Below are 55,517 nucleotides of genomic sequence, written 5' to 3'. Positions count from 1 at the left end.
GGACGGCGCCCACGGAGTACGTCGTCGACCCGACCGCCAAGCGCTTCGAGGTGTGGGAACGCGACTTCGCCGCGGTCTTCGGCCTCGGCGCGGCGATCGACTACGCGCTCGAGTGGGGCCTGCCGGCCATCGAAGCCCGCGTCGCTTCCCTGGCCGGGACGCTGCGCGGCCGGCTGGCCGACGTCGGCGCCCACGTGCGCGACGTCGGCGTGAAGAAGTGCGGGATCGTCACCTTCAGCGTCGAGAGCACCCCCGCCGCGGACATCAAGGCGCGGCTGGCGGAGGCGGGGATCAACACGTCGGTGTCGTCGCGCACGTCGGCGCAGTTCGACTTCACCGCGCGCGAGCTGCCGGACCTCGTCCGGGCGTCGGTGCACTACTACAACACCGGGGACGAGATCGAGCTGCTCGTGAAGGCGGTCGAGAAGCTCTAGAAGGCGTTGACGCCGGTCAGTTCGGCCGACACCGTCCACAGGCGCTCGGCGAGCGCCGGGTCGATCGCGTAGTCACGCACGCCGACGCGGGTGCCATCCGCGGGCGTGGGCTCGGCGACCTCGCAGTCTTCGAGGTAGACCCCGCCGAGGCCGTCGAGCTGCGGGGACGTCGCCGCCCAGACCTGGGTGGCGGCGCCCTGCTCGGGCGTCTTGGCCCCGGCTCCGGTGACCTGCCCGGTCTCGTCGACCATGCCCGCGTCGACCAGCTCCTGACGGCTCAGGTGGCGCACCAAGTCGGTCAGGATCCGGCCCGGGTGCAGGGCGAACGCGCGGACGCCGTGGCCCTGCGCGAGCTTGTCGAGCTGGACCGCGAACAGGACGTTCGCCGTCTTCGCCTGGCCGTAGGCGAGCCACTTGTCGTAACCCTGCTCGAAGTTCAGGTCGTCGAAGCGGACCGGGCCGAAGTGGTGGCCGCGCGAGGACACCGAGACGACGCGCGCGCCCGGGTTGAACGCGGGCCAGAGCCGGTTCACCAGCGCGAAGTGGCCGAGGTGGTTGGTCGCGAACTGCGCCTCCCAGCCCGGGCCGACGCGCGTCTCCGGCGCCGCCATGATCCCGGCGCTGCCGATGAAGACGTCGATGCCGCGCCCGGACGCGACGAACCGCTCGGCGAACGCGCGGACGCTGTCGAGGTCACCGAGGTCCAGCTCGTCGATCTCGACGTTCTTCAAGCCCAGCAACGCTTCCTCCGCCGTCGCGCGGCGCCGCGCCGGGACGACGACGTGCGCGCCCGCCTCCGTCAGCGCGCGCGTCGTCTCGAGGCCGATGCCGGAGTAGCCGCCGGTGACGATCGCGAGCTTGCCGGTCAGGTCGATGCCGGCCAGGACGTCGGACGCCGTGCTGGTGGCGTCGAAGCCCGAGCCGATCTTGTGCTGTGCAGTGGTCATACCCCGACGTTAAGAGCTGGAGTGCACTCCAGCGCAAATCAGCCCTTGAGCAGCTGCCGCGCGATCACGAGCTTCTGGATCTCGCTGGTGCCCTCGTAGATCCGGAACAGGCGCGCGTCGCGGTAGATCCGCTCGACCGTGACGCCCCGGACGTACCCCATCCCGCCGTGCACCTGCACCGCGCGGTCGGCGACCCGGCCGAGCATCTCGGTGCAGAACAGCTTCGCCGACGACGGCCCGAGCTTGCGGTCCTCGCCCGAGTCGTACCGCGCGGCGGCTTCGTGGACCATCGCGCGGCCGGCCGCCAGCTCGGCGTGCGACTCCGCCAGCAGCGCCTGCACCAGCTGGAACTCCCCGATCGGGTGACCGCCTTGGCGGGCCGTGCGCGCGTACTCGACGGCTTCGGCCAGCGCGCGTTCCGCCATGCCGACGCACAGCGCCGCGATGTGCAGCCGGCCGCGGGCGAGCGAGGCCATCGCGATGCCGAAGCCCTTGCCCGCCTCGCCGATCAGCGCGTCCGCCGACACCTCGACGTCGTCGAAGACCACTTCCGACGTCCACGCGCCGGCCTGGCCCATCTTGGCGTCGTGCGGGCCGACGGTGACGCCGGGCGCGCCCGCGGGCACCAGCAGCGCCGAGATGCCGCGGCTGCCCGCGCTGTCCGGTTCGGTGCGCGCGAACACGACGAAGACCTCGGCGAGCGGCGCGTTGGTGATGAACCGCTTGGTGCCCGAGAGCCGGTAGCGGTCGCCGTCGCGGACCGCGCGGCTGGTGAGCCCGCTGGGGTCGGAGCCGGCTTCGGCCTCGGTGAGCGCGAACGACGCGATCGCCTGGCCGGCGGCGAGCCGGGGCAGCCAGCGGGTGCGCTGATCCGGCGTCCCGTAGTGCACGATCGCCTGGCCCGCGATGCCGTTGTTGGTGCCGAACAGGGACCGGAACGCGGGCGTCGTCCAGCCGAGCTCGACGGCCAGCCGGACGTCCTCGGCCATGCCGAGCCCGAGGCCGCCGTACTCCTCCGGCAGCGCCCAGCCGAACAGGCCCAGTTCGGCCGCTTTCTCCCGGATCTCGGCGGGGATTTCGTCGGTTTCGTCGATTTCCGCTTCGCGCGGGACGACCTCCTTGCGCACGAACTCCCGCACCGCGCCGAGCACCTGCCCGAAAACGTCCACGTCCATGCGTCGCACGGTACCCGGTAGCGTGCGGTGCGTGAGCACCTTCTACGACGTCGCCGCACAGCACCCGGACCGGCTCGCGGTGCTCGCCCCGGACGGGCGGTCCGCGACCTTCGGCGAGCTGGCCGCGCGGGCGAACCGGCTGACGCACGCCCTGCACCGGCTCGGGCTCGGCGCGGGCGACGGCGTCGTCGCGATCGTCCACAACGGACTCCCGTACTTCGAGCTGCTGTTCGCCACGCTGCAGGCGGGGATGTACTTCACGCCGGTCAACTACCGCTCCTCCGCCGAGGAAATCGCCTACGTGGTGGGCAACAGCGGCGCACGCGTCGTCGTCGCGGACGCGGACATCGCGCGCGACTGCCCGCCTTTGGCTGCCGTGGAACGCTTTTCGGTCGGTGCGGCGGCGGACGGCTGGGCGGACTACGCGTCCTGGGGCGAGGACGAGCCGTCGACCGCGCCGGAACCGCGGACGGCCGGGCAGACGATGCTCTACACGTCGGGCACCACGGGCCGGCCGAAGGGCGTCCGCCGCGCGCTCAGCGGGAAACCGCCGTCCCTGCACGAAATCCACCACGACCTGCTCGCGATGATGGACGTCCACGAGGGGCCGGGCGTGCACCTCGTCGCCTGCCCGCTCTACCACGCCGCGCCGGGCTCGTTCAGCGTCAACGCGATGCACCTCGGGCATTCCGCCGTGCTGATGGACAAGTTCGACGCCGAGGAGACGCTGCGGCTGGTCGAGCGCCACCGGGTGACGAGCACCCACCTCGTGCCGACCATGTTCCACCGGCTGCTGCGGCTGCCCGAAGACGTCCGCGCGCGGTACGACCTGGCGAGCCTGGTGAGCGTGATCCACGGTGCGGCGCCGTGCCCGCCCGAGGTCAAGGAGCGGATGATCGCGTGGCTCGGCCCGGTCGTGCACGAGTACTACGGCGCGTCGGAGGGCCTGATCTGCGGCGTCACCGCAGCGGAGTGGCTGGCGGCACCGGGCACGGTCGGCCGGCCGCTGACCGGCGTGCGGCTGAAGATCGTCGACGACGACGGCGCCGAGGTGCCGGCCGGCGAGCCCGGCACGATCTACTTCAGCTCGGCGCACACCGCGCTCGACTACCTCGGCGACCCGGCGAAGACCGCGGCCGCCCGATCGGGCGAATTCCTGACGGTGGGCGACTTCGGCCACCGCGACGCCGAGGGCCGCGTGTTCCTGCTCGACCGCCGCACCGACCTGATCCTGTCGGGCGGCGTCAACATCTACCCGGCCGAGATCGAGGCGCGGCTGCTCTCCCACCCGGACGTCGCCGACGCGGCGGTGATCGGCGAGCCGGACGACGAGTGGGGCCAGCGGGTGATCGCCGTAGTCCAGCCGATCCCCGGCGTGCCGGGTGACGACGCCCTGGCCGCGCGGCTGGCCGAGCACTGCCGCGCCGCCCTGGCCGGCTTCAAGACCCCCAAACGGTTCGACTTCACCGAGCAGCTGCCGCGCACGGAGTCGGGCAAGATGCTGCGGCGCACCCTCCGGAAGGACTGACCGCCCGATGCGCAAGCCGATCGCCGTCACCACCGCCGCTCCGCTCTCGGAGGACGCGCCGAACCCGGGCTGCGGCTTCTAGCTCGAGAACCAGCCCGCCGCGTCGAGGCGGTAGGCCGCGGGGCCGACGACGGCGCGCAGGTCGGTCTCCAGCGCCGCCATCCGCTCGGTGCCCACCGTGCGCGCCCAGTCGGCGCGCAGCTCGTCGAAGATCTCCGCCGACTTCGTGAGGGCGTCGACGCCGTGCGCGGTGAGCCGCACGATCTTGCGGCGCGCGTCGGCCGGGTCGTCGGCGCGCTCGGCGTACCCCAGCGCCTCGAGCCGCTCGACGGTCTTGCCCGCCGCCTGCTTGGAGACGCCGAGGCGCCGGCCGATCTCGGACGCCGTCGCGCCCTGGACGCCGATGGCCTGCATCGCGAAGCCGTACGACGGCCGGACGCCCGCGTGCCCGCGGCGCGCGAGCTCGGCGTGCAGGCGGTCGATGAGCGTGCGGAAGCCGCCGAAGAGCAGGAACGGCAGCTCGTAGCCGGGTACGTCGGTCATAGCCCCTTGCCAACTTCGACAACCAGGTTTACGGTTTCGACAACCACGTTGTCGATCCTACGTCTGGAGACGTCTTGTTCCCCGATCACACCCCGGAGTCTGCTCCCCCGGCCGCCCGCCCCGCGATGGCGGCCACGGCGAAGAAGTTCGGCGGCCACGTCCCGGCCGCCGTCGCCCGCCTGGCGACGTCACCCGAGCTGCTGAACGGCTTCCTCAAGCTGAACGCGATCTTCGAGTCCACCACCCTGCCGGCGCTGGACCGCGAGGTCCTGATCATGACGGTCGCCGCCCGCAACGGCTGCCACCTCTGCGTCGCCATGCACACGGCGTCCCTGCACGGCCTCGCCGCCGCACCGGAACTGGTCACGGCGCTGCGGGCGGAGTCGGCGTTGCCCTCGCCGCGCCTGGAGGCGTTGCGCGGGTTCGTGCACGCGGTCATGGACACGACGGGCGAGGTCCCGCCGTCCGCGCTGGACGCGTTCACCGGCGCGGGTTACACGCCGCGGAACGCGCTGGAAGTGGTGCTGGGCATCGGAACCTACACACTGTCGACGTTCGCGAACCGCCTGACGGGAGCACCGCTGGACGACGTCTTCGCCGCCCACGCCTGGCACGCTACCGCGGCCTGACGGTCGTTCCGTTCGCGTCGCCGTCGACGAGGTCCCGGTAGGCCTCGGCGACGACGGCCACCGGTGTCCCGCGGTGGCCGTCCTCGCCCATGGCTTCAAGGGTTTCGCTGATCCAGCCCGGACTGACGGCGTTGACGCGCAGCCCGCGCGTCAGCTCGGCGGCCGCGGAGCGGACGAAGCCCTCGAGCCCGGCGTTGACAAGCGCGCCGAGGCCGCTGCCGGGGATCGGTTCGGTGAACGTCCCGCCGGTGAGGGTGATCGAGCCGCCGTCCGGCAGCCGCCCGGCGGCGAGCCGCACGAGCGCGACCTGACCGAGCAGCTTGCCGCGCAGGTCGTCGAGTACCTGGCCGTCGGTGAGGTCGCCGAGCGGCCGCAGCGGGACGTTGGCGGCACAGCACACCACGGCGTCGGGCCCCGTCTCGAACAGCGCGTCGAGAGAGGAGGGGTCGGTCAGGTCGGCGCGAACCGGCGACGTCCGTGAGACGGGCACGATCTCGTGGCGCGGCCCGAGAGCGGCGACGACCGCCCGGCCGACGAGCCCGGTAGCACCCAGCACGACGATCTTCACCCCGTCGACGTTAGTGGCGAGGGCAACCCGTTTCCGGGGTCAGAACGGGCGCCAGAAGTGGCCCACGACGTCACACTCCCGCGGGCTGCTGTCCTTGAGGCGGTAGAGGCACCGGGTGATGCGAATCCGGTCGAACCCGCCGACCCGGTCGGGGTCGCCGAGGGTGAAGTGGATGCTCCTCACGCCGTTCGGGTAATCGTTGAAGGTGACGGTCCGGCTCTCCGAGGCGATCCGCGTGGAGCCCTTCATCGCCTCGAAGACGATCTGGGTCGTCTCGATCGGGTTGTCCTCCCCGGTCATGACCGGGTTCTGGGTGCTGATCGCCCCCTGCACCTCGGTCGTCCGGTTCCACCACGTGAACGAGCCGTCGGCACCGTAGCCGTACCCCACGTCGAACGTCGTCGAGTCGCCGACCTGTCCGGCGCTCGCCGTGCCGGTGGCGGTCATGAGGCCACCGCCAGCGCCAAGCCCAGGAACAGCGCGCGCAGCTTCCGATTCATCGATGGCCCCTTCGCGTCGGTTTCGTCGCCGACTACTCGTCGGAGGAGGCCGGCCGGTTTATGTGACCCAGCTCTCACCGAGCCGTGTCCGGTCCCCCGTCGCGGCTTCGACCCCTTGGTGTTCACACCACCGAGAAGGAGTCGAAATGGACAAGCCGGCCGGCCGGCGCGAGTGGCTGGGGTTGCTCGTACTCGTGCTTCCCACCCTGCTCGTCGCGATGGACATGACCTCGCTGTTCCTCGCCTTGCCGAAACTGAGCGCCGACCTGGGCGCGAGCGGTACCGAGCAGCTCTGGATCACCGACAGCTACGGCTTCCTCGTCGCCGGGTTCGTGATCACCATGGGCACCCTCGGCGACCGGATCGGCCGGCGGCGGCTGCTGCTCGTCGGCGGGGCGGCTTTCGCGGCCGTCTCCGTCGTCGCCGCGTTCGCCACCACCCCGGCGCTGCTCATCGCCGCCCGCGGGGCGCTGGGGATCGCCGGGGCGACGCTCATGCCCTCGACGCTCGCCCTGATCACGAACATGTTCCGCGACGAGCGGCAGCGCGGGAAGGCCATCTCGATCTGGGCCACCTGCCAGTTCGCCGGCGGCTCGCTCGGCCCGGTCCTCGCCGGGTTCCTGCTCCAGCACTTCGCGTGGGGCTCGATCTTCCTGATCGCCGTGCCCGCCATGGCCGTGCTGCTGATCGCCGGGCCGATCCTGCTGCCCGAGTTCCGCACGCCCGCGCCGGGACGGCTCGACTTCGGCGGCGTCGCGCTCTCGCTCGCCGCGGTCCTGCTGGTCGTGTTCGGCCTCAAGCAGCTGACCACCGGCGCCGGCCTGCTCGTGCCGCTGGGCGCGATCGTCGCCGGGACCGTGCTGGGTGCCGTGTTCGTCCGCCGCCAGCTGAGGCGCCCCGTGCCGCTGCTGGACCTGCGGCTGTTCCGGAACCGGCCGTTCACCGCCGTGCTGGTCGCGCTGGTGTTCGCGGGCGTCGCGATGGCGGGCGTCGGCCTGCTGGTCACCCAGTACCTGCAGGGCGTGCTCGGGTACTCGCCGCTCGCGTCGGCCCTGCTGTTCGCGCCGATGGGCATCGGCGTCGCGGCGGGCACGACGGTGGCGCCCGCGCTGGCCCGGCGGCTGGCCCCGGTGACGGCGATCACCGGCGGGCTGATGGTCTCGGCGGCCGGCGGCCTGCTGCTGGCCTGCACCGACGGGCTCCCGCTGGTCGTCGCGGGGATCGCGGTGCTGACGCTGGGCACCGGCCCGCTGTTCGCGCTGGGCATCGGCCTGGTCGTCGGCTCGGTGCCGCCGGAGCGCGCCGGGTCGGCCGCGTCGATGGCCGACACCGGCAACTACCTCGGCGGCTCGCTGGGGCTGGCCTTCATCGGCCTGGTCGCCACGGCGGTCTACCACCACACGTTCCCGGCCGGCACCACCCTCGCCGTCGACGTCGCCCGCGCGGACGTCGCCAACCAGGCGAAGGCGGCGTTCACGACCGGCCTGAACGTCACGGGCGTGATCGCGGCGGTGCTCTTCGCGGGTCTGGCCCTGCTGGTGACGCGGATGCGGGCCTCAGCCGAGCGCGCCGAGGAACTGCAGGACGCCCAGCAGGCCCGCTAGGGCGCCGAAGAACTGGTAGATCCCGAAGCTGCCGCCCACCCGGCGGACGGACGCCTCGGCGCGCGGGTCGAGCAGCACGGCGACGGTCTTCCCGACCCGCGGCGACACGAAGGTGTACCGCCCGGCCCACGCCGAGCGCGTCCGTCCGTAGACGGTGTACCGGATCTTGGGCTCGCTCGGCGAGCGGTTCAGCCACCGCCGCTCGTCGACGACGTCACCTTCGATCTCGCGGGCTCGCCGTCCGAAGCGCAGGCGGCCCGCCGCGATCCCCGCGGACAACGCCCCGAACAGGGTGAACACCCAGGCCACGAGCAGGTAGGACGCGGTGACGTCGCCGGCCAGGCCCAGCTGCCCGGCGGCCAGGCCGAACGCCACCAGCAGCACCCCGTGCACGACGAAGGCGACGGGCAGCGCGGTCCGGGGCGTCGGCAGCAACCGCACCCGGCCGCTTCCGGCCGGTCCGCACCGCACGACGTCGTCCACCAGCACGGGCACGGTGGTGCGCAGCAGTTCGCGTTCCCCGCCGCTCAGCTCGTCGACGACGGTGCCGGCCACGAGGGAAACCCGCAGGACCGACGGCAGCGGACGCACCGCCGTCACGCGGTACCGGCGCAGCCCACGCGCGAACCACCACCGGAACGACGACCAGGCCACGCCCGCGATCGCCTCGATCGAGCCGGCCACCAGGAAGACCTGCACCGCTGCACCGTGCACGCGTTCAGCCGGGTCCCTTCGAGGATTCAGGTGGGCGCAGCAGGGTTCGAACCTGCGACCGCTCGGGTGTAAACCGAGTGCTCTTCCGCTGAGCTATGCGCCCGGACGGCGGCGGCCCACCCGCAAGGGGGACCGCCGCCGTGGAGCCTCACGCCAGTTCGGCGACGGCCTTCTTCCAGCCTTGCTGGTCGCGTGCCTCGCCCGGGGCGTTCACCTCGGCGAAGCGGACCACGCCTTCCTTGTCGACCAGGAAGGTGCCGCGGACCGCGAGACCCGCCTGCTCGTTGAAGACGCCGTACGCGCGCGCCACGTCACCGTGCGGCCAGAAGTCGGACAGCAGCGGGAACTGGTAGCCCTCCTTCTCGGCCCACGCCTTGAGCGAGAACGGCGTGTCGACCGAGACGCCCAGTACCTGGACGCCCTTGTTGTCGTAGTCGGCGAACTCGTCGCGGAGCTGGCAGAGCTCGCCCGTGCAGATGCCGCTGAACGCGAACGGGTAGAAGACCACCAGCACCGGCTTGTCGCCCCGGAAGGACGACAGCTGCACCGGCTGCTTGTTGTAGTCGTTCAGTGTGAAGTCAGGGGCCTCAGAACCGACCTCGACGGTCATACCGCGTTTCCTCTCCCGTACGGACACGTGCCTGCGACGACAACCCTATCGTGTCAGCCGGGCGGGGCCGGTTCAGCGCTGTTTCGACTTCGACTTCGGGGACACCAGCCTCGTGCCGATCCAGTTCGCGCCGACACTGATGTTGGCGGTCTGGGCCAGCCCGACGACGGGCACCGCTTCCGCGATCTCACTCGGCTCGACGTGCCCGGGCTGTCCCGTCTTCGGGGTCAGCACCCAGATCACGCCGGTCTCTTCCAGGGGGCCCCTGGCGTCGATGAGCGCGTCGCCGAGGTCGCCGTCGTCCTGGCGCCACCACAGCAGCACCACGTCGATGACCTCGTCGGCTTCCTCGTCGAGGATGTCCCCGCCGATCTGCTCCTCGATCGCCGCGCGGACGTCGTCGTCGACGTCCTCGTCCCAGCCGATCTCCTGGACCACCATCTCGGGCTTGATGCCGAGCCTCTCGGCGACGCCGGTCTGATCAGCGTCTCCCGCGGCGACCACTGCTTTCACTCCTCCAACTACGACGGAGCGTGGCGCTCGAGCACCCTCGTGGAGGGTACGGCTGCGCCACACTCGGCTACCCGGTTGCCGATAGCGAACACTGGTGTGGCTCTGCGCGCAACCGTCCACACCGGATCCGTGACAACTCGTGTCGCAGGATACGGGCCGCGGGGCCCCCGCCGCGACGGCGTATCGGGTACCTCGGGGACCGGTCTGCCACCCCGCCGGAGCCCGTCCCCTAGGGTGATGAGGAAGAAAACGCGCGCGCGGGTACACCGCGCGCGGGGAGCGACTCGATCGGGTCGGCTGATGTTACCGCCTAGTAGCAGTGCGGAAGCCGGGAGGGAAGACGACGATGGAGAGTCGTACACCCCCGAGTACGAGCACCACCGGCTACAACTTTTCGCAAGGAGACCCCTTGGCCTCGCAGAACGACGGCGCCTCCGGCAAGGAGACCCCGGCACGCGTACGCGTAATCCGTGACGGATTGGCTGCGCACCTGCCCGACATCGACCCGGAGGAGACCGCCGAGTGGCTGGACTCCTTCGACGAGGCGCTGGCCAGGGGAGGCCAGCAGCGGGCCCGGTACCTGATGCTGCGCATCCTGGAGCGCGCTCGTGAACGCAACGTCGGTGTGCCCGCGCTGACCTCGACGGACTACGTCAACACCATCCCCACCGAGAACGAACCGTGGTTCCCCGGTGACGAGGAGATCGAGCGCCGCTACCGGGCCTACATCCGGTGGAACGCCGCGATCATGGTGCACCGGGCGCAGCGCCCCGGCGTCGGCGTCGGCGGCCACATCTCGACCTACGCCTCGTCCGCCGCGCTCTACGAAGTCGGGTTCAACCACTTCTTCCGCGGCAAGGACCACTCCGGCGGCGGCGACCAGATCTACATCCAGGGGCACGCCTCCCCCGGCATCTACGCCCGCGCGTTCCTCGAGGGCCGGCTGTCCGAGCAGCAGCTCGACGGCTTCCGCCAGGAGTACTCGCACGCCGGTGAGGGCGGCGGCCTGCCGTCGTACCCGCACCCGCGGCTGATGCCGGAGTTCTGGGAGAACCCGACGGTGTCGATGGGCCTCGGCCCGATGAACGCCATCTACCAGGCGCGGTTCAACCGCTACCTGCGCGACCGCGGCATCAAGGACACCAACGACCAGCACGTCTGGGCGTTCCTCGGCGACGGCGAGATGGACGAGGCGGAGTCGCGCGGCCTGATCCACATCGCGGCCGGCGAAGGCCTCGACAACCTGACCTTCGTGATCAACTGCAACCTGCAGCGGCTCGACGGCCCGGTGCGCGGCAACGGCAAGATCATCCAGGAGCTGGAGTCGTACTTCCGCGGCGCCGGCTGGAACGTCATCAAGGTCATCTGGGGCCGCGAGTGGGACTCGCTGCTGCACGCCGACCGCGACGGCGCACTGGTCAACCTGATGAACGTCACGCCGGACGGCGACTACCAGACGTACAAGGCCAACGACGGCGCCTTCGTCCGGGAGCACTTCTTCGGCCGCGACCCGCGGACGAAGGACCTGGTCAAGGACCTCTCCGACGCCGACATCTGGAACCTCAAGCGCGGTGGCCACGACTACCGCAAGGTGTACGCGGCCTACAAGTCGGCGCTGGAGCACCACGGCCAGCCGACGGTGATCCTGGCCCACACCATCAAGGGCTACGGCCTGGGCCCGGCGTTCGAGGGCCGCAACGCCACGCACCAGATGAAGAAGCTCACCCTCGACGACCTCAAGCTGTTCCGCGACTCGCAGCGGATCCCGATCAGCGACGAGGAGCTCGAGCGCGACCCGAAGCTGCCGCCGTACTACCACCCGGGCAAGGACTCGGCGGAGATCGAGTACCTGATCGGCCGCCGCAAGGCGCTCGGCGGCTTCCTGCCGGAACGCCGCCCGAAGTCGGCGAAGGCGCTCGTGCTGCCCGGCGACAAGGTCTACGAAGGCGTCCGGAAGGGCTCGGGCAAGCAGGAGGTCGCCACGACGATGGCGTTCGTCCGGCTGGTCCGCGAGCTGGCGAAGGACTCCGAGATCGGCAAGCGCGTCGTCCCGATCATCCCGGACGAGGCCCGCACGTTCGGCCTCGACTCGATGTTCCCGACGGCCAAGATCTACAACCCGCACGGCCAGACGTACACGTCGGTCGACGCGAGCCTGATGCTGGCCTACAAGGAGTCCGAGAAGGGCCAGCTGCTGCACGAGGGCATCAACGAGGCGGGCTCGACCGCGTCGTTCACCGCCGTCGGCACGTCGTACGCGACGCACGGCGAGCCGATGATCCCGATCTACATCTTCTACTCGATGTTCGGGTTCCAGCGCACCGGTGACGGCCTGTACGCCGCCGCCGACCAGATGGCCCGCGGGTTCGTCATCGGCGCCACCGCCGGGCGCACCACGCTGACCGGTGAGGGCCTGCAGCACGCCGACGGGCACTCGCTGCTGCTGGCGTCGACCAACCCGGCGGCCGTGGCGTACGACCCGTCGTGGTCGTTCGAGATCGCGCACATCGTGAAGGACGGCCTCCGCCGGATGTACGGCGAGACCGGCCCGGACGGCAACGGCGAGAACGTCTTCTACTACATGACGATCTACAACGAGCCGTACCAGCAGCCCGCCGAGCCGGAGAACCTCGACGTCAACGGCCTGCTGAAGGGCCTGTACAAGTACGCGGACGCCCCCGAGGGCGACGGTCCCGAGGTGCAGATCCTGGTCTCGGGCGTCACGATGCCGGACGCGCTGAAGGCGCAGAAGCTCCTCGCCGAGGAGTGGGGCGTGCGGGCGGCCGTGTGGTCGGCGACGTCGTGGACCGAGCTGCGGCGCGAGGCCGTCGAGATCGACCACGACAACCTGCTCTACCCGGGCAGCGAGCCGCGCGTGCCGTACGTGACCGAGGCGCTTTCGGGCACCAACGGACCGGTCGTGGCGGTGTCGGACTGGATGCGCTCGGTGCCGGACCTGATCCGCCCGTACGTGCCGACCGACATGCTGACGCTCGGCACCGACGGGTTCGGGTTCTCCGACACCCGGCCCGCGGCGCGGCGGAAGTTCCTGGTCGACGCCGAGTCGATCACCGTCGGCGCGCTGTCGATCCTGGCCAAGCGCGGCGAGGTCGACCAGGCGAAGGTCCTCGAAGCGGCCACGAAGTACCGGCTCGACGACGTCGCGGCCGCCGGGCCGCAGACGTCGGATTCCGGCAGCGCGTGACCTGGTGCTAGAAAGGGACCCGGCAGACATCCGATGTCTGCCGGGTCCCGTTCGCCGTGCAGGCTGTTGAGGGAGTTGATGAAGGTGACGAAGCGCCGACTGCCGAAGCCGGACGAGCTGAAGCAGCTCCTGCGGCCCAAGCCGATCGTGCTGAACCCGACCGACCGGCGGCTCGGCAACGCGCACACCATCGCCGACCTGCGAATGGCCGCACGCAAGCGGACCCCGCGGGCGGCCTTCGACTACACCGACGGCGCGGCCGAGCTCGAAGACAGCCTGCTGCGCGCCCGCCAGGCCTACCGGCGGGTCGAGTTCCACCCGAACGTCCTGCGCGGGGTGTCCGATGTGGACACCACGCGCGAGATCCTCGGCAAGACCTCGGCGCTGCCCTTCGCCTTCGCCCCCACCGGTTTCACCCGGATGATGCAGCACGAGGGCGAGAGCGCGGTGGCCCGCGTCGCCGAGCGCAACGGCATCCCGATGGGGCTCTCGACCATGGCGACGACGTCGATCGAGGACCTCGCCGCCGCCGCGCCCGGGGCCCGCAAGTGGTTCCAGCTCTACGTCTGGCGCGACCACGGCGCCGGCGAAGATCTGATGAATCGCGCGTGGGAACACGGCTTCGACACGCTCATGCTGACCGTCGACACCCCGGTCGGCGGCGCCCGGCTGCGTGACGTCCGCAACGGCCTGACCATCCCGCCGGCGCTCACGCTCAAGACGTTCCTCGACGGCGCGACGCACCCGGCGTGGTGGTTCAACCTGCTCACCACCGAGCCGCTGAACTTCGCCTCGCTCAGCCACTTCGACGGCACCGTCGCCGAGCTGCTGAACAAGCTGTTCGACCCGACGCTGAACTACGACGACCTCGACTGGGTGCGCCGCACCTGGCCCGGGAAGCTCGTGGTCAAGGGCGTGCAGAACGTCGACGACGCGCGTGACGTCGTCAAGCACGGCGCCGACGCGGTGCTCATCTCGAACCACGGCGGCCGCCAGCTGGACCGCGCTCCGACGCCCCTGGAGCTGCTCCCGGCGGTGCTCGACGAGATCCAGGGTGGCGCCGAGGTCTGGATCGACACCGGCATCCTGTCCGGCGGCGACATCGTCGCGGCCATCGCCCGCGGCGCCGACGCCGTCCTGGTCGGCCGCGCGTTCCTCTACGGCCTGATGGCCGGCGGCGAGCGCGGCGTCCAGCGCTGCGTGGACATCCTCCGCACGGAGATGGTCCGCACGATGCAGCTGCTGGGGGTCCGCACCCTCGCCGACCTCAAGCCGTCACACGCCACCCTGCGCTGAGCCCGGTCAGACCTGCGCCTGGCCGCCGTCGACGAAGAACTCGACGCCGTTGACGAAGCTGGCGTCGGCCGACGCCAGGAACAGCGCCGCACCGGCGATCTCCGAGGGGGCGCCGACGCGGCCGAGCGGCACGGCGGCCGCCATCCCGTCCAGCAGCTCCTGCTCCGCGCCGGGGTCGGCCAGGCCCAGCAGGCCCGGCGTGTGCGTCGGTCCCGGGCTCAGCACGTTCACCCGGACGCTCTTGCCGGCCAGGTCGAGGGCCCAGGTGCGGGCGAAGTTGCGGACGGCGGCCTTCGTCGCGGCGTAGATGCTCATGCCCGGCGCCACGCGCGTGGACGTCGTCGAGCCGGTGAGGATGATCGACGCGTTGTCGTTGAGCAGCGGCAGGGCCTTCTGCACCGTGAAGACGACACCCTTGACGTTCGTGGCGAACGTGGCGTCGAGCTGCTCCTCGGTGATCTCGCCGAGCAGCTGGCTCACACCACCGCCGGAGTTGGCGACGACGACGTCGAGGCCCTTCCCGCGCTCTTCGACGGCCCGGTAGAGCGCGTCGAGGTCGGCGGGCTTCGAGGAGTCGGCGCGGATCGCCTGCACGCTGCCGCCGATCTCGGCGACGGCGTCGTCGAGGACCTCCTTGCGCCGCCCGGTGATGAACACGTGCGCGCCCTCGGCGGCGAACCGCTTCGCGATGGCGAGCCCGATGCCGGTGCCGGCGCCGGTCACGACGGCCGTCTTGTCCTTCAATGTGCTGGTCACGATGCTCCCCTGGTCGAGTTCTTGACTGTCTCGTCCAGAATCTACGCCGTTATGGACGAGGCAGTCAAGAATGGGTACGCTGAGGCCATGGCACGACCCCGGAGCTTCGACCAGGACGCGGTGCTGCGCGCCGCCAGGGACCAGTTCTGGGCGACCGGTTACGCCGGCACGAAGATCGACGACATCGCCGCCGCGACCGGCCTCGGCAAGGGCAGCCTCTACGGCGCCTTCGGCGACAAGCACGCGTTGTTCCTGCGCGTCTTCGACGACTACTGCACCGAGTCCGCCGAAGCGACGCGCCGCGCGCTCGAAGGTCCCGACAGCGGCGCCCACCAGCGGATCCGCGACTACGTCGCAGGGATCGCCGAGTCCACGGCGGCGGACCGGGACCGGCGCGGCTGCATGCTCGCGAAGGGCACGGCGGAGTGCGCGGAGCACGACGAAGCCGTCGCGGCCCGCGCCCAGCGCGTCTTCCGCGAGCTGCGGGAGCAGCTGACGGCGGCCATCGCGGCGGCCCAGCGCGCGGGCGACATCGCCGGCGACCAGGACCCGGCCCACCTCGCGAGCCTGCTGCTGGCCGTCACCCGCGGCATCGAAGCCCTCGGCAAGGGCGGTTCGAGCCCCGCCGAACTCCGCGCGATCGCGGACACGGCCCTCGGCGTCCTCCCCCAGCCGTAACCCGCGTGATCAGAACGCCAACTCGCGTGATTGGCACGCCAACTCGCGTGATTGGGAGGTCGACACGACTCCCGAGCCCGCCTGCGCCGTGTCGACTTCCCAATCACGCGTGTCGACCCTCCAGACACGCGTGTCGACCCTTGGATCACGTGAGGCTCTGACTCGTTGGGCCGTGTGGCGTCAAGTTCTTGACGTAACGCCCGGTTTGTGAGGAGGATCACGGACACTCCGCCGAAAGGCCGTTTTCGCATCGTGGAAAACGGAGGTCGCCCGTGTTCGTGCAGGCCCTGTTCATACAAGACGTGACTCCCCTCGGCTCGCTGGGACTGTCCGCGCTCGTCGCCGTGCTGCCCCTGGCCACCGTGCTCGTCCTCCTCGGCGTCGTCCGGATGAAGGCGCACCACGCCGCCCTGATCGGGCTGCTCGTCGCGCTCGTCGTCGGGATCGCCGCGTTCGGGATGCCGATCGTCCAGGCCGTCTCCGGCGCGCTGTCCGGCGCCGCGTTCGGGCTGTGGCCGATCATGTGGATCGTCGTCAACGCGCTGTGGATCTACCGGCTCACCGTGCGGACCGGGCACTTCGACGTGCTGCGCCGCTCGTTCGGCCGGATCTCCGACGACCCGCGCATCCAGGCCCTGATCATCGCGTTCTGCTTCGGCGCGCTGATGGAGGCCCTCGCGGGCTTCGGCGCGCCCGTCGCGATCAGCGCCGTGATGCTGGTGGCCGTCGGCTTCCACCCGGTGAAGGCCGCCGTCGTCGCGCTGGTCGCGAACACCGCGCCGGTCGCGTTCGGCGCCATGGGCACGCCGGTCGTCACGCTCGCCCAGGTCACCGGGCTGCCGCTGGAGCAGGTGTCGTCGATCGTCGGGCGCCAGACGCCGTTGCTCGCCCTGGTCGTGCCGCTGCTGCTGGTGATCATCGTCGACGGCAAGCGCGGCCTGCGCGACACGTGGCTGCCCGCGCTGGTCTGCGGGGTCGCGTTCGGGCTCGTGCAGTTCCTCGCGTCCAACTTCGTCTCGCCGCAGCTGGCCGACATCGGCGCCGCGCTCGCCGGCGCGGCCGCGCTGGTGGCGCTGCCCCAGACCCGCCGTCCGGTGCCCGAAGCCGTCCGCGTCGGGATGGGCGGGACGACGACCACCGAAGCGCCGCCGGATGATGCGCGCGGCGACGTCGTGAAGGCGTACCTGCCGTACGGGCTGATCATCGTGATCTTCTCGCTCGGCCAGCTGCCGCCGATCAAGGCGCTGCTGGACAAGGCGACCTGGAAGTTCCACTGGTTCGGGCTGAACGTCGCCGCGCCGAACGGGAAACCGGTGTCCGGCAACACGTTCTCACTGCCGTTCCTCAACACCGGCGGCACGCTCGTGCTGATCGCCGGGATCGTCACGGCGGCGGTGCTGGCCGTGTCCGCGAGCGGCGCGCTGAGCGAATGGCTGGCCACGGTGAAGGAACTGCGCTTCGCGATCCTCACCGTCACCGGCGTGCTCGCGCTGGCCTACGTGATGAACCTGTCCGGTCAGACCAGCACGATCGGCACGTTCATCGCGGCCGCCGGCGCCGCACTCGCGTTCCTGTCCCCGGTGCTCGGCTGGTTCGGCGTCGCCGTCTCGGGGTCCGACACGTCGGCGAACGCGCTGTTCGGCGCGCTGCAGGTGACCGCGGCCCACCAGACCGGCCTGCCCGCGGACCTGCTCGCCGCGGCCAACAGCTCCGGCGGCGTGCTCGGCAAGATGGTCTCGCCGCAGAACCTCACCATCGCCTGCGTCGCGGCGAACCTGCCCGGCGAAGAGGGCAAGCTCCTGCGGAAGGTCCTGCCGTGGAGCCTCGGGCTGCTGCTGGTGATGTGCCTGATCGTGCTCGGGCAGAGCACGCCGGTGCTCAGCTGGATGCTGCCATGACCCCGTGGTCGCGGGCCGCGACGCGCTGCTTGGCCGAGCGGTTCCAGGTCCACCAGCCGTGCACGACCAGCCCGGCGAACACGATGTAGATCGCGGCCGAGAAGTAGAGCCCGGACGAGATCTGCAGCGGCACGCCGATCGCGTCGACGACCAGCCAGACCAGCCAGAACTCGACCAGCCCCGCGCCTTGCGCGCCGAAGGCGACGAGGGTGCCGACGAAGATCGCGGCGTCCGGCCACGGCGCCCACGACGCGTGCAGCGCGTCGAGGACCAGGGCCATCACGGTGGTGCCGGCGACGAACGTGCCGAGCATGACGAGCCGTTCGGTGAGCCGGCCCTGGCGCACGACGACGCCGAACACCGGGTCCTTGCGGCGCGTCCAGGCCCACCAGCCGTAGACGGAGATGGCGAGGATGGCGACCTGCCGGGCGGCGAGCCCGCCGAGGTGCGCGGAGGCGTAGACGGCGAACAGCAGCACCGTGGCGCCGACCTGCACCGGCCACGTCCACAAGGTGCGACGTTGCGCGAGGAACACCACGGCCAGCGCGAACACCTGCCCGGCGAACTCGGCGATGGAGATCCACTGCCCAAGCACCCGGAAGCCGTGTTCCAGCAGGTAGTTCACGTGACGCCCCTTTCGTCCTACCGGTCACCAACATGCTCCGGGAGGGGCGCATTCCCTAGGGACTGTGAGGCGTGGAACATCCCACGTCGTGGACGTCGCCGACGCGGACGGTGCCACCGCGGACGACGCGCGCGTGCACCCCGAGCATCAGGTCGTTGGTGTCGGCGATCGTCTTCAGCAGGCCGGGCGCGGCCGCGAGGCCGTCCCACGGCAGGCCGACCATCACGCAGCGCACGGCCCGGCGCAGGATCTCCAGCTCGACCCCGCCGATCCGGACCCGCTCCCCCAGCCAGGCCTCCTCGGCCAGCTCCGGCGCCGGACCGGTGTCGAGCAGCAGGTTCGGCCGCAGCCGCCGCGCGTCGACCTCGACGCCGGGTGCGCGCTCGGCCAGCCAGGCCAGCGACGACGTCGTCACGAGGTGGACGGCGGCCTCGTCGTGGTGCGGGATTTCGGCTTCCCGGACCAGCCGGACGTCCGGGCGGCCCAGCGCGGCGGCGATCGCCCCGTGGGCGGCGTCGCCGCGGACCACGCGCCCGTCCGGGAGCGTCACCACCGGCACGTCACCGTCGTACCGCGCGGCGAACTCGTGCAGGCCCGCCATCCGGCGAAAGCGGCGGGTGTTCTTGCCGCTGCCGAACTTCCCGTCCGGATCGCGGACGGCGTACAGCCGGTCGCCGTCGAGACCGCGCTCGCCGAACTCGCCCTCGGCCAGCCGTTCCCCACGCATCGACTTCACCGGATAGCGCCACAGCGCCGTCACGACCCCCATGCGCATCAGCGTAACGAAACGGGCCCGGCAGCTTCCTCGTCTGCCGGGCCCGTCTCGTCACTCAGCTGCTCAGATCTGCGGGCGCGGGGTCCCGACCGGCGGGGTCGGCGTGTTGTCGGCGCCGACCATCGCGTGCGGGGCCTCGCTGCGGCCCATCTCGCCGGTGCGCTGCTGCGGCGTCTCCGCCAGCTGCTGCTGCATGTTCGCCATCCAGCCGCGCCAGCGGTCCTGCGCCGGCTTGATCAGGCCGCCGCCGAAGCCGACGACGATGACGCCGCCGATGGTGGCCAGCACGGCGATCAGCACCGGGCCGGTGATCGCGGTCGCGATGTTGACCTGGCCGAGCGCGGCGATGATGCCGAACGCCATGATCAGCCAGTAGGCGCCGGTGGCCAGGTACCGGCCGGCCGGGCGGCCCGACATCGCCGATGTCACGACGTCACGCACGACCTTCGCGATGGCCGCGGCGACCACGATCAGCACCAGCGCGACCACGATCCGCGGCAGGAACGCGATGATGTCGTTGAGCAGCTGGCTGACCGGGTTGGTCGGCCCGAACACGCCGAACGCGAGCTGCAGCGCGATCAGCAGGATGAAGTAGTAGACCAGTTTCACGAGGATCCCGGCCGCGTCGATCTTCTGCTGGCCGATGCTGGCGGAAAGGCCGGTCTTCTCGATCAGCTTGCCGAACCCGACCTTTCCGAGAACGAGGCTCAGGCCCTTGGAGACGGCCTTCGCGATCAGCCAGCCGATCAGCAGGATGATCAGGAAACCGACGAGTTTCGGGACGAACGTGGCCACGAGGTTCCACGCTTGTCCCAGTCCGTCCTTGAGTTGCTGGCCCATGCCGACTCCCTCTTGATGTTTCGCACCGAATCGCGCCGCGATTCGGGTGGTGCCGCTGTTGTGCACCGGATCGTCGATCAGGTACCCAGCGGCGGCAACTCGTGCGCCCCACGATCGAGTGAGACGACTGGCGCGCAAAGATCGTTGGCAGCCATACTGGTTCTACCGGTGGGGACCGGGGAGACGAGGCCGTCCGGCGCAGCGTAAACCGCAAGCGCCGGGCGGCCTCGAGCATGTGGGGGAATCCCGGTGTCACGGGCCGAGAACAAACCGGCCCCCGGACGCCGAAGCGGTCCGAGGGCCGGATGAACAACCGGGAAACGTCAGGCGGCGCGCAGCGCGTCCCGCAGTTTCACCTTCGCGCCACTGCGCATGACGGCGTTGCGGTAGATCCGCGCGGCGAGCCAGATCAGCACCGGGATCATCAGCACCACCAGCCCCACCGACAACACGGCTTCCCACACCGGCACCCCGCCCATCGCCAGCCGCATCGGCATCAGGGTCGGCGCGAACACCGGGATCACGGAAAGCACTTCGGCGAACGTGTTGCCCGGATCCGACGGCAGCACGGAAATCCCCACCACGTACCCGGCGATCACGAACATCAGCGCCGGCATCACCGCGCCGCCGACGTCCTCCTGCCGGGACACCAGCGCACCCAGCGCGGCGAACACGATCGAGTACATGAAGAACCCGAGCAGGTACCAGACGATCAGCCAGACGACCGTGCCGACGGCCGCCGAAACGGACACCGTGAGCACGCCCGTGGCCAAGCCGGCGATCACCCCGCCGGCCCCGATGACAACCATCTGGATCAGCCCGACCACCCCGATGCCGAGCACCTTCCCGGCCATCAGCTGCCACGGCTTGATCGTCGAGAGCAGCAGCTCGACCACCCGCGACGTCTTCTCTTCGACGACGCCCTGGGCGACGCTCTGGCCGTTGATCATCAGCGACAGGTAGATCAGGATGCCGGCGACGATGCCGAGCACCAGCTGCTGGCCGTTGTAGTCGTACGGCTCCTCCAGCGGCGGGTCCTCGACGAACTTCGCGGCCGAGACGGTGGCCTCGAACTGGGCCGGGTTGCCGCCGAGCGTGGTGATCTGCTGGTCGAGCGCGACCTGGCGGGACAGCAGCTGCAGCACGTTCGCGAGCTTGCCGTCGAGGTCCTTCTTCACCTGGACGTGCACGCTCTTGCCGTCGCCGGTCAGCAGCGCGTCGATCGAGCCGTCGGCCAGCTTCGCGCGCCCGGCGGCCTCGTCGGCGACCTGGGTGACGTCGATGCTCTGGTCGACGGCCTTGCCGGTCGCCTGCAGCGGCGCGCTGAACCCGGCGGTGGCCGGGGTGTAACCGATCGTCGCGTCGGCACCCCCGCCGCCCGAGATCAGCTTGATCACGACGATGCCGACGACGATCAGCAGCAGCATGACGACGGTGGTGACGCGGTAGGCCTTGGAGCGGACGCGGGTGCCGATCTCACGCGAGGCGACCAGCCCGACGGCGCCCGCCGCGCTCATCCGGACGTCCGGAACCGGGGTACTCATGCGGGGACCTCCTCGGTCGTCACGACGGAACGGAACAGGTCGGCCAGCGTCGGCTGCTCGCGGGCGAACTCGCGCACCGGCCCGGTGGCCAGCGCAGCCTGGAGCACGGCCTGGTCGTCGGCGCCGTCGGCCAGCTCCAGCTCGGTCGCGGTGCCCTTCCGGCCGAGCACCTTGACGCCGGCGAGGCCGTCGGCCCAGTCGTCACCGGCTCCGGGCACGTCGACGCGCAGCCGCACCGCACCGCCGGAACGCAGCTCTTCGACCGTGCCGACCTCCACCATCTGTCCACTCCGGACGATGCCGACGCGGTCGCAGAGCCGCTCCACCAGGTCGAGCTGGTGGCTGGAGAACACGACCGGCACGCCGTCGTCGGCCTTCTCCTTGAGCACCTGGCTCATCACGTCGACCGCGACCGGGTCGAGGCCGGAGAACGGCTCGTCGAGCACCAGGATCCGCGGCTCGTGCACCAGCGCGGCGGCCAGCTGCACGCGCTGCTGGTTGCCGAGGCTGAGCTTCTGCACCTCGTCGTCGCGGCGCGCGGCCACGCCCAGCCGTTCCGTCCACTTCTCCGCCGACGTCTTGGCGTCGGACGCGGACATCCCGTGCAGCCGGGCCAGGTACGTGAGCTGCTCCCCCACCTTCATCTTCGGGTACAGCCCGCGTTCCTCGGGCATGTAACCGATGTGGCGGCGCGTTTCGTGCGTCACGGGCTCGCCCGCGTAGCGCACTTCGCCGGCGTCGGCGGAAAGGACGCCCAGCGCGATGCGCATGGTCGTCGTCTTCCCGGCGCCGTTGCTGCCGACGAAGCCGAACAACTCGCCCGGCCGGACGTCGAACGTCATTTCGCGCAAAGCGACCACGTCGCCGTAGCGTTTGGAGATCGCGTCGATCTCTAGACCGGTCATCCCGGTGCCCCCATTTCCTCCGCTTGGCTGCGATCGTAGGCAGCCGGTACACGCACCGCATAGCGACCCGCGTTGCCATCGCGGGCTACGAAAGTTGCGGGCCACGTAGGATCGCGTCGAAATGGCCGAACCCACCACACGGCGTGTGCCGAAGCACCACGGACTGTCCGCGAAGACGCTCCGTCGGCTGGAGCACGCGTCCGGCAGCCTGGCGAGCGCCAGCATCGCCGTCATGGAACAGCGGCTGCCGTGGTTCGCCCGGCTGCCCGCCGACCAGCGCGCGAGCGTCCTGCTGATCACCCAGGCCGGCGCGGCGGGATTCGTCGGCTGGCTGCGGGACTCCAAAGAGGCCTTGAAGCTCACGACCGAGGCGTTCCGCGACGCGCCGGCCGAGCTGTCGCGGTGGGTCAGCCTGCGCCAGGCCGTCGGCATGGTCCGGCTCGCCATCGAGGTTTTCGAGGAGCAGCTGCCGGCCTTCGCGGCGAACGAGGCCGAGCGGGCCGCGCTGATCGAGGGAATCCTGCGCTACGGCCGGGAAATCGCCTTCGCCGCGGCCAACTCCTACGCCGCCGCGGCCGAGGCGCGCGGCGCGTGGGACGCCCGGCTGGAGGCCCTGGTCGTCGACGGCATCGTCCGCGGCGACGCTGAAGAGTCCGTTCTCTCTCGCGCGACGGCGCTGGGCTGGGACCCGACCGCCGCGGCGACGGTCCTGGTGGGCAACCCGCCGTCGGAGGACCCGCCGACGGTCGTGTTCGAGGTCCGCAGCCGCGCCGCCCGCGTCGGCCGGCCGGTGCTGCTGTCCGTGCAGGGCTCGCGACTGGTGGTCGTCATCGGCGGCGCGACCGAAGGCGGGGTGAAGGAACGCGAGATCCTCGGCCGGATGTCGGTGGCCTTCGCCGACGGCCCGGTGGTGGCCGGCCCGACGGTCCCGACGCTCGCGGAGGCGCACCACAGCGCGACGGAGGCGTTGTCCGGCCTGCGGGCGGTGGTCGGCTGGCCGGGCGCGCCCCGCCCGGTGCGCTCGGCGGACCTCCTGCCGGAACGCGCGCTCTCGGGCGATGCCGAAGCCGAGCGGCTACTGGTCGACACCATCGCCCGCCCGCTGGAGGAGGCCGGCCCGACGCTGCAGCGCACGGTGGAGGCCTACCTCGAGAGCGGCGGCGTGCTGGAGACGTGCGCGAAGACGCTGTTCGTCCACCCGAACACCGTCCGCTACCGCCTGCGCAAGGCGGCGGACCTGACGGGCTGCCAGCCGACGGACCCCCGGGACGCGCTGGTGCTGCGGATCGCGCTGGCGGTGGGCCGGCTGGCCCGCGCCCGCGGCCTCTGGTGACCGGCTCCCCACGCCGTCCGCGACCCTCTCACGAGAGCCCCGTCACGTGATGGACTTAACAGCGAAAGGTGATTGAACCCGACAAGGCTTCCGGGTTACGCGCGAGGTGGTGCGGCGCGTCTTTGGAGGTTTCCGACAAAGACGCCGGGCAGACACTGTGAGCGTCGGCATCCCGCGAAAGTGCCCGTTCCGTGTTGTCTTAGAGGGTGACGTCAGCAGTGCTCGCTCCCGGCCAGGGATCCCAGGCCCCCGGTATGTTCACGCCCTGGCTCGACCTCGACGGCGCGCGCGAGCGCGTCGCCCAGTGGTCCGAGCGCGCGGGGCTCGATCTGCTGCGCCTCGGCACGGAAGCCGGCGCCGAGGAGATCCAGGACACCGCGATCGCGCAGCCGCTGATCGTCGCGCTGTCGCTGCTCACCTTCGAGCACCTCCAGGCCACCGCGCCGGTCCCCGCTGACGCGCCGGTCGCCGGGCACTCGGTGGGTGAGCTGGCCGCCGCCGCGATCGCCGGGGTGCTGAAGCCCGGAGAGGCCATCGCGCTCGCCGCCGTCCGCGGGGCCGAGATGGCGAAGGCCTGCGCGATCGAACCGACGTCGATGGCCGCGGTGATGCTCGGGGACCCCGAGCAGGTCGTCGCGTGGCTGGGCGAGCGGGGCCTGACCGCGGCGAACCGCAACGGAGCGGGGCAGATCGTCGCCTCCGGCGCGGCCGACGCGATCGCCAAGATCGTCGCCGAGCCCCTCGAAGGCACGAAGATCCGCGCCCTCAAGGTCGCCGGCGCGTTCCACACGCGCTACATGGCGCCCGCCGAAGAGGCGCTGCGCGCCCACGCCGCCGAGCTGACGCCGGCCGATCCGACCCGCCCGCTACTGTCCAACGCGGACGGCGCCGTCGTCACCAGCGGGGCCGAGTACCTGGAGCGGCTCGTCGCGCAGGTCACCCGGTCGGTCCGGTGGGACCTGACGATGGACGGCCTGGTCTCGCTCGGCGTCACCCGCACCGTCGAACTCGCGCCCGCGGGCACGCTGACCGGCCTGGTCAAGCGGCAGCTCAAGGGCGTCGTCACCACTACCACCGCGCTGAAGACGCCGGCCGAACTGGCGGCGCTGCGCCAGGAGGACGCCTCGTGACCGACCGACCGGCCCTGAGCCTCAACCCGGGCTCCCGCGGCAGCCGCGTGCTGGGCGTCGGCAGCTACCAGCCCGAGCGGATCGTCAGCAACGACGACCTCTCGAAGACCATGGACACCAACGACGAGTGGATCCAGACGCGCGTCGGCATCATCGAGCGCCGCTTCGCCGAGAAGGACGAGCTGCTCACCGACATGGCCGTCGCCGCCGGCACCGCCGCGCTGGCCGACGCCGGGGTCGACCCGTCCGAAGTGGACACGGTGATCCTGCCGAACTGCACGATGCCGACGCAGATCCCGAACGCCGCCGCGCAGGTCGCCGCCCGGATCGGCATCCCGAGCCCCGGCGCGTTCGACCTCAACGCCGCGTGCGCCGGGTTCTGCTACGGCCTGGGCGTCGCGTCGGACCTGGTCCGCGCGGGCTCCGCCAAGAAGGTCCTCGTGATCGGCGCCGAGAAGCTCACCGACTCGGTGAACCCGACCGACCGCGCCAACGCGATCATCTTCGCCGACGGCGCGGGTGCCGCGGTCGTCGGCGCGTCCGACGAGCCGCTGATCGGCCCGGTCTCCTGGGGCAGCGCCGGCGACCTCGTCGACCTGATCGGGATGACCGAGGACAAGTTCATCTACCAGGAGGGCCAGTCGGTCTTCCGGTGGGCGACCACCCAGATCGCACCGATCGCGCTGCGCGCGCTCGAGGTCGCCGGGCTGAAGGCGTCCGATGTGGACGTGCTGATCCCGCACCAGGCCAACCTGCGCATCGTCGAGGCGATCGCGAAGAAGCTGCGGGCCAACGGCGCCCGTGACGACATGGTCGTCGCCGACGACATCAGGTACTCCGGCAACACCTCGTCGGCGTCCATCCCCCTCGCGCTGGACCACATGCGCAAGGCCGGGACGGCGAAGTCCGGCGACGTGGTGCTGGCCGTCGGGTTCGGCGCGGGCTTGTCCTACGCCGGGCAGGCGTTCATCTGCCCCTGACCGTTACGCTCCCGGCGGGCACTCGCCCGCCGGACAAGAACCCCCAAGTAAGACCGAGAAGGGAACTACCCCATGGCTGACAACGCTGAGATCCTCGCCGGCCTCGCCGAGATCGTCGAAGAGGTGGCCGGTGTGGCTCAGGACGACGTCACCGCCGAGAAGTCGTTCGTGGACGACCTGGACATCGACTCGCTGTCGATGGTCGAGATCGCCGTGCAGGCCGAGGACAAGTTCGGCGTCAAGATCCCGGACGACGAGCTCGCCAACCTGAAGACCGTGGGCGACGCCGTCAACTACGTGTCGGCCAACTCGAAGTAAGTCCTCTTCCCTCCTTGAGGAGACACCCATGAGCAACATCGACGTCGTGATCACCGGTCTCGGCGCCACCACACCGCTCGGCGGGGACGTGACGTCCACCTGGGACGGTCTGCTGGCCGGGCGGAGCGGGGTCCGGACGATCGAAGCCGACTGGGTCGAGGAGCTGCAGCTGCCGGTCAAGATCGGCGGCATGCTGGCCGTCGATCCCTCGGAAGTCCTGCCGCGGGTCCAGGCCCGCCGGATGGACCGCTGCGAGCAGGTCGCGATGATCGCCGCCCGTCAGGCGTGGGCCGACGCCGGCTTCACCGAACCGACGGACGAGCACACCGACGTCGACCCCGACCGCCTCGGCGTGTCGATCGGTACCGGCGTCGGCGGCCCGGTCACCCTGCTCACCCAGAACGATCTGTTGCACCAGCAGGGTCTCCGCAAGGTGTCGCCGCTGACCGTGCCGATGCTGATGCCGAACGGCCCGGCCGCGCACGTCGGCATCGACCTGAAGGCACGGGCCGGGGTGCACTCCCCGGCCTCGGCCTGTGCCTCCGGCGCCGAGGGCATCGCGAGCGGGGTCGAGATGATCCGCTCCGGGCGTGCCGACGTCGTGGTCGCCGGGGGTGCCGAAGCGTGCATCCACCCGATCACGCTCGCCGGGTTCGCCCAGGCCCGCACGGTGTCCACGCGCAACGACGACCCGGGGGCCGCGTCGCGGCCGTTCGACGCGAACCGGGACGGCTTCGTCCTCGGTGAGGGCTCGGGCGTGGTCATCCTGGAGCGCGCGGACCTGGCGAAGGCCCGCGGGGCGCGCGTCTACGCGACGATCGCCGGGCACGGCATCACCTCGGACGCCTACCACATCACGGGCAACCACCCCGAGGGCATCGGCCAGATCGCCGCGATGCGCGCGGCGATGAAGATGGCCGGCGTCAGCCCGGCGGAGGTCGGGCACGTGAACGCGCACGCGACGTCCACTGTGGTCGGTGACATCGGCGAGGCGGCGGCGATCCGCAAGGCGGTCGGCGACCACGCGATCGTCACGGCACCGAAGGGTTCGATGGGTCACCTGGTCGGCGGGGCCGGCGCGGTCGAGGGGATCATCACGATCCTCTCGCTGTACCACGGCATCGTGCCGGCCACGATGAACCTGACCGACCTGGACCCGCGGGTGCAGCTGGACGTCGTGTCGGGCGAGCCGCGCAAGGTCGAGCTGACCGCGGCGATCAGCAACTCGTTCGGGTTCGGCGGGCACAACACCGCTCTGCTGTTCACCCCGGCGGCCTGAGCACGCTGACGAACGAGAAGGGGCCCGGCTTCGGCCGGGCCCCTTCTCGTTTCAGCACTTCTGGTGTTCGGGGGGCGGGCCGTTGTCGACGGCGGCGATCTTCAGCGCGGACTTCTCGATGACCATCGGCAGCACGAGCCGCCACTGGATGCACGGCTCCGGGAACCAGGCCGGGGCGTCTTCGACCGCCTGGCGGCTCCGGAAGCCGACCAGGACCCGCAGCGACGTGCCGGAGCCGCGCTCGATCCGGTAGACGACGGCGTCGCTGTCCTTTGTGGTCTTGATGCCGTCCTTCCACGTGCCGAGCGGCTGCTGCGCCACCCGCTCCGTGGTGACCACGGTCATCCACCTCGAGTACTGCTGGGTGTTGATGGCCGAGAAGTACGTCTCCAGCACCTTGCGCACCTCGTCGGCCCGCGGGTGCGACTGCGCGTCCGGCGTCATCCCGACGATGTCGGCACCGGTCGGCTGGCTGCCGGTCGCCGACTGGGGCACCGTCACCGGCGCCGAGGTGTCGCCGGCGGGCTGGTCGGGACGGCGGTAGAGCTCGCGCGCGAGCAGGCCGCCGCCCACGGTCACGGACAGCACCACGACCACGACGGGCACCAGCCAGCGCTGGCGGGGGCTGGAGGCGGGGGTCGTCACGCGGAAGAGCGTACCGGCCCCGCCACCGGTCCCGTGCTGCCGGAGTCCGGTGTCAGCCGACCTGGTGCAGCCAGGTCACCGGAGCACCGTCACCGGCGTGACGGTACGGCTCGAGCGCTTCGTCCCAGCTCGCGGCCAGGAGTTCGTCGAGCTTGTGCGCCAGCGACTCGCCGCCGCGGGTCATGCTCACGAGTGCGCGCAGCTGGTCCTCGCCCACCACGATGTCGCCGTTGGCGCTGGTCCGTCCGTGCCACAGGCCGAGCCCGGGCGCGAAGCAGAACCGTTCGCCGTCGACGCCCGCGCTGGGCTCTTCGGTGACTTCGAACCGAATCATCGGCCACGCCTTGAGGGCCGCCGCCAATCTGGCGCCGGTGCCCGCGGGCGCGCGCCAGCCGCATTCGGCGCGAAGCTGACCCGGACTGGCCGGCTGCGCCGTCCACTTCAGGTCGACTCGGGCGTTGAGGGTGCCCGAAATAGCCCACTCGACGTGCGGACACACCGCAGACGGCGACGAGTGGACGTACACCACACCTCGGGTGCTGCCACGGGTGCTCACTGCTACCTCCGCTTGCTCGACGAGGGACGTCTTCCCCTACGCCCTGAAATCGAGCTGCGTGGCCTCAGTGCGGCTCCCGAATACCGCCTCCGATGCGTTGTAGCACATTCTGCACCCCAACCGTGCTGTTTGGCCACATGAACACCACAAGTCACCCACAGCACCACTTTCGGTGGGACGCGGCCGCGTCGTCCCCGTGTCGCGCCTCGGATACGACCGGGCGCGCTAGCGTGATGCTCCGGAACGACGAGCAGGGGAGATTTCGGTGCGACTGGTGCGCCTCGAGCGGCAGCAGTCCCGGGTGGCGGACGACATCCGGGCGGCACTGGCGTCCCTGGGCCGCGGCAGCACCGTCGTCGGCGGGATCGCGCTGATCGGCGTCGGGACGGTGACGGATCGCCCGGTCGAGGCGGTGGTTCTGCTGCCCCACGGCGTGATCATCGTCATCGGCGTCGACCTGCCGGACCCGGCGCTGCGGCTGGAAGCCCCGCTGGGCGCGGAATGGAAGGCCGACGGCTGGCCCCTGGTGGCCGACGACGACGCGATCAACCCGGCCACGGAGGCCCTGGACCTGTCCCAGGTGTGCGAAAGCCGCATCGCGGAACTGGTCCCCGGCACGGCACCGGTGGGCACGATCGTGGCGGTCGGCCCGTACGTCGAGACGGTCGACCAGCCCGCGAGCGACCTGGCGGGCCCGGTACGGGTCCTGCACCCCACCCCGACGACGATGCTGGCAGCGGCGGTCTCCCTGGCGACGGCCCACCGCCCCCGTTCGGTCGACCAGGTGCGCGCTCTGATCCGCGGCCTGGCCCCCGACGCGCCCGACTTCTCGGACGAAATCCTGCTGGGTGAGGGATTCAGCCGGTTCAGTGACGACACGCCGCCGGAGTCCCTTTGGGACACTGCGCCGCGGTCGCCCGGAACCCTGACCACCGCCAGGCCGCCAGCGGGCTGGCGAACTGAGACCCCGGTAACGCCGACTGCAAGTGGCCGAACGCAACTGGCCGACCCACCGGCAGCGGTCGTCGAAGCCGATCACGTCCTGGATCACGCGAGTTCCGGCGTGGATCACGCAAGTTCCGCCCCCGATCACGCAAGTTCCGGTTTAGAGACCGCGGTTGTCCCGCCGGAGGCCACGGTTGCCGAGCCGGAGCCCGAGAGTTCCGGACCAGACCTCGCGGATGTCGAACCGGAGCAAGCGAGTGCCGGACCAGACTTCGCAGTTACCGAGCCGGAGCCCGCGAGTTCCGCCATGGATCACGCGAGTGTCGAGTCGGAGCCTGCGAGTTCCGCCCTGGATCACGCGAGAGTCGAGCCTGATCACGCGAGTTCCGCCCTGGGTCACGCGCCGAGCCCGGGTCTCGCGGCCGAGACCGACACGGCCTCCGACCCCGCCGCAGGCGAAGGCCTTGGCGTGCTTGGCATCCCAAAGTCCGCCGAGCCCAGCGTGCCCGCGGATTCCGGCCCGGCGAAGGCTTCCGCGACAGCTTCGGAATCGGCGATCCTTCCCGGCACCACGGAATCCGCGGCCGAGACCGACACTTCGGCTAGTTCTCCCCCGGCACGGACCCTTGCCGGGGCCCAGAACAAAGCGGCGGCGACCAGCACAGCCACTGATCCCGCTCCGACGCAGGTCTCAGCGATGGTTTCGGACACCGACGCCGAGCCCATCACTTCCGCCTCGGCGCAGGCTCCCGCCGCGGCTCAGTACACCGTCGCGGCTGTCGGCGCCACAAAATCTGCCGCCGAGCCCAGCGCCGCCAACGGTTCCGTCTTGGCGCAGTCCTCTGTCGCCGCTCAAAACACGACCGTGGCCCCTGGCGCTGCGCAGGCCACCGGAGCGAGCACCGCACCGGACGCCGCTCAAAAGGTGGCCGCGACTTTTGCCGACGCCACGGACTCCACGGTTTCCATCCCGGCGCCCACCGCGGCGACGATTTCGAGTGGCGCAACCCGCACCGGCGCCACGAAATCCGCCGAACCCGAGACCTCTTCGGATTTCACCGACTTCGAACGCACCGAGACTCTCGCCAAACCTCCCACGGCGCTGCCCGTCTTCCCCGGGGCCGACCAGATCCCGCCCTACCGTCCGGCTGCGGACACCGAGCGGACCGAATCTCTCGAGCTACCCAGCAGCACCAGCACCGAGACCCTCCCGCGCCCGACGGCTGCCCCGGCGGAGTCCTACCCGCACTCCCGGCCGAACCCCGCCCCGCGGCAGAAACCCCCGGCACCCACCTCGCGGACCGTCCGGTGGCTGCCGTTGGGGGCGATCGGGTTGCTGGTCGTGCTGGTCGTCGCCGCGGTGGTCGTTGCCACCCGCGGGGATGACACCGCCGCCGCGCCCGTCACCTCGCCGCCCGCTCCCGCCAGCCGGCCGGTCTCGCAGCAGCCGGCCAGTGTCGCTCCCGCGCAAAGCCTGCAGTTCTCGCTGCGCGCCGCCGACGGGGACCAGCGGTGCGCGTCGCACGCCTTCGGGGACGCGCAGGCCAGCCTGCAGCAGACCAGTTGCTCCGGCGTGCGGCGGGCGAGCTACGCCACGACCGTCGACGGGCGGGCCGGTGCGGTGACCGTCGGCATCGTCGCCTTCCCCGACGCCGCGCAGGCCGCCGCCTTCAAGGCCGTCGCCGACACTCCGGGCGGTGGCGGGATCCTCGACCTCGCCGCCGAGACCGGCAAGTGGGGCACGCCGGCGCCGCGGTTCGAGAACGCCGCCTACACCAGCCGGCTCGAAGGCACGTCCGTCCGGGTGGTGCAGGCGGTGTGGGTGCCGGGACCGTCCACTGCGGACGATCCCGGCCTGGTCCGGGCGGCGAAGGCCGCCCTGGATCTGCCCGCGCGGTAGCTCAGAGCCCGTAGGCCTCGAGCAGCCGCAGCCACACCTCGCTGATCGTCGGGAACGCCGGCACCGCGTGCCACAACCGGTCGAGCGGCACCTCGCCGACGATCGCGATCGTCGCCGAGTGCAGCAGCTCCGAGACGTCCTGGCCGACGAACGTCACGCCGAGCAGCACGTTCCGCTCGGTGTCGACGACGATCCGGGCCTTGCCCTGGTACCCGTCGGCGTGCAGCGACGAGCCCGCCACCGCGATGTCGATGTCGACGACGCGGTCGTTCGAGCCCTCACGGGCGTCCGACAGGCCGACGGAGGCGACCTCCGGGTCGGTGAACACCACCTGCGGCACGGCGTGGTGGTCGGCGGTCGCGGTGAACGGGCTCCACGGCGAGGTGTCGACCTTCTCGCCCTTCGCCAGCGCCGCCACGGTGTCGCCCGCCGCGCGGGCGCCGTACTTGCCCTGGTGGGTCAGCGGGGCGCGACCGGTGACGTCGCCGGCCGCGAACAGCCAGTCACCGTCCACTGCGGACACCTTGCCGGTGTCGTCGACGGTCAGCGGGCCGCCGGCCTCGACGCCGAAGCTCTCCAAGCCGAGCCCGGCCGTGCCGGGACGCCGTCCGGTCGCCACCAGGAACTCGTCGACGACGAGTACCTCGCCGTCCTTCAGCGTCAGCTCGGTGCCGCTCTCGCCCGCGGCGACGCGCTCGACACCCGACATCGTGTGGACGAACACGCCTGCCTCCCGCAGGCCCGCCAGCACGAGGTCGCCGACGAACTCCGCGTTGCGCGGCAGCGGGCGCTCGCCGGTGATCACCAGGTGCACCTCCGCGCCGAGGGTCGCCCAGGCCTGCGCCATCTCGACGCCGACCACGCCGCCGCCGAGGACGCCGAGCCGGGCCGGCACGGCCGAGGCCGACGTCGCCTCGCGCGAACCCCACGGCCGGATCGTGTCGATCCCCGGGATCTTCGGGGTGTTCGGGACGCTGCCGGTGCACACGATCACCGCGTGCCGCGCGGTCAGGACGCGGTCGCCGTCCACGGTGACCTCGCGCTCACCGGTGAGGACGCCGTGCCCGCGGACCGGCTCGATGCCCGCGCCGCGGGCCCACTCGACCTGGCCCGCGTCGTCGCCCTTGCCGGTGAACCAGTCCCGGCGGGCGAACACCTGCGCCGGGTCGACCGCGTCGCCGACGGGCACCCCCGGGATCCGTTTGGCCGCGGCGAGGAGATTTCCCGGCCGCAGCAAGGCCTTGCTCGGGATGCAGGCCCAGTAGGAGCACTCGCCCCCGAAGCGTTCGTGCTCGACGAGCGCGACCTTCAGGCCCCCGCGAGCCGCTCGCTCGGCGGCCACTTCGCCCACCGGGCCCGCGCCGATCACCACTACGTCAAAAGTCTGTCCGGACATGGCATCAGCGCACACCACCACGCGGGATCACGCAAGCCAACGGCTATCCTCGTCAGGAAGCCGCAAGCTGTCGGCGGCCCCGGAGTGTCGCCGGATCCCGGGTGCCGCGCATCACACGTTCGAGTAACGGGAGGTTTGTCGTGGCCAGGAACACGGCTGTGCGGGTGCTGGATGACCTGACCGGCGAGGCCGCTGGGGAGACCGTCGGGTTCGCCCTGGACGGCATCGACTACGACATCGACCTCTCCTTCGCCAACGCCGAGGCATTGCGCGTGCTCTTGCAGCGTTACGCCGACGCCGGCCGCCGCAGTGGCGGCCGCAAGCGCCGGCCGCGGCTCGTGCCGGGCGCGAAGAAGCCGCGCGCCAAGGCCGTCCCGAAGACCGCGAAGCCGGTCGCCGGACGTCGCACCGCCGTCGTCACGAAGGCCGCTCCGGCACGCGCCACCAAGGCGACGCCTAAGGCCGCCCCGGTGAAGGCGGCCACCCGCGCGAAGACCACGGCCGCCGAGCCCGCGAAGACCACTCGCACGCGGAAGGCGGCGGAGCCGAAGAAGACGACCCGCGCGTCCGCCCGCAAGGTGCCGACCGTGACGTTCTCGGCGGCCGAGAAGTAAGTCCACAGTAGACGGAAGGTCCGTGAAGGCCTCCTTACCGGCTCTTAAGGCCGGGAAGGAGGCCTTTACGGCTTTCAGGCCGCGCGCTGGGCGCCGTCCGCGTGCCAGGACGGGTAGCGGTAGCGGGTGTGCAGCAGCGCCCGCTGCCGGGTCAGCTCGGCCGCGGACGGCGGGCGCGGCACGAACGTCCCGAGCAGCTGCGACGCCGCCGCGCGCACCGCGGCTTCGACCGCCGGGAAGCCGGGCCGGAGGCCGTGGTCGGCCAGCGACGCGACCGGGCTGCGGTGGGAGTCGAGCGGACGCGGGTCCGGCGGCGCGCTCGTCAGGTACCGGCCGACGAGGGCGGCGGACGTCTCGACCAGCAACGTCGAGTGGGCCAGCAGCCCGCCTTTGGTGCGGAACACGGCGAAGCCGCACAGCTTCGCGTCCTCGACGAACAGGCCGCGGTCGCCGATCCGCGGCACCAGCCCGAGCTGGTCGACGGCGGCGCTCATCACCTGACCGAGCGCTTCGAGGGGCCGCTCGGGCGGGCCGGGCAGTGACATTCGGGGCTCCGCCCCGGCCGGGGGCTCCGCCACCCGGACCCCCGAAAACGGCAGCACCAGCGTGACGTTGAGGTTGCCCGGGTCGTGGAACACGGTGCCGCCGCCGCTCGCGCGCCGCAGCACCGGGACGCCGTCACGTTCGCACGCCTCGACGTGCACTTCACGCGCGATCCGCTGGCCGCGCCCGACCACGACGCACACCGGGTTGCGCCAGAGCCACACGACCGGTGACTCCGGCGCGACCCGGAGGAGCGCTTCGTCGAACGCGAGGTTCTCGGCCGGGTCGGTGAACGCCGCACGCACATCCGACCCGCTCGTCATAACGCCTTGAGTTCCTCCACGATCTCGCCCACCGACGTCTTGGCGTCGCCGAAGAGCATGCTGGTCTTCGGATCGTAGAACAGGTCGTTGTCGATCCCGGCGAAGCCCGAGCTCATGCCGCGTTTCAACACGATCACGGACCGGCTCTCGTTGACCTTGAGGATCGGCATCCCGTAGATCGGCGAGGTCGGGTCGGTCTGCGCGGCCGGGTTGGTGACGTCGTTCGCGCCGATCACCAGCGCGACGTCGGTCTGGGCGAACTCGGAGTTGATCTCGTCCATCTCCTTGAGCTGCTCGTACGGCACGTCGGCCTCGGCGAGCAGCACGTTCATGTGCCCGGGCATCCGGCCGGCGACCGGGTGGATCGCGTACTCGACCGTGATGCCCTTCTTCTCCAGCAGCTTCGCCATCTCCCGGACGGTGTGCTGCGCCTGCGCCACGGCCATGCCGTAGCCCGGCACCACGACGACCTTGCTGGCGTACGCCATCTGGATCGCCGTGTCGGCCGCGCTGGTCGAGCGCACCGGGCGCTCTTCCTTCGCGCCACCGCCGGACGCCACTGCCGGGCCGCCGCCGAAGCCGCCCGCGATGATCGCCGGGATGGACCGGTTCATCGCCTTGGCCATCAGGTTGGTCAGGATCGAGCCGGACGCGCCGACGATCATCCCGGCCACGATCAGCGCGGTGTTGTCCAGCGCCAGGCCCATCGCCGCGGCCGACAGCCCGGTGAACGCGTTGAGCAGCGAGATCACCACCGGCATGTCCGCACCGCCGATCGGCAGCACCACGGTGAGGCCGAGGATGCCCGCCGCGACGAGCAGCCCGACGATCAGCAGCCAGGAGTCGCCGCCGGCGACGATGACCACCGCGCAGCCCAGCGCGATCAGCAGGAGCAGCGCGTTGATCGGCTGCTGCAGCTTGCCCATGCTGATCGGGCGGCCGCTGATCAGCTCCTGCAGCTTGCCGAACGCGATGTTCGAGCCCCAGAAGGAGATCGACCCGATGATCGCGGCGAACAGCGACGCGATCGCGATGTACCTGGGTTCGTGCGCGTAGCCGTCCGTGGAGTTGAACTCGACCCACGCGATGAGCGCGACCGCGCCGCCGCCGACGCCGTTGAACAGCGCCACCATCTGCGGCATCGCGGTCATCTTGACCTTGCGCGCGGACGGCACGCCGACCAGCGCGCCGATCGCGACGCCGAGGACGATCAGCAGCCAGTTGCCCATGCCCGGGGTGAGCAGGGTGGCGAGCACCGCGACGCCCATGCCGACCGCGGCGATCCAGTTGCCGCGGACCGCCGTGCGCGGGCCGGTGAGGCCCATCAGGCCGTAGATGAAGAGGGCGAACGCGACGATGTAGAGGATCGCGACGAAGTCGGTCACTTCTCGTCCTCCTCGTCTGCGGGTGCGGGCTTCTTGGCCTTGAACATCGAGAGCATCCGGTCGGTGACCAGGAAGCCGCCGACGACGTTGATCGTGCCGAAGGCGATCGCGATCACCAGCAGGATCTTGTTGAACACGCCGTCGACGCCGAGGCCGAGCACGACCAGCCCGCCCAGCAGCACGATCCCGTGGATCGCGTTGGTGCCGGACATCAGCGGCGTGTGCAGCGTGTTGGGCACCTTCGAGATGACGGCGAAGCCGACGAACCCGGCGAGCACGAGCACCGCCAGGTTCTGCACGAGTGGGCTCACGCGACGCTCCCTTCGCGCCCGGCCACGCAGGCACCGGCGACGATCTCGTCCTCGAAGTCCAGCTTCAGCTCGCCTTCCTTCGTCACGAGCAGTTCCAGCAGCTCGGTGACGTTGCGGGCGTAGAGCTCGCTGGCGTGCGAAGGCATTTCGGCGGGCAGGTTCAGCGGGGACGAAATGGTGACGTCGTGCTCCACGACGTCCTCCCCTGGCTTGGTCAGCTCGCAGTTGCCGCCGCTCTCCCCGGCCAGGTCGATCACGACAGACCCGGCGGGCATGCCCTTGACGGCGTCCGCGGTGACCAGGGTGGGCGCCTTGCGCCCGGGCACCAGCGCCGTGGTGATCACGACGTCGAACCGGGTGATCGCCTCGGTGAGGCGGCGTTGCTGCTCCTCGCGCTCCTCCGCCGTCAGCTCGCGGGCGTAGCCGCCTTCGCCGACCGCTTCGATGCCGAGGTCGAGGAACTGCGCGCCGAGCGACTTGACCTGCTCGCCGACCTCGGGCCGGACGTCGTAACCGGTGGTCTGCGCGCCGAGGCGCTTCGCCGTGGCCAGTGCCTGCAGCCCGGCGACGCCGGCGCCGAGCACCAGCACCTTCGCCGGGGGCACGGTGCCGGCCGCGGTGGTGAGCATCGGGAAGAACCGCGGGAGTTTCCGGGCCGCGAGCAGCACCGCGCGGTAGCCGCCGATACTGGCCTGGGACGACAGCGCGTCCATCGCCTGGGCGCGGGAGATCCGCGGGACCGCCTCCATCGCGAACGCGCGGAGACCGGCCTCCTCGAGTTTCGCGAGCCCCTCCGGGTTGCCGCGCGGGTCGAGGAAGCCGATGAGCACGGTGCCCCGGCCCAGCTTCGCGACCTCCCCCGGCGCGGGTGGGTTCACCTTGACGACGACGGGTGCGCTCCAGGCGTCGCCGAGTTCGGCGCCGGCCTGGATGAACGCGTCGTCGCTGAGGTACGCCCCGGCCCCGGCACCCGGCTCGACGAGGACGCGCAGCCCGCGTTGCGCGAGCCTCCCGACGAGTTTCGGCACCATGGCCACCCGGCGCTCCCCGGGGCGTGACTCGGTGACCACACCCACGGTGAGCTGCTGATGCTGTTCGCTGTCCGCCACACGACCTCCTCATCGGCGAGGAACGATCCGTGGGTTGTACCACGCCGGACCGACAGTCCCCACTGACCTGAGTCGGAAGTCTCGCAGTTGTCCGGTAATCCGGGCGTTGTGCGGAAAATGTTCAGCGAGTCTTCCAGTGTGGAACGCCCAGCAAGATCAAACGCAGCCGTTTTTCCGCCATTCCGGTGATTTTCGGATCTTCACCGGGCCGTGCTTCCAGCAGTTCGACAATCGTCGCCAGCATCACGGAAACGATCAAGTCGGCCAGCATGTGCAGGTCGTCGGTCGTCCAGGACCGCAGTGTCGCGAACCGGGCGAGGTCGATCGCGAGGTCGCCGGAGAACATCCGCAGCTCGACGCCGATGGCCCGGGCGAGCGGGCCGCCGCCGTACCGCTCGCGCGTCAGGAACCGGAAATGGTCCTCGTGCGCGCGCACGAATTGGTGCAACGTGGCGACCGAGGCGCTGATCATCCCGTGGTAGGTGTCCGGGTCGGTGCGCGCGGACCGGATCATGCCGCGCAGCGTGCGGGTGGCCTCTTCGACGAGCGCGACGCCGAGTTCCTCCATCGACGCGAAGTGGCGGTAGAACGCCGTCGGCACCAGGCCCGCGCCTTTCGCGACCTCGCGCAGCGAAAGGCTGGCGAACGGGCGGTCGGCGAGCAGTTCGAGGGCCGCGTCCAGCAACGCCTGGCGCGTGCGCTGCTTGCGCTCCTGACGGCTTACTGGCTCCTCTGGCACGTCGTCCAGCGTACGGATGTCCACCGCGTTGCTCACGTCACATCCTCCGCCTCTCGCGTTGACAGGTCGTCCACTCATGCCGTGCACTGTTGAGTGTACAGTCGTTCACTGTAATCGAGGAGGTCCGATGACGGCGCTCTTGCCCAAGCGGGTCCGCCGGCTCGCCTCGCTCGCCGAGGCGCTGCTCACGCCCCACGGAATGGACCGGTATCTCGAGCTCGTCGACCCGATGCTGGTCCGCCGCGAGGTCCGCGGGCTGGTCACGGCCGTGCGGAAGCAGACACCTGACAGCGTCACCCTCACCGTGCAGCCGAGCCGCGCGTGGCCCGGCTTCACCGCCGGCCAGTACGTCCGCCTGCAGGTGGCGATCGACGGCGTCCGCCGGACGCGCTGCTATTCGCCCTGTGGGTCGCAGTACACCGGCGAACTCGAGTTCACGGTCAAGGAGCAGGGCCTGGTCTCCGGGCACCTGAACCGCGAGATCGGCGTCGGGTCCGTGGTCGGACTGTCCACACCGGACGGGACGTTCACCCTGCCCGCCACCCGGCCGGAGCGGGTGCTGCTGATCGGCGGCGGCAGCGGGATCACCCCGGTGCTCGCCATGGCGCGCACCCTCGTCGACGAGGGCCACCCCGGCGAGATCGTGTTCCTGCTCTACTCGAACGGCCCGTCCGACGTGCTCTACCGCACGGAGCTGGCCGAGCTCGCCGCCCGGCACCCCGGGCTGCGGGTCGTGCACGCCTACACCCACGCGAAGACCGGCGGCGACCTGCGCGGGTTCTTCTCGCCGGCGCACCTCGAGGCGGCCGCGCCGTGGTACCGCGACGCGGAAACGTTCGTCTGCGGCCCGAAGCCGCTCATGGACGCCGTCCGCGAGCAGCTCGGTGAACGCGTGCACACCGAAGAGTTCACGCCGCCCGCGTTGACCTTCGACACGGGGAACGCCGAGGGCCAGGTGCGCTTCAAGCGCAGCGGCCGCGAGTGCGCGAACTCCGGGAAGCCGTTGCTGGAGCAGGCCGAGGAAGCCGGGCTCTCGCCGGAGCACGGCTGCCGGATGGGCATCTGCTTCTCCTGCACCCAGCTCAAGACCGCCGGCCGCGTCCGCAACGCCAAGACGGGCGAGGTTTCCGGCGAAGAAGACGAAGAGATCCAGCTCTGCATCTCCGTCCCCGTCGGGGACGTCGAGATCGACGCTTAAGGAGTACCGCCATGACCGGTCTGCAGGACCGACTCACCCCGGCCCAGGTCGAGGAGTTCGGCCGCGAGCTCGACGCGCTGCGCCAGCGGGTCGTCGAGGACCTCGGCCAGGAGGACGTCGACTACATCCACAACGTCATCAAGACCCAGCGCGGCCTCGAGGTCGCCGGCCGGGCGCTGCTGTTCGCCGGGTTCTTCCCGCCCGCGTGGCTCGCCGGTGTCGGCGCGCTGTCGCTGGCGAAGGTCCTCGACAACATGGAGATCGGCCACAACGTCATGCACGGCCAGTACGACTGGACGCGCGACCCGGCGCTGAGCTCGCAGCGCTTCGAGTGGGACAACGTGGCGCCCGCCGAGAACTGGCGGCACTCGCACAACTACATCCACCACACGTACACGAACATCCTCGACAAGGACCGCGACATCGGTTACGGCGTCCTGCGGATGGACCCCGCCCAGAAGTGGCACCCGTACTACCTGGGCAACCCGGTGTACGCGGTGGCGCTGGCGGTGTTCTTCCAGTGGGGCGTGATGCTGCACGACCTGGAGTTCGACCGGATCGTCAAGGGCGAGCGCACGTGGTCGGACACCACCGGGGTCGTCCGGAAGATGGTCAAGAAGGCGTCCCGGCAGGTCGGCAAGGACTATGTGCTGTTCCCGCTGCTGACCGGCCCGCTCGCGCCGCTGACCTTCGCCGGCAACGCGACCGCGAACCTGGTCCGCAACCTCTGGTCGTTCTCGATCATCTTCTGCGGGCACTTCCCCGCCGACGTCGAGAGCTTCACCGAGGAGGAGACCGAGAACGAGTCGCGCGGGCAGTGGTACCTGCGCCAGATCCTCGGCTCGGCCAACATCACCGGCGGCCCGCTGTTCCACATCATGAGCGGGAACCTGTCGCACCAGATCGAGCACCACCTGTTCCCGGACATCCCGGCCCGCCGGTACCCGGAGATCGCCGGCGAGGTGCGCGCGCTCTGCGAGAAGTACGGCCTGCCGTACCACACGGGCCCGCTGCACAAGCAGCTCTGGTCGGTGGCGAAGAAGCTCACGAAGCTCGCGTTGCCGTGGAACGGCGCCCCGCGCGCACGCGCTACGGTAGAGCGCGACCAGGAACTCCGCGCGGCATAGAAGGACGATGCTCATGGTCGGGCAGTTCGAGAGCGGCAAGGACACGGTCCAGGTGATCACCGAGTCGGCCGCGACCCACATCGGCAACATCGCGACCATCATCACCGGCGCGGTGCGCGACATCGCCCGCGAAACCGGTGACTGGCTCACCGACGTCATCGAGATGCGCGAAGCGGCGCAGAAGGCACGCGAAGACCGCGAAGAGCCGGAACTCGACGTCTAAGAGTTTCCGCGAAAGCCGCTTTGAGGGCTGCAGGGTCCTCGAAGCGGTTTCGCGCGCTTCACCAAAGCCGTGAGGGGCACCTTCAGGGACGCTAGGTCCCTGAAGGTGCCCCTCACGGCTTTCCGGCAACCGGAACCGTCGGTGCCGCCGGGTAGCGTGGAATTCGGGGGCGCCCCCGCCGGGCATGGGGGAAATCCGGATGGGCAGCGCGGTGCGGACCGGTGAGACTGGAGCCGTGACCAGCCTTGATCTGCCTCGTCCCCACCTGCTGCGGCGGGTGTTCGGGCCGCTGGCCGCGCGGGACTTCTGGGCCGAGTACGCGTGGCTGTGGCTCTCCGGTCCGCTGACGCTGTTCTCCCTGGTCAGCGTGCTCGTCGTGCTCGTGCTCGGCCTGTGGCTGACGCCCGTGCTCATCGGGTTCCTCGTGCTCGCCGGCGCCCTGCTCTACGCCCGCGGCCTCGGCGCCGCCCACCGCGGGCTGGCGCGGGTGCTGCTCGGTGTGAGCGTGCCCGCCCCGCGCCGTCCCGAGCTGAAACCCGGCCTGTGGAGCTGGGTGAAGGCGCGCGTCGGCGACCCGGCGGGCTGGCGGACGGCCGGTTACCTGCTGCTGCGGCTCCCGCTGAGCTTCGCCGGGCTGCTCACGGTGTTCTCCGCGACGCTCTTCGGCCTGACCGCGACCAGCTACGCCTTCCTCTGGTTCCCGCTCGGCGAGCGGGACCTGCCGGCCTTCGGCATCCGCGCCGAGGGCTGGGCCGGCGCGCTCGCCTGGTCGGCGTCCGGGCTCTTGGTGCTGGTGGCACTGCCGTGGGTGGTGCACGCCTTCGTCGCGCTCGACCGGCTGCTCGTGGTCGGGCTGCTCGGTGAGCGCGTGCTGTCCGAACGCGTCCGCGACCTGGAGGCGAGCCGGGCGACGGCGGTCGAGGACTCGGCGTTGCGGCTGCGGCGGATCGAGCGCGACCTGCACGACGGCGCCCAGGCCCAGCTGGTGGCGCTGGCGATGAAACTGGGGCTGGCCAAGGACGAGCTGAAGGCCGACGACCTCGACGTCGCCCAGGTCCGGCAGCTGGTCACCGCGGCGCACGCCAACGCGAAGCAGGCCCTCACCGAGCTGCGGGACCTCGCCCGCGGCATCCACCCGGCCGCTTTGGACGCGGGCCTCGACGTGGCGCTGGCGACGCTCGTCGCGACGTCCGGGATGGACGCGCGGGTCACCGTCACGCTGCCCCGGCGGCCACCGCCGTCGCTGGAGACGATCGTCTACTTCAGCGCCGCCGAGCTGCTGACGAACGCGGCGAAGCACGGCGGCGCGACGCTGGTCGAGATCCGCGAGGACCGGGACGTGCTGTGGCTGCTCGTGCGCGACGCCGGCGCGGGCGGGGCCCGGGTCGTGCCCGGCGGCGGCCTGGCCGGGGTCGCCGAGCGGCTGCGGACGGTCGACGGCGAGCTGGCCGTGACCAGCCCGCCGGGCGGTCCGACCGAAGTGACCGCGCGGGTCCCGCTGCCCCGCTAGGGTCGGCGGCATGCGGATCGTCATCGCGGAGGACTCCACCATCCTGCGTCAGGGCCTCGTGGAGCTGCTGACCTTCCGCGGCCACGAGGTCGTCGCCGCGGTCAAGGACGCCGAGACCCTGCGCGCGGCGGTGACCGAGCACGCGCCCGACGTGTCCATTGTGGACATCCGGATGCCGCCGTCGCACACCGACGAGGGCCTGCGGGCGGCGATCGCGTTGCGCGGCGAGCTGCCCGGCTGCGCGATCCTGCTGTTCTCCCAGTACGTCGAGACGAAGTACGCGTCGCAGCTGCTGGCCGACCGCGCGGGCGGCGTCGGCTACCTGCTGAAGGACCGCGTCGCCGAGGTGTCGGACTTCCTGGACGCGCTGCGCCGGGTCGCGGACGGCGAAACGGTCCTCGACCCCGAAGTCGTCCGCCAGCTGTTCGCGGCAACGCGCCAGACGGACGCGCTGAGCGGGCTCACCCCACGCGAACGCGAGGTGCTGGGCCTGATGGCCGAGGGCCGGTCGAACTCCGCGATCGCGGCGGAGCTGTTCCTCTCGGCCGGTTCGGTGGAGAAGTACGTGACGTCGATCTTCGGCAAGCTGGGGCTGTCACCGTCCGAAGGGGACAATCGCCGGGTACTGGCCGTGTTGCGCTACTTGGACTCCTGAGCGAGCATCCCGTCGACGAACGCGCGTAGACCGCGCGCGAAGGTGTCGCGTTCGGCCAGCTCCGGCCAGCGCTCCCCGATCGCCGAGAGGCTGGGGAACCGGGTCGCGTCCAGCTTCTCGAAAACCGTGTCGCGGTAACGCGGCCGGCCCGCCGCGGCGCGGCGCGCGGCGCGCACGCGGACCAGGATCTCCCCCGCCGTGTAGTACCAGATGTTCCGGTACAGCTCCACGGCCTCCTCCGGGGTCCGGCCGCAGCCGATCGCCCCGCCGACGATGGCGTCGACCATCCACAGGGCCGACTCGCCGAGCAGGTCGTCGGCCGTCAGGACCTCCACCGCCTCCGGCCAGGCGGCCAGCGCGGTGTGCATCACGGTCGCCGCGACGACGATCCGCTCGCGCGGGTCCGCCGGCATCTCGGGTCGCTTCAGCCGGGAGGCGTAGTAGTCGAGCAGCTGGATCAGCAGGTCGTCCTTGTCGCGGACGTGGTGGTAGAGCGTCGTCGTGCCGACGCCCAGCTCGGTGGCCAGCCGCCGGACCGTCAGCTTGTGCCAGCCCTCGCCGTCGAGGATCACCCGCGCCGCTTCGAGGATCTGCGAGCGCGAGGTCGTCGGCGGGCGGCCGATGGGTCGTGGCATGCCGTCCATCATGCCGGTCGACACCCGTCCGGCGCGCGTGCTACTTTCGGAACATGTTCGAAAACTACGACCTGTTCAAGACCATGATCCACCTACGACCCGGCGGCGTCGTCGAGGCGTCCGGCCCGGGCGACCGCCGCGAGGCACTGGCGGGTGACGCGGCGAGCCTGTGGAGCCTCGGCGCGTTCCACGCCGAGAGCGACACCGCCGTGCACGCCGACTTCTGGGAGCGGCACCCGAACGGGCACGAAGTGCTCTTCGTCTTCGCCGGCGCGCTGCGCGTCTACCTGCGAGACGAGGGGCCCGAGCCCGTGACCACGCTGAGGGCCGGGCAGTCGTTCATCGTCCCGCCCGGCCGGTGGCACCGGCTGGCCGTCGAAGAGCCCGCCGACCTGCTGTCCATCACGCCGCGGTCGGGCACCGAGCACGAACGGGCCGCGGCGTGAGCGCGAACCGGCGAGGCATCCTGGTGGTGTGCCTGGCCGTGTTCGGGCTGATGGCGGGGCAGCAGATGCTGAACCCGATCCTGCCGCCGCTGGCCCGCGAGTTCGGGTTCAGCGAGCTGGCACTGGGCGCCGTGTGGGCCGTCGGCGGGGCGGGCGTCGTGCTGGCGAGCCCGTTCTGGGGGCGCCGCGGCGCGTCGTGGGGCCACCGGCCGGTGCTGCTGATCTCCCTGGCCGGCGCGATGATCGCGCTCCTGGCGTTCGCGCTCGTCGCCCGGCTCGGGCTCGGCGGCACCCTGGCGGTGCCGGTGCTGTTCACGCTGGTGCTGCTCACCCGCGGGGTCGTGTTCGGGCTCGCGTGGGCCGCGACACCGGTGACAGCGCAGTCCTACATCGCCGACCTGACGTCGGGTCCCGCCGAGCGGGTGCGGGGGATGTCGATGTTCGGTGCCGCGCAAGGGCTCGCGCTCGCGGTCGGGCCGGCGCTCGGCGGCGTGCTGAGCCTCGCCGGGCTGACCGTGCCGATCTACGTCGCGCCGGTCATCCTGGCCGTGATCGCCGTGCTGGTCGCGATCGGCCTGCCGAAGCCGCCGGCGCGGGAAGTGCGGGCGCCCCAGGTGAAGGTCAGCCCGGCCGACCGGCGGATGTGGCCGTTCCTGCTCATCGGGTTCGGCCTGTACCTCGCGCTCGCGATCGTGCTCATGACCGTCGGCTTCCTGGTGCAGGACCGGCTGGGCCTGGCCGCGCAGGACACGAGCCGGGTGACCAGCCTGGTCATGCTGGCCGGCGCCGGGCTGATCATCCTCGTCCAGGTGCTGGCCGTGCCGCGGCTGAAGTGGACACCGGTGCGGCTCATCCGGGTGGGCGCGGTCGTCATGACCGGCGGGATGCTGCTGGTGACCGTCGCTTCCGGCGGGCTCCTGCTCGGCGCGGGCGTCGCCGTGCTCGGGGCGGGGATGGGGTTCGCCACCCCGGGGTTCATGTCCGCACCGACGCTGCTCGCGACGCGCGAGGAGCAGGGCGCCGTCGCCGGGCTGGTCGGGTCCGCCAGCGCGCTGGCGTTCATGGGCGGGCCGTTGCTGGGCACCGGGCTGTACGAGATCTCGCCGACGGTCCCGTACGCCGCCGGCGCGGTGCTGCTGGCGGGGCTGGCCGTCTTCGCCTTCACCCGCCTCGGCACCTTGACCCGGCAACCCGCGGAACTGGTGGCCGCTCCTTAGGCTGGAGTCCATGTACTCCACCGAGATCGAGGTCCGCACCGGCGCCGAGGCCGTCGTCCACGACCTCACGCACGAGGCCGAGTCGTTCCTGCGCGACGCGGACGCGCACGACGGGCTGCTGCACGTCTGGGTCCCGCACGCCACCGCGGGCCTGGCGATCCTCGAGACGGGCGCGGGCAGCGACGAAGACCTGCTGACCGCGCTCGACGGGATCCTCCCCCGTGACGGCCGCTGGCGGCACCGGCACGGGAGCCCGGGTCACGGCCGTGACCACGTGCTTCCCGCTCTGGTGCCGCCCTACGCGACGGTCCCGGTGCTCGGCGGCGTGCTCGCGCTGGGCACCTGGCAGTCGATCTGCCTAGTGGACACCAACCTCGACAACCCGGTCCGCCGCGTGCGGTTCAGCTTCCTCGCGGGCTGACCGGCCGGGCCAGAGGGCAACCGCGAGCCCGGCGGCCAGCAGGGCGCCGAGCACCCAGACGCCGGTGGTGACGTCGGGCGCGTCCGGCACGCCCTGCAGCAGGCTGCGCAGGCCTTCGGCCGAGAAGCGGAACGGCGTCCACGACCAGAGCAGCGTGCGATAGGCCGGGTTCAGCAGCTCCGGCACCTGCCCGGCGACCGCGGGCGCGACCAGGTAGAGCGGGCCGAGCACGGCCATCGCGCGCAGGCCGAGCAGGCGCAGCAGGCCGGCTTGCACGGCCGCGAACGCCGTCGCGGCGAGGAACACGAAGCCGAGGACGCCGGCGGTCAGCGGCAGCGTGGCGTCCCACAGCGCGAAGAACCCGGCCACCACGGCCGCGATCAGCACGCCGGCCCCGGTGATCTGCAGCAGGCGGGCGCCCGCGCCGAGAGTGCGTCCGGTGTGCTTCGCCAGCTGCGTCACCGCGAGCCCGGCGACGAGCGCGCCGATCCAGGCGAGGGCGCTCGCGGCCAGCGGCGCGGTCCGCCCGGCGAGGCTCACCGGGTGCAGCACCTCCTGCTTCGGCGCTCCGGCCAGCGCGCTCGCGGCGCCGGTCAGCGCCTGCTGCGCGACCTGCGTGCCCGCCGGGTTGACCGCGCCCGAGGTGACGACCGTCGCGGACGGCCCGGGCCCGAGTTCGAGCACGCCGTAGACCTGCTTGTCCTCCAACAGCTTCCGCGCGTCGGCCGGGGTCGCGACGGTCCACTCGAGCTGGCCGCCGCCGTGCGCGGCGATGCGTTGCGCGACCTCCGGCGGGGCGGCGACCGCGACCGGGACGCCGTCCGGCGCGACGGTGGCCTGCGCGCCGAAGGTGAGGAACCCGAGCACCACCGCCACCAGCGCGCCGGCCACGGCGGCGACCAGGGCGAGAGCCCCGGCGGGGCGCCGGACAGGACTGGTCATGACAACCTCCACTTATTCTTCAGGCGTTGAATTAATCTCACGGTAAGAGCCGTCGCCGAAGAAGTCAACACGTGTTGAATAGTGACGCCGGTAACCTCGGACCCGTGACGAAGACGCGGCTGGTGCTCTGGGACATCGACCACACGCTGGTGGACTACACCGGCCTCGGCGCCGCTTGGTACACCGCGGCCCTGGCCGCGACGACCGGCGCCGAGCTGAAGACCTACCCCGACTTCGGGGGCCGCACCGAGCGGGCGATCAGCAGCGACCTGCTCACCGCGCACGGCATCGAGCCGACCGAAGAGCTGCTCCAGGCGCTCTGGAAGGCGCTGATCGCGGAATCCGAACGTGCCGTCGTCCACCTCCCGACCAGCGGCCGGGCCCTGCCGGGCGCCGCGGCGGCGCTGACCGCGTTCGCCGGGCACGACGAAGTCGTCCAGTCCCTGGTCACCGGCAACCTGCCGGAGATCTCGCGGCACAAGCTCGCCGCGTTCGGCCTGGACGAGCACCTCGACCTGGAGATCGGCGGCTACGGCACGCTCTCGGCGCACCGCCCGGACCTGGTCCCGCACGCCGTCGCGCAGGCGGTGGCCAAGCACGGCGCGCCGTTCGCCGCCGACGCCGTGGTCGTCATCGGCGACACCCCGAGCGACGTCGAAGCCGCGCTGGCCCACGGCGCGATCGCGGTCGCCGTCGCGACCGGGCACTACCCCGCGGACGCGCTGCGGGCGGCCGGCGCGCACACCGTGCTGCCGGATCTGGCCGACATCGACGCCGTGCGGAGTGCCGTCCTCGGCTGACGACCCCGAAGGTCATCGTCCTCGGGACCGGGATGACCCTCACTCCGGAGGAGGACTCCCCTAAGGGAAATCTCGCTCTGGCGTCGGATGTCCGGAGCGGCCGCGCTCGCCAGACTTCCGAGCATGACTGAAACAGCGTCGGTGGGCCTGCCCGCCGGAGGGGGACGCATCCGCGGCACGGTCGCGGTACTGAGGCGACGACTGCCGTTCACCAGCAGCGTCGTCCTCGCCATGCTCTTGCTGGCCGTCGCGACCGGGGCGCTCTGGAGCGCCGCCGAGGACCGCGCGGCCTACCCGTTCGTCGCCTACGGGCTGCCGTCGCTGGAGGTGGGCCGCTGGTGGACGATGCTCACCGGGCCCTTCTTCGCCGTCATCCCCTGGTACTACCTCCCGATGGTCGGCAGCTTCGCGCTCTTCGCGGGCTTCGCCGAGTGGCAGCTGGGGACGCGGCGCGCGATGGCCGTGACGATCGGCGGCCAGTTCGTCTCGGTGCTCGTCGCCACCCAGTTCCTCGCGCTGAGCCGCAACTCCGGCTGGCTGTGGGCCGAGCGGATGGCGGGCAGTCTCGACGTCGGGTTCTCCGGCGGCGCGCTCGCCGCCGTCGCGGTCGCCAGCGCGACGCTGCGGCCCCCGTGGCGCCTGCGGCTGCGGGCCGGGCTCTGCGTGTACGCCGGCGTCGCGATCATCTACGTCGGCACGCTCGCCGACCTCGTCCACTTCTTCGCGCTGGCGCTGGCCATCCCGCTCGGGAAGCGGCTCGTCGGCCCGCGCGGCACGACCGACACCGCGGGGCCGAACGTGCGGGAGTGGCGGCTGCTGACCGTCGCCGGCCTGCTGCTGCTCACCGTCGCCGAAGTCGTGATGTTCCTGGTGCCCGGCGACGGCCCCTTCGGTTCCGCGGAAGGCGTTTCGCTGACGGCGCCGGAGCTGGCGATCCTCGTCCTGCTGGTGGTGCCGATGCTCAACGGCCTGCGCAAGGGCGGCCGGGTCGCGTGGCGCTGGGCCGTCGCGCTCTCGGTGTTCGTGACGCTGCAAGGGCTCGCGACCGCCACCCTGATCGGCCTGGCCGACGTCTTCGGCGGCGACTACGACACCGCCGGGCTGCCGCTGTTCTTCGTGGACAATCTCTTGTGGACGGTCGAGCTGATCGTCCTGATCGCCGGACGTCACGCTTTCCGCGTGCCTTCGCGACGCAGGCTGCGGCGCCACGCCCAGGGCCCGGGGGTCGCGCTGGCCCGCACGCTGCTCGGGCGGCACGGTGGCAGCACGCTGTCGTGGATGACGACGTGGCCGCGCAACACGTACTTCGTCCGCGAGGACGGCCGCTCCTACCTCGCCTACCGCAAGCACGCGGGCGTCGCCGTCGCGCTCGGCGACCCGATCGCGCCGGACGGCACCGCGGCCGCGACGGTCACCGAGTTCGCCGCCATGTGCGAGAACTCCGGCCTGGTGCCGTGCGTGTTCTCGGCGACCGAGGCCACCGTCGCGGCGACCGGCGAACTGGGCTGGCAGCACGTCCAAGTGGCCGAGGACAACGTGCTCGACCTCGACGGCCTCGAGTTCCGCGGCAAGGCGTGGCAGGACGTCCGGTCCGCGCTGAACAAGGCCGCCAAGCAGCACATCGACTTCCGGCTGGTCCGCTTGGCCGACCAGCCGGAACCCATCCTCGCCCAGGTCCGGGCGTTGTCGGAGGAGTGGATGTCGGACAAGGCCATGCCGGAGATGGGTTTCACCCTCGGCGGCCTCGACGAGGCGATGGACCCTGCGACCCGCGTCGGCCTCGCCGTGGACGCCGAGGGCGTCGTCCACGGCGTGACGTCCTGGCTCCCGGTCTACACGGGTGCGGGCAAGGTCGGCGGCTGGACGCTGGACGTCATGCGCCGCAGCGCCCACGGCTTTCGCCCGGTGATGGAGTTCCTCATCGCGTCGGCCTGCGTGGCCTTCCGCTCCGAAGGTGCCCGGTTCGTCTCGCTGTCGGGTGCTCCGCTGGCCCGCAGCGCCGACGGGGCGCCCACGCGCACGATCGACCGGACGCTGGAGTCGCTGGGCCGCGTGATGGAGCCGTACTACGGGTTCCGTTCGCTGCACGCGTTCAAGGCGAAGTTCCAGCCGCGGCACGTCCCGCTGTACCTGGCGTTCCGCGACGAAGCCGACCTGCCGCGCATCGGCCTGGCGCTGAGCCGCGCGTACCTGCCGGACGTCCGGCTGCGCGAACTGGCGAAGCTGGTCAGTAGCTCTCGGGGACGCTGATCCGTTGCGGGAAAAGGATCCTCCGGCGGCTGACGACGTTCTGGTCCTTCTCGATCAGGGCGCCGTCGGTCAGCCGGAGCCAGTGCCCGTTGTGCGAGTCGCTGAACGCGACCATCACCCCGGGCGTCAGTTCCGTGCCGAGCCGCGCTTCGGGGACCGCCATGCGCCACTTCCCCGGTGGCAGCACGGCGTAGAGGTATTCGTCGTCTTCGATCTCCGGCCCGCGGTGCAGGGTGGAGCCGGTCATCGGCAGGCTCCGCACGAGGTCGAACGACACGACGACGTGGTTGATCGCCTCGGCATTGGCGTTGGCCACGACCATGCAGGTCCGGTGCTCGACCCGTTCGATCCACGCGGTGACCTTCGCGGCCTGTTCCTGCCGCTCGCGCGCGTCCCGCTGCCGCCGGTCCTTCCGGGCCACCCGCCCGTCCCGGATGGCGATCCACAGCGCGACGGCCACGGCCGCGACGGTGCCGACGGCCCCCGCCCACTGCCCGGCCGCACCCCACCACTCAGGGCTGCGGCTGCGCGTCGTCCAGCCCCAGGCCTTGGCCAGCAGCGGTCCGAAGAGGAGCAGGAACCCGGCGACGCCCAGGACGCCGAACGCACCCGCGCGAAGCCGTGCGAGCCGCTTGTCCATGGGCCCAGCCTGCCGGACCCCGGCGGTCAGCGGTAGGTGGTCGGCGGCGGCGTCATCGTGCCGCGGTCCGCCGCCGGGACGAACCGGTAGCTCTTGAGGATCCCCACCAGGTCTTGGCGGATCGTGGGCCCGGAGCGATCGGCGTCCGCGTACGCCACCACGACACCCGACGTCACGGCGTCGGCGCCGGTGAAGGCCATGGCCGCGACCACCGCGTGCTTCGCCGCGCATTCCCCGGTGTCCGACGGGATCACGTCGGCGACGACGATCCGGGCCGGCGCCTTGGTGCCGTCGGCCTTCGTGACCTGGGCGTCCGTGCCCGCGTCCGGCGTCACCGTGGCCAGCGGCCCGTTGTCCGGGCTGTACGCGCTCACGCCGAGGTCGGTGACGGCCTTGCGCGCCGCGGCGCCGGGGTCGCCCAGGGGTTCGGTCTTGACGCCCGCGCCGCCGAGGTCGCTCTTCTGGCAGAAGTTCCGGCCCAGGAACGCGCTCGTGACGAGCGTGATGCCCGGGGCCGCGCCGGTCTTCTCCCAGCCGTGCACGGTGGTGGGCGCGGGTTCCCAGTTCGGCGGCACGTCGTAGGCGTACGAGCCGTCCTTGCCCGCGACGGACTGCCAGCCGCTCACCGCGGCGGGCACGGTCACCCGCGGCGACGGCGTCACGACCAGTGGCGGCAGCGGCGCCGGCGTCGACGACGGCCGGTGCGGCTTGCCGACGCCGAAAGCGTTCAGCACCCCGGCGATCAGCGCGATCAGGACCAGTCCGACCCACGGCGCCCGCGACGAGCGTCGCCACTTCGGCGGCTTCGCGGCGGGACGGATCCGCTTCGGCTCAGCACGCGGAGTCTCAACGTGCGGAGTGTCGATGTGGGGAGTCTCGACGTGGGGCGCTTCGGCCGGTGGAGTCCCGAAGCCGCCGGATGGGAAGCGCGGCGCGTCCGCGGGCTCGTAACCACCGAACCCGCGGAGCGCCGCGTTGTCCTCGTACCCCGGCGTTGTCTCGTCCCGCCGCCGGAACAGGCCCATTACGACCGGACGAGCTTGACCAGGTGCTCGACGACGGCGTCGACCGCGATCTCTTCGCGCTCGCCGGTGCGCCGGTCCTTGACCTCGACGACGCCGTTGGCCAGGCCGCGCCCGACCACCAGGATGGTCGGCACGCCGACCAGCTCGGCGTCGGCGAACTTGACGCCCGGGGTCGCCTTGCGGTCGTCGAGGATGATCTCGAGACCGGCCGTGTCGAGCTCGGCGGCGAGCTTCTCGGCGCCGGCGCGCACCGCGTCGTCCTTGCCCGCGATGACGATGTGCACGTCGAACGGCGACACCTCGCGCGGCCAGATCAGGCCGAGCTCGTCGTGGTTCTGCTCGGCGAGCACGCCGACCAGCCGTGAGACGCCCACGCCGTAGGAGCCCATCGTGATGCGGATCGGCTTGGAGTCGGGGCCGAGCGCGTCCAGCTCGAAGGCGTCGGCGTACTTGCGGCCGAGCTGGAAGATGTGCCCGATCTCGATGCCGCGCGCGGCGACCAGGGTGCCGTGGCCGTCCGGCGACGCGTCGCCCTCGCGGACCTCGGCGGCCTCGACGGTGCCGTCCGGGGTGAAGTCACGGCCGGCGAGCAGGTCGATGACGTGGTGGTCGACCTTGTCGGCCCCGGTGACCCAGGCGGTGCCGGGCGCGATCCGCGGGTCGGCGAGGTAGCGCACGCCGTTGTCCTGCAGCGCCTTCGGGCCGATGTACCCCTTGACCAGGAACGGGTTCGCCTTGAAGTCGGCCTCTTCGAGCAGCTCGACCTCGGCGGGCTCGAGCGACGCTTCGAGGCGCTTCATGTCCACTTCGCGGTCACCGGGAAGCGCGACGCAGACCAGCTCCCACTCCTTCGCACCCGGCTGACGCGCCTTGAGCATGACGTTCTTCAGCGTGTCGGCGGCGGTGAACTCGCGGCCGAGCCCGGCCGCGTTGAGGAAGTTCACCAGCGACTCGATGGTCGGCGTGCCCGGCGTGTGGTGCTCCTGCGCCTCGGGCCGGCCTTCGGTCGGCTGCGCGGCCGGCGCGGGCGTCACGACGGCTTCGACGTTCGCCGCGTAGCCCGACTCGGTGCTGCGGACGTAGGTGTCCTCACCCGTCTCGGCGACCGCGAGGAACTCCTCCGACGCCGAGCCGCCCATCGCCCCCGACGTCGCCTTGACCACGACGTACTCGAGGCCGAGGCGGTCGAACAGCTTGGTGTAGGCGGCGCGGTGCGCCTGGTAGGAGCGCTCGAGGCCCTCGTCGTCGAGGTCGAAGGAGTACGAGTCCTTCATGACGAACTCGCGGCCGCGCAGGATCCCGGCGCGGGGGCGCGCTTCGTCGCGGTACTTCGTCTGGATCTGGTACAGCGTGACGGGGTAGTCGCGGTACGAGCTGAACTCGCCCTTGACCGTCAGGGTGAAGAGCTCTTCGTGGGTCGGGCCGAGCAGGTAGTCGGCGCCCTTGCGGTCCTTCAGGCGGAAGAGGCTGTCGCCGTACTCGGTCCAGCGGCCGGTCGCCTCGTAGGGCTCCTTCGGCAGCAGCGCGGGGAACTGGATCTCCTGCGCGCCGATGGCGTTCATCTCGTCGCGCACGACGGCCTCGACGCGGCGCAGCACGCGCAGGCCCAGGGGCAGCCACGAGTACCCGCCCGGGGCGACCCGGCGGACGTAGCCGGCGCGTACCAGGAGCCGGTGGCTCGGTACCTCGGCGTCCGCCGGATCCTCGCGCAACGTGCGAAGGAACAACGACGAAGTCCTGGTGATCACTGCGGGGCTCCCTGCGCCAAGCGGGTGTGAAAGTCCCGCTCAGGGTAGTCACTCCCCCCACCGTGACTCCAACGGGTTAGCCGAGCGCCCGTTTTTGTCGGTGGTGATCGCTAGCGTTCCGGTCATGAAACTTCGCATGGCCATGATCACGATCGACTGCGCGGATCCGCGCGGGCTGGCGGAGTTCTGGACGGCGGCGCTCGGCACGACCGTCGCCCAGGACTTCGAGGGCGAGTTCCTGTTCCTCGCCCCACCGGAGGGCGGGCTGTCGCTGGGGCTCCAGCGGGTGCCCGAACCACGCGCGGGCAAGAACAGGGTCCACATCGATCTCGGTGCCGAAGACCGGGAACAGGAGGTGAAACGGCTGGTGGCGCTCGGCGCGACCGAGCAGGCGCAGCACGAGGTGCCGGGCTTCGCGTGGACGGTGCTCTCGGATCCCGAGGGCAACGAGTTCTGCGTGTCCGGTTCGCACGACGGGTAGTTCCCGGCTGCCGGTCCACCCCGCGTCGCCGCGGCGGCGCGGGTAGAACTGGCGGCATGAGCGCTCGCGTACTGCTGCCGTGGACCGACATCGAAGTGCCGGAGGGGATCGAGGCCGCGTATTACGACGGCCTTGGCGCGCCTCCGCCGGCCCTCGACGGTGTCGAGTTCTACGTGCTGCCGTACGACCGCGGACCGGAGCCACCCCGCCTGATCAAGGACCTGCCCTCGTTGCGCGTGGTGCAGGCCCTGTCGGCCGGGGTGGAGGCCTTGGTCCCGCTGCTGCCCGCCGGCGTCCGCCTGGCCAATGGACGCGGCCTGCACGACCTGAGCGTCGCCGAGCACACCCTGGCGCTGATCCACGCGAGCCAGCGGGACCTGCCCCGCTGGTTCGCCCAGCAGGAGCGCCGGGAGTGGGTTCGCGAGCACACGCGGTCGCTCGCGGACAGCCGGGTGCTCCTGGTCGGCTACGGCTCGATCGGGCAGGCGATCGAGCGCCAGCTGCTGGCGGCCGAAGCGCTGGTGACCAGGGTGGCGAGCCGCGCGCGTCCGGACGCGGGCGTGCACGGCGTCGCCGAGCTGCCCTCGCTGCTGCCCGAGGCCGACATCGTGGTGCTCGTGCTGCCCGACACCCCGGCGACGCGCGGCCTGCTCGGAGCCCCCGAGCTGGCCGCGCTCCCCGGCGGCGCCCTGGTGGTCAACGTCGGCCGCGGCACGGCGATCGACACGGAAGCCCTGCTGGCGCAGACGCGAGCCGGGCGGCTCCGTGCCGCCCTCGACGTCGTGGACCCGGAGCCGCTGCCGGCCGACCATCCACTGTGGACGGTGCCGGGCGTCGTCCTGACGCCGCACATCGCGGGTGGCTCGGCGTCGTTCTACCCGCGCGCCAAGAAGCTGGCCGCGGACCAGCTGCGGCGGTACGCGCGGGGCGAGGAGCTGCTCAACCTCGTGCCACCGGCCTGACGTACACGTGCCATTCGTCTTCGACGCGGAACCCGCACCGCTCGTAGACGCCGAGCGCCCGGTGCGCGTTGTCGACGTCGACGTTCAGCGCCGACCGCTCGAACCCGGCCGCCTTCGCCGCCTGGACGGTGTGGCCGAGCAGCCCGGAGGCGACCCCGCGGCCGCGTAGCGCGTCCCGGGTGCCCACCCAGGTCGCGTAGTGCTCGCGGATGCCGGTCGCCTCGGCTTCGGACGCGTAGAAGTGGCTGAGCACGAAGGCCAGGACCTTCTCGCCGTCGAGGACGAGGAACGACAGGTCCGGCCGGAAGTCCTTGGAGCCGGTGACGAGGTGGCGCCAGGCGCCGGGCTCGTAGGCGGTGCTGCCCCAGTGGTCGCCGAAAGTGTCGTTGCGGGCGTCGAGCGTCGCGAGGTCGTACCCGAAGTCGAACGGCACGGGCTCGACGCCGTCCGGCAGCGGCGGCTGCGGCGGCAGGTCGGCGAGGCCGACGCGCATGTCCACCATCGTCCGCTGGTGCTCGTAGCCGGCCGCGGCGAGCACCCCGGCGATCCAGCGCTCGTTCTGATGGCTGCCGTGGTGCAGTTCGAGCGGCGCGCCCGGGAAGACGCGTTCGTGGACCTCGCGACTCGTCCGGGTGAACCACTCGGCCAGGTGCGCGCCGACGGCGTCGTCGCGGTGGTCCGGGTGCACGACCGACTGGAGCCGGATCATGTGCACCGGGTTCGCGGCGTCCCGGCGGCGGACGAGGCCGTAACCGACGAGCCGATCACCCGCCCAGGCGCCGGTGCTGGCCGTGGCCAGGTCGATGTTGGGGCCTTCGAGCTCCTCGCGGAGGTCTTCGGTGCCGAAGTGCTCACCCGTGCGGTCGACCTCCTCGGCGGCGGCGTAGAGCCGGGCGAGGGCCGCGTCGTCGTCGAGCGTGAGGGGACGCCAGGTCAGGTCCATGCGCCGAGGCTAGGCCGGGCGGCACCGGCCACGCATCCCGATTTACGCTCAGTGCGTGCTGGTGCTCCTCCCCCCTTCCGAGACCAAGGCCGACGGCGGCCGCGGCGCCCCGCTGGACCACGCCGCCCTGTCGTTCCCCGAGCTGAACCCGACGCGCGCGAAGCTCGCCGACGCGCTCGTCGAGCTGGCGGGCGACGTCCCGGCCAGCATCGCGGCCCTGGGCATCACCGAGCGCCAGGCCGGCGAGGTCATCCGCAACGCGCAGCTGTGGACGTCCCCGACGATGCCGGCCCTGCGCCGCTACACCGGCGTCCTCTACGACGCGCTCGACGTCAAGAGCTTCACGAGGGCCGGGCTGGCGAAGGCCCACCGCCGGCTGGCGGTGACGTCCTCGCTGTTCGGCGTGGTCTCGGCGACCGACCCGATCCCGGCGTACCGCCTCTCGGGCGGCAACTCCCTGCCCGCGCTCGGCACCATCCGCGCCATGTGGAAGCCGGTGCT

General features: G+C 71.5%; 56 protein-coding genes and 1 tRNA gene (2 of these 57 only partly in view). 28 read left to right on the top strand and 29 right to left on the bottom strand.

What is annotated here, in order from left to right:
* A protein-coding gene (locus OG439_RS49945) for an aminotransferase class V-fold PLP-dependent enzyme (RefSeq protein ID WP_326947285.1) crosses the window boundary here: on the top strand, window positions 1-434 show its 3' end. Its footprint begins 745 nt before the window's first position; 434 of the gene's 1,179 nt are visible here — the last part of the coding sequence; its start codon lies beyond the left edge, outside the window; the stop codon is at window positions 432-434.
* Here the strand turns inward: OG439_RS49945 and OG439_RS49940 are convergent.
* Together OG439_RS49940 and OG439_RS49935 are read right to left on the bottom strand one after the other, a co-directional pair.
* Window positions 431-1,381 (bottom strand): SDR family NAD(P)-dependent oxidoreductase, encoded by a 951-nt coding sequence (locus OG439_RS49940; protein ID WP_326947284.1) that lies wholly within the window; start codon window positions 1,379-1,381, stop codon window positions 431-433. The genes OG439_RS49945 and OG439_RS49940 overlap by 4 nt on opposite strands.
* Window positions 1,382-1,419: 38 nt before the next feature.
* Entirely contained in the window at window positions 1,420-2,556 is a 1,137-nt protein-coding gene (locus OG439_RS49935) for an acyl-CoA dehydrogenase family protein (RefSeq protein ID WP_326947283.1), read from the bottom strand.
* Between the two features lie 31 nt (window positions 2,557-2,587).
* Between OG439_RS49935 and OG439_RS49930 the strand changes: the two genes are divergently transcribed.
* Window positions 2,588-4,084 carry an AMP-binding protein gene (locus OG439_RS49930; protein WP_326947282.1) on the top strand — a complete coding sequence of 499 codons (1,497 nt, stop codon included), beginning with the start codon at window positions 2,588-2,590 and terminating at the stop codon, window positions 4,082-4,084.
* 78 nt (window positions 4,085-4,162) lie between these two features.
* Here the strand turns inward: OG439_RS49930 and OG439_RS49925 are convergent, their stop codons facing one another.
* On the bottom strand, window positions 4,163-4,627 hold the full coding sequence (locus OG439_RS49925; protein WP_326947281.1) for a MarR family winged helix-turn-helix transcriptional regulator: 465 nt from the start codon (window positions 4,625-4,627) through the stop codon (window positions 4,163-4,165).
* A 125-nt stretch (window positions 4,628-4,752) separates the two neighbouring features.
* On the opposite strand from OG439_RS49925, the gene OG439_RS49920 reads away from it, so the two are divergent.
* Window positions 4,753-5,256, top strand: a complete 504-nt coding sequence (locus OG439_RS49920) for a carboxymuconolactone decarboxylase family protein (protein ID WP_247064076.1) — start codon at window positions 4,753-4,755, stop codon at window positions 5,254-5,256.
* Here the strand turns inward: OG439_RS49920 and OG439_RS49915 are convergent.
* Both OG439_RS49915 and OG439_RS49910 read right to left on the bottom strand, forming a co-directional pair.
* On the bottom strand, window positions 5,243-5,824 hold the full coding sequence (locus OG439_RS49915) for a short chain dehydrogenase (RefSeq protein WP_326947280.1): 582 nt from the start codon (window positions 5,822-5,824) through the stop codon (window positions 5,243-5,245). The genes OG439_RS49920 and OG439_RS49915 overlap by 14 nt on opposite strands.
* A 39-nt stretch (window positions 5,825-5,863) precedes the next feature.
* A complete protein-coding gene (locus tag OG439_RS49910; protein WP_326947279.1) occupies window positions 5,864-6,271 on the bottom strand; it encodes a hypothetical protein in 408 nt (135 codons plus the stop codon).
* A 199-nt stretch (window positions 6,272-6,470) separates the two neighbouring features.
* On the opposite strand from OG439_RS49910, the gene OG439_RS49905 reads away from it, so the two are divergent.
* Entirely contained in the window at window positions 6,471-7,928 is a 1,458-nt protein-coding gene (locus tag OG439_RS49905) for an MFS transporter (RefSeq protein ID WP_326947278.1), read from the top strand.
* Here the strand turns inward: OG439_RS49905 and OG439_RS49900 are convergent.
* The 4 genes from OG439_RS49900 to OG439_RS49885 all read right to left on the bottom strand — a co-directional run bounded on the left by OG439_RS49900 (window position 7,881) and on the right by OG439_RS49885 (window position 9,756).
* Window positions 7,881-8,627: a hypothetical protein gene (locus OG439_RS49900; protein ID WP_326947277.1), complete on the bottom strand. Its 747-nt coding sequence runs from the start codon at window positions 8,625-8,627 to the stop codon at window positions 7,881-7,883. The two genes, OG439_RS49905 and OG439_RS49900, sit on opposite strands and share 48 nt — an antisense overlap.
* A gap of 46 nt (window positions 8,628-8,673) precedes the next feature.
* A tRNA-Val gene (locus tag OG439_RS49895) sits at window positions 8,674-8,745 on the bottom strand.
* A 45-nt stretch (window positions 8,746-8,790) separates the two neighbouring features.
* A complete protein-coding gene (locus OG439_RS49890; protein ID WP_247062586.1) occupies window positions 8,791-9,252 on the bottom strand; it encodes a peroxiredoxin in 462 nt (153 codons plus the stop codon).
* A gap of 72 nt (window positions 9,253-9,324) precedes the next feature.
* Window positions 9,325-9,756 carry a DUF3052 domain-containing protein gene (locus OG439_RS49885; protein WP_247062584.1) on the bottom strand — a complete coding sequence of 144 codons (432 nt, stop codon included), beginning with the start codon at window positions 9,754-9,756 and terminating at the stop codon, window positions 9,325-9,327.
* Between the two features lie 418 nt (window positions 9,757-10,174).
* Between OG439_RS49885 and aceE the strand changes: the two genes are divergently transcribed.
* Together aceE and OG439_RS49875 are read left to right on the top strand one after the other, a co-directional pair.
* The gene (aceE, locus tag OG439_RS49880) at window positions 10,175-12,970 is read left to right on the top strand and encodes a pyruvate dehydrogenase (acetyl-transferring), homodimeric type (protein ID WP_326947276.1); all 2,796 of its coding nucleotides are present in this window, start codon (window positions 10,175-10,177) and stop codon (window positions 12,968-12,970) included.
* An 84-nt stretch (window positions 12,971-13,054) separates the two neighbouring features.
* Window positions 13,055-14,266 carry an alpha-hydroxy acid oxidase gene (locus tag OG439_RS49875; RefSeq protein ID WP_326947275.1) on the top strand — a complete coding sequence of 404 codons (1,212 nt, stop codon included), beginning with the start codon at window positions 13,055-13,057 and terminating at the stop codon, window positions 14,264-14,266.
* A 6-nt stretch (window positions 14,267-14,272) separates the two neighbouring features.
* Here the strand turns inward: OG439_RS49875 and OG439_RS49870 are convergent, their stop codons facing one another.
* Window positions 14,273-15,022: an SDR family NAD(P)-dependent oxidoreductase gene (locus OG439_RS49870; protein ID WP_326947274.1), complete on the bottom strand. Its 750-nt coding sequence runs from the start codon at window positions 15,020-15,022 to the stop codon at window positions 14,273-14,275.
* A gap of 87 nt (window positions 15,023-15,109) precedes the next feature.
* On the opposite strand from OG439_RS49870, the gene OG439_RS49865 reads away from it, so the two are divergent.
* Window positions 15,110-15,700, top strand: a complete 591-nt coding sequence (locus tag OG439_RS49865) for a TetR/AcrR family transcriptional regulator (RefSeq protein ID WP_326947273.1) — start codon at window positions 15,110-15,112, stop codon at window positions 15,698-15,700.
* A 287-nt stretch (window positions 15,701-15,987) separates the two neighbouring features.
* Complete coding sequence (locus tag OG439_RS49860) at window positions 15,988-17,598, top strand: L-lactate permease (RefSeq protein ID WP_326951820.1); 1,611 nt, start codon at window positions 15,988-15,990, stop codon at window positions 17,596-17,598.
* On the opposite strand, the gene OG439_RS49855 is transcribed toward OG439_RS49860, so the two are convergent.
* From OG439_RS49855 to OG439_RS49835, 5 genes are all read right to left on the bottom strand, one after another.
* Window positions 17,579-18,223, bottom strand: coding sequence for a nicotinamide mononucleotide transporter family protein (locus tag OG439_RS49855; RefSeq protein ID WP_247062575.1), 645 nt, complete (start codon window positions 18,221-18,223; stop codon window positions 17,579-17,581). The two genes, OG439_RS49860 and OG439_RS49855, sit on opposite strands and share 20 nt — an antisense overlap.
* A 55-nt stretch (window positions 18,224-18,278) precedes the next feature.
* On the bottom strand, window positions 18,279-18,992 hold the full coding sequence (locus OG439_RS49850; RefSeq protein WP_326947272.1) for an MOSC domain-containing protein: 714 nt from the start codon (window positions 18,990-18,992) through the stop codon (window positions 18,279-18,281).
* Between the two features lie 69 nt (window positions 18,993-19,061).
* Entirely contained in the window at window positions 19,062-19,838 is a 777-nt protein-coding gene (locus OG439_RS49845; protein ID WP_247062573.1) for a mechanosensitive ion channel family protein, read from the bottom strand.
* Between the two features lie 323 nt (window positions 19,839-20,161).
* Window positions 20,162-21,382 (bottom strand): ABC transporter permease, encoded by a 1,221-nt coding sequence (locus OG439_RS49840; RefSeq protein WP_247062572.1) that lies wholly within the window; start codon window positions 21,380-21,382, stop codon window positions 20,162-20,164.
* Window positions 21,379-22,287, bottom strand: a complete 909-nt coding sequence (locus OG439_RS49835) for an ABC transporter ATP-binding protein (RefSeq protein ID WP_326947271.1) — start codon at window positions 22,285-22,287, stop codon at window positions 21,379-21,381. Before OG439_RS49835 ends, OG439_RS49840 begins: the two co-directional genes overlap by 4 nt.
* A gap of 121 nt (window positions 22,288-22,408) precedes the next feature.
* Between OG439_RS49835 and OG439_RS49830 the strand changes: the two genes are divergently transcribed.
* The 5 genes from OG439_RS49830 (at window position 22,409) to OG439_RS49810 (ending at window position 27,327) form a co-directional block, all read left to right on the top strand.
* Window positions 22,409-23,620: a PucR family transcriptional regulator gene (locus OG439_RS49830; protein ID WP_326947270.1), complete on the top strand. Its 1,212-nt coding sequence runs from the start codon at window positions 22,409-22,411 to the stop codon at window positions 23,618-23,620.
* A 206-nt stretch (window positions 23,621-23,826) separates the two neighbouring features.
* Window positions 23,827-24,750 carry an ACP S-malonyltransferase gene (locus OG439_RS49825; protein WP_326947269.1) on the top strand — a complete coding sequence of 308 codons (924 nt, stop codon included), beginning with the start codon at window positions 23,827-23,829 and terminating at the stop codon, window positions 24,748-24,750.
* Window positions 24,747-25,730, top strand: a complete 984-nt coding sequence (locus tag OG439_RS49820) for a beta-ketoacyl-ACP synthase III (protein WP_326947268.1) — start codon at window positions 24,747-24,749, stop codon at window positions 25,728-25,730. Before OG439_RS49825 ends, OG439_RS49820 begins: the two co-directional genes overlap by 4 nt.
* 72 nt (window positions 25,731-25,802) lie before the next feature.
* Entirely contained in the window at window positions 25,803-26,048 is a 246-nt protein-coding gene (locus OG439_RS49815) for an acyl carrier protein (RefSeq protein ID WP_004559006.1), read from the top strand.
* A 28-nt stretch (window positions 26,049-26,076) separates the two neighbouring features.
* Window positions 26,077-27,327 carry a beta-ketoacyl-[acyl-carrier-protein] synthase family protein gene (locus OG439_RS49810; protein ID WP_326947267.1) on the top strand — a complete coding sequence of 417 codons (1,251 nt, stop codon included), beginning with the start codon at window positions 26,077-26,079 and terminating at the stop codon, window positions 27,325-27,327.
* Window positions 27,328-27,378: 51 nt separating this feature from the next.
* Here the strand turns inward: OG439_RS49810 and OG439_RS49805 are convergent, their stop codons facing one another.
* A complete protein-coding gene (locus tag OG439_RS49805; protein WP_247062567.1) occupies window positions 27,379-27,972 on the bottom strand; it encodes a hypothetical protein in 594 nt (197 codons plus the stop codon).
* 52 nt (window positions 27,973-28,024) lie between these two features.
* Window positions 28,025-28,528, bottom strand: coding sequence for a DUF3145 domain-containing protein (locus OG439_RS49800; protein WP_247062565.1), 504 nt, complete (start codon window positions 28,526-28,528; stop codon window positions 28,025-28,027).
* A gap of 265 nt (window positions 28,529-28,793) precedes the next feature.
* Here OG439_RS49800 and OG439_RS49795 point away from each other — a divergent pair, with 265 nt between their 5' ends.
* Window positions 28,794-31,373 carry a hypothetical protein gene (locus OG439_RS49795; protein WP_326947266.1) on the top strand — a complete coding sequence of 860 codons (2,580 nt, stop codon included), beginning with the start codon at window positions 28,794-28,796 and terminating at the stop codon, window positions 31,371-31,373.
* 1 nt (window position 31,374) lies between these two features.
* Here OG439_RS49795 and OG439_RS49790 read toward each other — a convergent pair whose 3' ends face one another.
* Entirely contained in the window at window positions 31,375-32,769 is a 1,395-nt protein-coding gene (locus OG439_RS49790; protein WP_326947265.1) for a dihydrolipoyl dehydrogenase family protein, read from the bottom strand.
* A gap of 101 nt (window positions 32,770-32,870) precedes the next feature.
* On the opposite strand from OG439_RS49790, the gene OG439_RS49785 reads away from it, so the two are divergent.
* On the top strand, window positions 32,871-33,383 hold the full coding sequence (locus tag OG439_RS49785; protein ID WP_326947264.1) for an Lsr2 dimerization domain-containing protein: 513 nt from the start codon (window positions 32,871-32,873) through the stop codon (window positions 33,381-33,383).
* A 74-nt stretch (window positions 33,384-33,457) separates the two neighbouring features.
* Here OG439_RS49785 and OG439_RS49780 read toward each other — a convergent pair whose 3' ends face one another.
* The 5 genes from OG439_RS49780 to OG439_RS49760 all read right to left on the bottom strand — a co-directional run bounded on the left by OG439_RS49780 (window position 33,458) and on the right by OG439_RS49760 (window position 37,829).
* A complete protein-coding gene (locus OG439_RS49780; RefSeq protein ID WP_326947263.1) occupies window positions 33,458-34,249 on the bottom strand; it encodes a lipoate--protein ligase family protein in 792 nt (263 codons plus the stop codon).
* On the bottom strand, window positions 34,246-35,634 hold the full coding sequence (locus OG439_RS49775) for an NAD(P)(+) transhydrogenase (Re/Si-specific) subunit beta (RefSeq protein ID WP_326947262.1): 1,389 nt from the start codon (window positions 35,632-35,634) through the stop codon (window positions 34,246-34,248). The genes OG439_RS49780 and OG439_RS49775 overlap by 4 nt, the downstream gene beginning before the upstream one ends.
* Window positions 35,631-35,945 carry an NAD(P) transhydrogenase subunit alpha gene (locus tag OG439_RS49770; protein WP_247062553.1) on the bottom strand — a complete coding sequence of 105 codons (315 nt, stop codon included), beginning with the start codon at window positions 35,943-35,945 and terminating at the stop codon, window positions 35,631-35,633. The genes OG439_RS49775 and OG439_RS49770 overlap by 4 nt, the downstream gene beginning before the upstream one ends.
* Entirely contained in the window at window positions 35,942-37,054 is a 1,113-nt protein-coding gene (locus OG439_RS49765) for a Re/Si-specific NAD(P)(+) transhydrogenase subunit alpha (protein WP_326947261.1), read from the bottom strand. The genes OG439_RS49770 and OG439_RS49765 overlap by 4 nt, the downstream gene beginning before the upstream one ends.
* Window positions 37,055-37,175: 121 nt before the next feature.
* Window positions 37,176-37,829, bottom strand: a complete 654-nt coding sequence (locus OG439_RS49760; RefSeq protein ID WP_326947260.1) for a TetR family transcriptional regulator — start codon at window positions 37,827-37,829, stop codon at window positions 37,176-37,178.
* A 91-nt stretch (window positions 37,830-37,920) separates the two neighbouring features.
* On the opposite strand from OG439_RS49760, the gene OG439_RS49755 reads away from it, so the two are divergent.
* The 5 genes from OG439_RS49755 (at window position 37,921) to OG439_RS49735 (ending at window position 42,506) form a co-directional block, all read left to right on the top strand.
* Complete coding sequence (locus tag OG439_RS49755) at window positions 37,921-38,991, top strand: ferredoxin reductase (protein WP_326947259.1); 1,071 nt, start codon at window positions 37,921-37,923, stop codon at window positions 38,989-38,991.
* An 11-nt stretch (window positions 38,992-39,002) separates the two neighbouring features.
* Window positions 39,003-40,118 carry a fatty acid desaturase family protein gene (locus OG439_RS49750; RefSeq protein ID WP_326947258.1) on the top strand — a complete coding sequence of 372 codons (1,116 nt, stop codon included), beginning with the start codon at window positions 39,003-39,005 and terminating at the stop codon, window positions 40,116-40,118.
* A gap of 13 nt (window positions 40,119-40,131) precedes the next feature.
* A complete protein-coding gene (locus OG439_RS49745; protein ID WP_247062530.1) occupies window positions 40,132-40,341 on the top strand; it encodes a hypothetical protein in 210 nt (69 codons plus the stop codon).
* Window positions 40,342-40,540: 199 nt separating this feature from the next.
* Entirely contained in the window at window positions 40,541-41,851 is a 1,311-nt protein-coding gene (locus tag OG439_RS49740; protein ID WP_326947257.1) for a sensor histidine kinase, read from the top strand.
* Between the two features lie 10 nt (window positions 41,852-41,861).
* The gene (locus tag OG439_RS49735; RefSeq protein ID WP_326947256.1) at window positions 41,862-42,506 is read left to right on the top strand and encodes a response regulator transcription factor; all 645 of its coding nucleotides are present in this window, start codon (window positions 41,862-41,864) and stop codon (window positions 42,504-42,506) included.
* On the opposite strand, the gene OG439_RS49730 is transcribed toward OG439_RS49735, so the two are convergent.
* Window positions 42,491-43,141 carry a TetR/AcrR family transcriptional regulator gene (locus OG439_RS49730; RefSeq protein ID WP_247062524.1) on the bottom strand — a complete coding sequence of 217 codons (651 nt, stop codon included), beginning with the start codon at window positions 43,139-43,141 and terminating at the stop codon, window positions 42,491-42,493. The two genes, OG439_RS49735 and OG439_RS49730, sit on opposite strands and share 16 nt — an antisense overlap.
* Window positions 43,142-43,194: 53 nt before the next feature.
* On the opposite strand from OG439_RS49730, the gene OG439_RS49725 reads away from it, so the two are divergent.
* The 3 genes from OG439_RS49725 to OG439_RS49715 are packed head-to-tail and all read left to right on the top strand — an operon-like array spanning window position 43,195 to window position 45,225.
* The gene (locus OG439_RS49725; RefSeq protein ID WP_326947255.1) at window positions 43,195-43,587 is read left to right on the top strand and encodes a cupin domain-containing protein; all 393 of its coding nucleotides are present in this window, start codon (window positions 43,195-43,197) and stop codon (window positions 43,585-43,587) included.
* Window positions 43,584-44,804, top strand: coding sequence for an MFS transporter (locus OG439_RS49720; RefSeq protein ID WP_326947254.1), 1,221 nt, complete (start codon window positions 43,584-43,586; stop codon window positions 44,802-44,804). Before OG439_RS49725 ends, OG439_RS49720 begins: the two co-directional genes overlap by 4 nt.
* Before the next feature lie 10 nt (window positions 44,805-44,814).
* Window positions 44,815-45,225 carry a secondary thiamine-phosphate synthase enzyme YjbQ gene (locus OG439_RS49715; RefSeq protein WP_326947253.1) on the top strand — a complete coding sequence of 137 codons (411 nt, stop codon included), beginning with the start codon at window positions 44,815-44,817 and terminating at the stop codon, window positions 45,223-45,225.
* Here the strand turns inward: OG439_RS49715 and OG439_RS49710 are convergent.
* Window positions 45,163-46,167 (bottom strand): ABC transporter permease, encoded by a 1,005-nt coding sequence (locus OG439_RS49710; RefSeq protein ID WP_326947252.1) that lies wholly within the window; start codon window positions 46,165-46,167, stop codon window positions 45,163-45,165. The two genes, OG439_RS49715 and OG439_RS49710, sit on opposite strands and share 63 nt — an antisense overlap.
* A gap of 104 nt (window positions 46,168-46,271) precedes the next feature.
* Here OG439_RS49710 and OG439_RS49705 point away from each other — a divergent pair, with 104 nt between their 5' ends.
* Window positions 46,272-46,967 (top strand): HAD family hydrolase, encoded by a 696-nt coding sequence (locus OG439_RS49705; RefSeq protein ID WP_326947251.1) that lies wholly within the window; start codon window positions 46,272-46,274, stop codon window positions 46,965-46,967.
* A 123-nt stretch (window positions 46,968-47,090) separates the two neighbouring features.
* Complete coding sequence (locus OG439_RS49700) at window positions 47,091-49,217, top strand: bifunctional lysylphosphatidylglycerol flippase/synthetase MprF (protein WP_326947250.1); 2,127 nt, start codon at window positions 47,091-47,093, stop codon at window positions 49,215-49,217.
* Here OG439_RS49700 and OG439_RS49695 read toward each other — a convergent pair.
* From OG439_RS49695 to OG439_RS49685, 3 genes are read right to left on the bottom strand one after another with little or no spacing between them, the layout of a single operon-like run.
* On the bottom strand, window positions 49,195-49,857 hold the full coding sequence (locus OG439_RS49695; RefSeq protein ID WP_326947249.1) for a hypothetical protein: 663 nt from the start codon (window positions 49,855-49,857) through the stop codon (window positions 49,195-49,197). The two genes, OG439_RS49700 and OG439_RS49695, sit on opposite strands and share 23 nt — an antisense overlap.
* 26 nt (window positions 49,858-49,883) lie before the next feature.
* Window positions 49,884-50,882 (bottom strand): hypothetical protein, encoded by a 999-nt coding sequence (locus tag OG439_RS49690; RefSeq protein ID WP_326947248.1) that lies wholly within the window; start codon window positions 50,880-50,882, stop codon window positions 49,884-49,886.
* Window positions 50,882-52,630 carry a proline--tRNA ligase gene (locus OG439_RS49685; RefSeq protein WP_326947247.1) on the bottom strand — a complete coding sequence of 583 codons (1,749 nt, stop codon included), beginning with the start codon at window positions 52,628-52,630 and terminating at the stop codon, window positions 50,882-50,884. Before OG439_RS49685 ends, OG439_RS49690 begins: the two co-directional genes overlap by 1 nt.
* A 124-nt stretch (window positions 52,631-52,754) precedes the next feature.
* On the opposite strand from OG439_RS49685, the gene OG439_RS49680 reads away from it, so the two are divergent.
* Window positions 52,755-53,111: a VOC family protein gene (locus OG439_RS49680; RefSeq protein ID WP_247062508.1), complete on the top strand. Its 357-nt coding sequence runs from the start codon at window positions 52,755-52,757 to the stop codon at window positions 53,109-53,111.
* A 56-nt stretch (window positions 53,112-53,167) separates the two neighbouring features.
* Window positions 53,168-54,073 carry a 2-hydroxyacid dehydrogenase gene (locus tag OG439_RS49675; RefSeq protein ID WP_326947246.1) on the top strand — a complete coding sequence of 302 codons (906 nt, stop codon included), beginning with the start codon at window positions 53,168-53,170 and terminating at the stop codon, window positions 54,071-54,073.
* On the opposite strand, the gene OG439_RS49670 is transcribed toward OG439_RS49675, so the two are convergent.
* Window positions 54,051-55,016, bottom strand: coding sequence for a GNAT family N-acetyltransferase (locus OG439_RS49670; protein ID WP_326947245.1), 966 nt, complete (start codon window positions 55,014-55,016; stop codon window positions 54,051-54,053). The genes OG439_RS49675 and OG439_RS49670 overlap by 23 nt on opposite strands.
* A 55-nt stretch (window positions 55,017-55,071) precedes the next feature.
* On the opposite strand from OG439_RS49670, the gene yaaA reads away from it, so the two are divergent.
* Window positions 55,072-55,517, top strand: partial view of a peroxide stress protein YaaA gene (gene yaaA / locus OG439_RS49665; protein WP_326947244.1) — the 5' portion only. The gene runs 301 nt beyond the window's last position; only the first 446 of its 747 coding nucleotides appear in the window; it begins with the start codon at window positions 55,072-55,074; its stop codon lies off the right edge, out of view.

The organism is Amycolatopsis sp. NBC_01307 (assembly GCF_035975215.1).
In the GTDB taxonomy this organism is placed as follows: Bacteria; Actinomycetota; Actinomycetes; order Mycobacteriales; family Pseudonocardiaceae; genus Amycolatopsis.
Note: the sequence above shows the minus strand (reverse complement) of the source record. Positions and strands in the feature narration are given on the sequence as shown.

Excerpts from the sequence above, each read along its gene's own strand:
- OG439_RS49935 (WP_326947283.1), bottom strand. The coding sequence starts at position 2,556 with ATGGACGTGGACGTTTTCGGGCAGGTGCTCGGCGCGGTGCGGGAGTTC.
- OG439_RS49845 (WP_247062573.1), bottom strand. The coding sequence starts at position 19,838 with ATGGGCCAGCAACTCAAGGACGGACTGGGACAAGCGTGGAACCTCGTG.
- OG439_RS49710 (WP_326947252.1), bottom strand. The coding sequence starts at position 46,167 with ATGACCAGTCCTGTCCGGCGCCCCGCCGGGGCTCTCGCCCTGGTCGCC.
- OG439_RS49735 (WP_326947256.1), top strand. The coding sequence starts at position 41,862 with ATGCGGATCGTCATCGCGGAGGACTCCACCATCCTGCGTCAGGGCCTC.
- OG439_RS49780 (WP_326947263.1), bottom strand. The coding sequence starts at position 34,249 with ATGACGAGCGGGTCGGATGTGCGTGCGGCGTTCACCGACCCGGCCGAG.
- OG439_RS49670 (WP_326947245.1), bottom strand. The coding sequence starts at position 55,016 with ATGGACCTGACCTGGCGTCCCCTCACGCTCGACGACGACGCGGCCCTC.
- OG439_RS49830 (WP_326947270.1), top strand. The coding sequence starts at position 22,409 with ATGGCCGAACCCACCACACGGCGTGTGCCGAAGCACCACGGACTGTCC.
- OG439_RS49835 (WP_326947271.1), bottom strand. The coding sequence starts at position 22,287 with ATGACCGGTCTAGAGATCGACGCGATCTCCAAACGCTACGGCGACGTG.
- OG439_RS49680 (WP_247062508.1), top strand. The coding sequence starts at position 52,755 with ATGAAACTTCGCATGGCCATGATCACGATCGACTGCGCGGATCCGCGC.
- OG439_RS49730 (WP_247062524.1), bottom strand. The coding sequence starts at position 43,141 with ATGCCACGACCCATCGGCCGCCCGCCGACGACCTCGCGCTCGCAGATC.
- OG439_RS49925 (WP_326947281.1), bottom strand. The coding sequence starts at position 4,627 with ATGACCGACGTACCCGGCTACGAGCTGCCGTTCCTGCTCTTCGGCGGC.
- OG439_RS49725 (WP_326947255.1), top strand. The coding sequence starts at position 43,195 with ATGTTCGAAAACTACGACCTGTTCAAGACCATGATCCACCTACGACCC.
- OG439_RS49850 (WP_326947272.1), bottom strand. The coding sequence starts at position 18,992 with ATGGGGGTCGTGACGGCGCTGTGGCGCTATCCGGTGAAGTCGATGCGT.
- OG439_RS49910 (WP_326947279.1), bottom strand. The coding sequence starts at position 6,271 with ATGACCGCCACCGGCACGGCGAGCGCCGGACAGGTCGGCGACTCGACG.
- OG439_RS49940 (WP_326947284.1), bottom strand. The coding sequence starts at position 1,381 with ATGACCACTGCACAGCACAAGATCGGCTCGGGCTTCGACGCCACCAGC.
- OG439_RS49715 (WP_326947253.1), top strand. The coding sequence starts at position 44,815 with ATGTACTCCACCGAGATCGAGGTCCGCACCGGCGCCGAGGCCGTCGTC.
- OG439_RS49675 (WP_326947246.1), top strand. The coding sequence starts at position 53,168 with ATGAGCGCTCGCGTACTGCTGCCGTGGACCGACATCGAAGTGCCGGAG.
- OG439_RS49745 (WP_247062530.1), top strand. The coding sequence starts at position 40,132 with ATGGTCGGGCAGTTCGAGAGCGGCAAGGACACGGTCCAGGTGATCACC.
- OG439_RS49810 (WP_326947267.1), top strand. The coding sequence starts at position 26,077 with ATGAGCAACATCGACGTCGTGATCACCGGTCTCGGCGCCACCACACCG.
- OG439_RS49840 (WP_247062572.1), bottom strand. The coding sequence starts at position 21,382 with ATGAGTACCCCGGTTCCGGACGTCCGGATGAGCGCGGCGGGCGCCGTC.
- OG439_RS49755 (WP_326947259.1), top strand. The coding sequence starts at position 37,921 with ATGACGGCGCTCTTGCCCAAGCGGGTCCGCCGGCTCGCCTCGCTCGCC.
- OG439_RS49905 (WP_326947278.1), top strand. The coding sequence starts at position 6,471 with ATGGACAAGCCGGCCGGCCGGCGCGAGTGGCTGGGGTTGCTCGTACTC.
- OG439_RS49890 (WP_247062586.1), bottom strand. The coding sequence starts at position 9,252 with ATGACCGTCGAGGTCGGTTCTGAGGCCCCTGACTTCACACTGAACGAC.
- OG439_RS49695 (WP_326947249.1), bottom strand. The coding sequence starts at position 49,857 with ATGGACAAGCGGCTCGCACGGCTTCGCGCGGGTGCGTTCGGCGTCCTG.
- OG439_RS49920 (WP_247064076.1), top strand. The coding sequence starts at position 4,753 with ATGGCGGCCACGGCGAAGAAGTTCGGCGGCCACGTCCCGGCCGCCGTC.
- OG439_RS49790 (WP_326947265.1), bottom strand. The coding sequence starts at position 32,769 with ATGTCCGGACAGACTTTTGACGTAGTGGTGATCGGCGCGGGCCCGGTG.
- OG439_RS49750 (WP_326947258.1), top strand. The coding sequence starts at position 39,003 with ATGACCGGTCTGCAGGACCGACTCACCCCGGCCCAGGTCGAGGAGTTC.
- OG439_RS49815 (WP_004559006.1), top strand. The coding sequence starts at position 25,803 with ATGGCTGACAACGCTGAGATCCTCGCCGGCCTCGCCGAGATCGTCGAA.
- OG439_RS49865 (WP_326947273.1), top strand. The coding sequence starts at position 15,110 with ATGGCACGACCCCGGAGCTTCGACCAGGACGCGGTGCTGCGCGCCGCC.
- OG439_RS49690 (WP_326947248.1), bottom strand. The coding sequence starts at position 50,882 with ATGGGCCTGTTCCGGCGGCGGGACGAGACAACGCCGGGGTACGAGGAC.
- OG439_RS49740 (WP_326947257.1), top strand. The coding sequence starts at position 40,541 with ATGGGCAGCGCGGTGCGGACCGGTGAGACTGGAGCCGTGACCAGCCTT.
- OG439_RS49700 (WP_326947250.1), top strand. The coding sequence starts at position 47,091 with ATGACTGAAACAGCGTCGGTGGGCCTGCCCGCCGGAGGGGGACGCATC.